This window comes from Shewanella sp. BJSY2023SW005 (assembly GCF_047314585.1).
In the GTDB taxonomy this organism is placed as follows: Bacteria; Pseudomonadota; Gammaproteobacteria; order Enterobacterales; family Shewanellaceae; genus Shewanella; species Shewanella algae.
Genome location: NZ_JBKORJ010000014.1, coordinates 1 through 57671, shown reverse-complemented (window position 1 = coordinate 57671; position 57671 = coordinate 1). Strand labels below are relative to the sequence as shown.

Annotated in this window: 54 protein-coding genes and 8 tRNA genes (1 of these 62 running past the window's edge); 42 read left to right on the top strand and 20 right to left on the bottom strand. The window is 51.4% G+C overall.

Translation table 11 applies throughout. The annotated features are described in order from the left end of the window. The 7 genes from ACMHXI_RS02130 to ACMHXI_RS02100 all read left to right on the top strand — a co-directional run. Positions 1–63, top strand: the end of a protein-coding gene (locus ACMHXI_RS02130) for a M15 family metallopeptidase (RefSeq protein ID WP_342188694.1). Its footprint begins 663 nt before the window's first position; the window shows 63 of its 726 coding nt (coding positions 664–726); its start codon lies beyond the left edge, outside the window; the stop codon is at positions 61–63. Positions 64–190: 127 nt separating this feature from the next. After that, the gene (locus tag ACMHXI_RS02125; protein ID WP_107004883.1) at positions 191–1024 is read left to right on the top strand and encodes an alpha/beta fold hydrolase; all 834 of its coding nucleotides are present in this window, start codon (positions 191–193) and stop codon (positions 1022–1024) included. Positions 1025–1127: 103 nt separating this feature from the next. Next, positions 1128–1739, top strand: a complete 612-nt coding sequence (can, locus tag ACMHXI_RS02120; protein ID WP_044734561.1) for a carbonate dehydratase — start codon at positions 1128–1130, stop codon at positions 1737–1739. A gap of 237 nt (positions 1740–1976) precedes the next feature. After that, a complete protein-coding gene (kdnA, locus tag ACMHXI_RS02115) occupies positions 1977–3164 on the top strand; it encodes an 8-amino-3,8-dideoxy-alpha-D-manno-octulosonate transaminase KdnA (protein ID WP_028779993.1) in 1188 nt (395 codons plus the stop codon). A gap of 20 nt (positions 3165–3184) precedes the next feature. Beyond that, entirely contained in the window at positions 3185–4255 is a 1071-nt protein-coding gene (gene kdnB, locus ACMHXI_RS02110) for a 3-deoxy-alpha-D-manno-octulosonate 8-oxidase KdnB (RefSeq protein ID WP_025890026.1), read from the top strand. A 68-nt stretch (positions 4256–4323) separates the two neighbouring features. Then, complete coding sequence (gene kdsB / locus ACMHXI_RS02105) at positions 4324–5061, top strand: 8-amino-3,8-dideoxy-manno-octulosonate cytidylyltransferase KdsB (RefSeq protein ID WP_025010251.1); 738 nt, start codon at positions 4324–4326, stop codon at positions 5059–5061. Between the two features lie 21 nt (positions 5062–5082). Next, on the top strand, positions 5083–5301 hold the full coding sequence (locus tag ACMHXI_RS02100) for a DUF2897 family protein (protein WP_071237428.1): 219 nt from the start codon (positions 5083–5085) through the stop codon (positions 5299–5301). Between the two features lie 73 nt (positions 5302–5374). Here the strand turns inward: ACMHXI_RS02100 and ACMHXI_RS02095 are convergent, their stop codons facing one another. The 6 genes from ACMHXI_RS02095 to zwf all read right to left on the bottom strand — a co-directional run bounded on the left by ACMHXI_RS02095 (position 5375) and on the right by zwf (position 10974). Continuing rightward, complete coding sequence (locus ACMHXI_RS02095) at positions 5375–5791, bottom strand: hypothetical protein (RefSeq protein WP_243757091.1); 417 nt, start codon at positions 5789–5791, stop codon at positions 5375–5377. A gap of 33 nt (positions 5792–5824) precedes the next feature. Next, entirely contained in the window at positions 5825–6061 is a 237-nt protein-coding gene (locus ACMHXI_RS02090; protein ID WP_139190686.1) for a hypothetical protein, read from the bottom strand. Positions 6062–6290: 229 nt separating this feature from the next. Then, complete coding sequence (locus ACMHXI_RS02085) at positions 6291–6932, bottom strand: bifunctional 4-hydroxy-2-oxoglutarate aldolase/2-dehydro-3-deoxy-phosphogluconate aldolase (protein WP_096141904.1); 642 nt, start codon at positions 6930–6932, stop codon at positions 6291–6293. A 19-nt stretch (positions 6933–6951) separates the two neighbouring features. Then, positions 6952–8778: a phosphogluconate dehydratase gene (gene edd, locus ACMHXI_RS02080; RefSeq protein WP_107111540.1), complete on the bottom strand. Its 1827-nt coding sequence runs from the start codon at positions 8776–8778 to the stop codon at positions 6952–6954. Between the two features lie 9 nt (positions 8779–8787). After that, the gene (gene pgl, locus ACMHXI_RS02075; protein WP_044734564.1) at positions 8788–9492 is read right to left on the bottom strand and encodes a 6-phosphogluconolactonase; all 705 of its coding nucleotides are present in this window, start codon (positions 9490–9492) and stop codon (positions 8788–8790) included. A gap of 9 nt (positions 9493–9501) precedes the next feature. Next, entirely contained in the window at positions 9502–10974 is a 1473-nt protein-coding gene (gene zwf / locus ACMHXI_RS02070) for a glucose-6-phosphate dehydrogenase (RefSeq protein WP_025010246.1), read from the bottom strand. Positions 10975–11289: 315 nt separating this feature from the next. On the opposite strand from zwf, the gene ACMHXI_RS02065 reads away from it, so the two are divergent. Then, entirely contained in the window at positions 11290–12144 is an 855-nt protein-coding gene (locus ACMHXI_RS02065; protein WP_028781506.1) for a MurR/RpiR family transcriptional regulator, read from the top strand. 187 nt (positions 12145–12331) lie between these two features. Next, positions 12332–13771 carry a pyruvate kinase gene (gene pyk / locus ACMHXI_RS02060; protein ID WP_025889941.1) on the top strand — a complete coding sequence of 480 codons (1440 nt, stop codon included), beginning with the start codon at positions 12332–12334 and terminating at the stop codon, positions 13769–13771. A 191-nt stretch (positions 13772–13962) separates the two neighbouring features. On the opposite strand, the gene ACMHXI_RS02055 is transcribed toward pyk, so the two are convergent. From ACMHXI_RS02055 to smrA, 3 genes are all read right to left on the bottom strand, one after another. Further along, positions 13963–16239 carry an acyl-CoA dehydrogenase gene (locus tag ACMHXI_RS02055; protein ID WP_413733877.1) on the bottom strand — a complete coding sequence of 759 codons (2277 nt, stop codon included), beginning with the start codon at positions 16237–16239 and terminating at the stop codon, positions 13963–13965. A gap of 10 nt (positions 16240–16249) precedes the next feature. Beyond that, positions 16250–16897, bottom strand: a complete 648-nt coding sequence (locus tag ACMHXI_RS02050) for a TetR/AcrR family transcriptional regulator (protein ID WP_025010244.1) — start codon at positions 16895–16897, stop codon at positions 16250–16252. A 111-nt stretch (positions 16898–17008) separates the two neighbouring features. Beyond that, on the bottom strand, positions 17009–17599 hold the full coding sequence (smrA, locus tag ACMHXI_RS02045; protein WP_413733875.1) for a DNA endonuclease SmrA: 591 nt from the start codon (positions 17597–17599) through the stop codon (positions 17009–17011). A 115-nt stretch (positions 17600–17714) separates the two neighbouring features. On the opposite strand from smrA, the gene ACMHXI_RS02040 reads away from it, so the two are divergent. From ACMHXI_RS02040 to ACMHXI_RS02030, 3 genes are all read left to right on the top strand, one after another. Continuing rightward, positions 17715–18317 (top strand): YybH family protein, encoded by a 603-nt coding sequence (locus ACMHXI_RS02040; RefSeq protein ID WP_054744441.1) that lies wholly within the window; start codon positions 17715–17717, stop codon positions 18315–18317. A gap of 384 nt (positions 18318–18701) precedes the next feature. Next, positions 18702–19397, top strand: a complete 696-nt coding sequence (locus tag ACMHXI_RS02035; RefSeq protein ID WP_107004887.1) for a hypothetical protein — start codon at positions 18702–18704, stop codon at positions 19395–19397. 143 nt (positions 19398–19540) lie between these two features. Next, positions 19541–20020 carry a YchJ family protein gene (locus ACMHXI_RS02030; protein ID WP_025010240.1) on the top strand — a complete coding sequence of 160 codons (480 nt, stop codon included), beginning with the start codon at positions 19541–19543 and terminating at the stop codon, positions 20018–20020. A 56-nt stretch (positions 20021–20076) separates the two neighbouring features. Here the strand turns inward: ACMHXI_RS02030 and ACMHXI_RS02025 are convergent, their stop codons facing one another. The 3 genes from ACMHXI_RS02025 to ACMHXI_RS02015 form a co-directional block, all read right to left on the bottom strand. After that, the gene (locus ACMHXI_RS02025) at positions 20077–22251 is read right to left on the bottom strand and encodes a putative bifunctional diguanylate cyclase/phosphodiesterase (RefSeq protein ID WP_028781500.1); all 2175 of its coding nucleotides are present in this window, start codon (positions 22249–22251) and stop codon (positions 20077–20079) included. Positions 22252–22445: 194 nt separating this feature from the next. Then, positions 22446–22736: a DUF406 family protein gene (locus ACMHXI_RS02020; protein ID WP_054744443.1), complete on the bottom strand. Its 291-nt coding sequence runs from the start codon at positions 22734–22736 to the stop codon at positions 22446–22448. A gap of 70 nt (positions 22737–22806) precedes the next feature. Then, positions 22807–23295, bottom strand: a complete 489-nt coding sequence (locus ACMHXI_RS02015) for a VC2046/SO_2500 family protein (protein WP_219002826.1) — start codon at positions 23293–23295, stop codon at positions 22807–22809. A gap of 125 nt (positions 23296–23420) precedes the next feature. Here ACMHXI_RS02015 and ACMHXI_RS02010 point away from each other — a divergent pair. The 4 genes from ACMHXI_RS02010 (at position 23421) to ACMHXI_RS01995 (ending at position 24990) form a co-directional block, all read left to right on the top strand. Next, positions 23421–23505, top strand: a tRNA-Tyr gene (locus ACMHXI_RS02010). A gap of 37 nt (positions 23506–23542) precedes the next feature. Further along, positions 23543–23627: transfer RNA gene (locus ACMHXI_RS02005), tRNA-Tyr, on the top strand. 32 nt (positions 23628–23659) lie between these two features. After that, positions 23660–23744 (top strand) — tRNA-Tyr (locus ACMHXI_RS02000). 181 nt (positions 23745–23925) lie between these two features. Continuing rightward, positions 23926–24990 (top strand): PLP-dependent cysteine synthase family protein, encoded by a 1065-nt coding sequence (locus ACMHXI_RS01995; RefSeq protein ID WP_028781497.1) that lies wholly within the window; start codon positions 23926–23928, stop codon positions 24988–24990. Positions 24991–25052: 62 nt separating this feature from the next. On the opposite strand, the gene queE is transcribed toward ACMHXI_RS01995, so the two are convergent. After that, positions 25053–25721: a 7-carboxy-7-deazaguanine synthase QueE gene (gene queE / locus ACMHXI_RS01990; protein WP_413733871.1), complete on the bottom strand. Its 669-nt coding sequence runs from the start codon at positions 25719–25721 to the stop codon at positions 25053–25055. Positions 25722–25901: 180 nt separating this feature from the next. Between queE and queC the strand changes: the two genes are divergently transcribed. Together queC and rrtA are read left to right on the top strand one after the other, a co-directional pair. After that, the gene (queC, locus tag ACMHXI_RS01985; RefSeq protein ID WP_117200749.1) at positions 25902–26654 is read left to right on the top strand and encodes a 7-cyano-7-deazaguanine synthase QueC; all 753 of its coding nucleotides are present in this window, start codon (positions 25902–25904) and stop codon (positions 26652–26654) included. Between the two features lie 29 nt (positions 26655–26683). Then, positions 26684–27226 carry a rhombosortase gene (gene rrtA, locus ACMHXI_RS01980; protein ID WP_413733869.1) on the top strand — a complete coding sequence of 181 codons (543 nt, stop codon included), beginning with the start codon at positions 26684–26686 and terminating at the stop codon, positions 27224–27226. 146 nt (positions 27227–27372) lie between these two features. Here rrtA and uvrB read toward each other — a convergent pair whose 3' ends face one another. Further along, positions 27373–29385: an excinuclease ABC subunit UvrB gene (gene uvrB, locus ACMHXI_RS01975; RefSeq protein WP_208193219.1), complete on the bottom strand. Its 2013-nt coding sequence runs from the start codon at positions 29383–29385 to the stop codon at positions 27373–27375. 902 nt (positions 29386–30287) lie between these two features. Between uvrB and ACMHXI_RS01970 the strand changes: the two genes are divergently transcribed. From ACMHXI_RS01970 to gloA, 14 genes are all read left to right on the top strand, one after another. After that, positions 30288–30363: transfer RNA gene (locus tag ACMHXI_RS01970), tRNA-Asn, on the top strand. 48 nt (positions 30364–30411) lie between these two features. Next, positions 30412–30487 (top strand) — tRNA-Asn (locus ACMHXI_RS01965). A gap of 22 nt (positions 30488–30509) precedes the next feature. Continuing rightward, a tRNA-Asn gene (locus ACMHXI_RS01960) sits at positions 30510–30585 on the top strand. A gap of 28 nt (positions 30586–30613) precedes the next feature. After that, positions 30614–30689, top strand: a tRNA-Asn gene (locus ACMHXI_RS01955). A 30-nt stretch (positions 30690–30719) separates the two neighbouring features. Next, a tRNA-Asn gene (locus ACMHXI_RS01950) sits at positions 30720–30795 on the top strand. Between the two features lie 87 nt (positions 30796–30882). After that, positions 30883–32787, top strand: a complete 1905-nt coding sequence (locus tag ACMHXI_RS01945; RefSeq protein WP_342199985.1) for a GGDEF domain-containing protein — start codon at positions 30883–30885, stop codon at positions 32785–32787. Positions 32788–32902: 115 nt separating this feature from the next. After that, positions 32903–33481: an electron transport complex subunit RsxA gene (rsxA, locus tag ACMHXI_RS01940; RefSeq protein WP_025010232.1), complete on the top strand. Its 579-nt coding sequence runs from the start codon at positions 32903–32905 to the stop codon at positions 33479–33481. Positions 33482–33485: 4 nt separating this feature from the next. After that, positions 33486–34055, top strand: a complete 570-nt coding sequence (gene rsxB, locus ACMHXI_RS01935) for an electron transport complex subunit RsxB (protein WP_025010231.1) — start codon at positions 33486–33488, stop codon at positions 34053–34055. After that, a complete protein-coding gene (gene rsxC / locus ACMHXI_RS01930; RefSeq protein WP_208184796.1) occupies positions 34049–36550 on the top strand; it encodes an electron transport complex subunit RsxC in 2502 nt (833 codons plus the stop codon). Before rsxB ends, rsxC begins: the two co-directional genes overlap by 7 nt. 1 nt (position 36551) lies before the next feature. Beyond that, the gene (gene rsxD / locus ACMHXI_RS01925; protein WP_208156213.1) at positions 36552–37604 is read left to right on the top strand and encodes an electron transport complex subunit RsxD; all 1053 of its coding nucleotides are present in this window, start codon (positions 36552–36554) and stop codon (positions 37602–37604) included. 30 nt (positions 37605–37634) lie between these two features. Further along, on the top strand, positions 37635–38258 hold the full coding sequence (gene rsxG / locus ACMHXI_RS01920; protein ID WP_391564207.1) for an electron transport complex subunit RsxG: 624 nt from the start codon (positions 37635–37637) through the stop codon (positions 38256–38258). Next, positions 38255–38950 carry an electron transport complex subunit E gene (locus ACMHXI_RS01915; RefSeq protein ID WP_025011615.1) on the top strand — a complete coding sequence of 232 codons (696 nt, stop codon included), beginning with the start codon at positions 38255–38257 and terminating at the stop codon, positions 38948–38950. The genes rsxG and ACMHXI_RS01915 overlap by 4 nt, the downstream gene beginning before the upstream one ends. 9 nt (positions 38951–38959) lie before the next feature. After that, on the top strand, positions 38960–39601 hold the full coding sequence (gene nth, locus ACMHXI_RS01910) for an endonuclease III (protein ID WP_413733862.1): 642 nt from the start codon (positions 38960–38962) through the stop codon (positions 39599–39601). A 364-nt stretch (positions 39602–39965) separates the two neighbouring features. Further along, positions 39966–40376, top strand: a complete 411-nt coding sequence (gene gloA / locus ACMHXI_RS01905; RefSeq protein WP_413733860.1) for a lactoylglutathione lyase — start codon at positions 39966–39968, stop codon at positions 40374–40376. Between the two features lie 56 nt (positions 40377–40432). On the opposite strand, the gene ACMHXI_RS01900 is transcribed toward gloA, so the two are convergent. Then, on the bottom strand, positions 40433–43003 hold the full coding sequence (locus tag ACMHXI_RS01900; protein WP_221058843.1) for a TonB-dependent receptor plug domain-containing protein: 2571 nt from the start codon (positions 43001–43003) through the stop codon (positions 40433–40435). A 705-nt stretch (positions 43004–43708) separates the two neighbouring features. Continuing rightward, on the bottom strand, positions 43709–44044 hold the full coding sequence (locus ACMHXI_RS01895) for a Grx4 family monothiol glutaredoxin (RefSeq protein ID WP_025011618.1): 336 nt from the start codon (positions 44042–44044) through the stop codon (positions 43709–43711). Positions 44045–44265: 221 nt separating this feature from the next. On the opposite strand from ACMHXI_RS01895, the gene sodB reads away from it, so the two are divergent. From sodB to ACMHXI_RS01875, 4 genes are all read left to right on the top strand, one after another. Then, on the top strand, positions 44266–44850 hold the full coding sequence (gene sodB, locus ACMHXI_RS01890; RefSeq protein ID WP_025011619.1) for a superoxide dismutase [Fe]: 585 nt from the start codon (positions 44266–44268) through the stop codon (positions 44848–44850). Between the two features lie 265 nt (positions 44851–45115). Next, a complete protein-coding gene (locus ACMHXI_RS01885; RefSeq protein WP_025011620.1) occupies positions 45116–47050 on the top strand; it encodes a PrkA family serine protein kinase in 1935 nt (644 codons plus the stop codon). Positions 47051–47102: 52 nt separating this feature from the next. Next, positions 47103–48371, top strand: a complete 1269-nt coding sequence (locus ACMHXI_RS01880) for a YeaH/YhbH family protein (protein WP_025887760.1) — start codon at positions 47103–47105, stop codon at positions 48369–48371. 12 nt (positions 48372–48383) lie between these two features. After that, entirely contained in the window at positions 48384–49904 is a 1521-nt protein-coding gene (locus ACMHXI_RS01875) for a SpoVR family protein (protein WP_208184800.1), read from the top strand. Between the two features lie 86 nt (positions 49905–49990). On the opposite strand, the gene fadR is transcribed toward ACMHXI_RS01875, so the two are convergent. Next, positions 49991–50710 carry a fatty acid metabolism transcriptional regulator FadR gene (fadR, locus tag ACMHXI_RS01870; RefSeq protein ID WP_044735831.1) on the bottom strand — a complete coding sequence of 240 codons (720 nt, stop codon included), beginning with the start codon at positions 50708–50710 and terminating at the stop codon, positions 49991–49993. Positions 50711–51031: 321 nt separating this feature from the next. On the opposite strand from fadR, the gene nhaB reads away from it, so the two are divergent. After that, on the top strand, positions 51032–52621 hold the full coding sequence (nhaB, locus tag ACMHXI_RS01865; protein WP_025887756.1) for a sodium/proton antiporter NhaB: 1590 nt from the start codon (positions 51032–51034) through the stop codon (positions 52619–52621). Positions 52622–52760: 139 nt separating this feature from the next. After that, complete coding sequence (dsbB, locus tag ACMHXI_RS01860; RefSeq protein ID WP_109247946.1) at positions 52761–53273, top strand: disulfide bond formation protein DsbB; 513 nt, start codon at positions 52761–52763, stop codon at positions 53271–53273. Positions 53274–53361: 88 nt separating this feature from the next. Here dsbB and ACMHXI_RS01855 read toward each other — a convergent pair whose 3' ends face one another. The 3 genes from ACMHXI_RS01855 to ACMHXI_RS01845 are packed head-to-tail and all read right to left on the bottom strand — an operon-like array spanning position 53362 to position 55130. Continuing rightward, on the bottom strand, positions 53362–53802 hold the full coding sequence (locus ACMHXI_RS01855) for a YcgN family cysteine cluster protein (protein ID WP_109247945.1): 441 nt from the start codon (positions 53800–53802) through the stop codon (positions 53362–53364). A 47-nt stretch (positions 53803–53849) separates the two neighbouring features. Next, a complete protein-coding gene (locus ACMHXI_RS01850) occupies positions 53850–54827 on the bottom strand; it encodes a lytic transglycosylase domain-containing protein (protein ID WP_101060151.1) in 978 nt (325 codons plus the stop codon). A gap of 15 nt (positions 54828–54842) precedes the next feature. Then, a complete protein-coding gene (locus ACMHXI_RS01845; protein WP_025011626.1) occupies positions 54843–55130 on the bottom strand; it encodes a YcgL domain-containing protein in 288 nt (95 codons plus the stop codon). A gap of 122 nt (positions 55131–55252) precedes the next feature. Between ACMHXI_RS01845 and minC the strand changes: the two genes are divergently transcribed. From minC to ACMHXI_RS01825, 4 genes are all read left to right on the top strand, one after another. Beyond that, positions 55253–55918, top strand: a complete 666-nt coding sequence (gene minC, locus ACMHXI_RS01840; protein ID WP_208184801.1) for a septum site-determining protein MinC — start codon at positions 55253–55255, stop codon at positions 55916–55918. A gap of 26 nt (positions 55919–55944) precedes the next feature. Next, positions 55945–56754, top strand: a complete 810-nt coding sequence (gene minD / locus ACMHXI_RS01835) for a septum site-determining protein MinD (RefSeq protein ID WP_025011627.1) — start codon at positions 55945–55947, stop codon at positions 56752–56754. 3 nt (positions 56755–56757) lie between these two features. Further along, entirely contained in the window at positions 56758–57018 is a 261-nt protein-coding gene (gene minE / locus ACMHXI_RS01830) for a cell division topological specificity factor MinE (RefSeq protein ID WP_028781478.1), read from the top strand. Positions 57019–57217: 199 nt separating this feature from the next. Continuing rightward, the coding region (locus ACMHXI_RS01825; protein ID WP_413733910.1) for a transposase domain-containing protein at positions 57218–57671 on the top strand (454 nt) is incomplete at its 3' end.

The window sequence follows — 57671 nt, the reverse complement described above, 5'->3', positions numbered from 1 at the left end:
TTGCCGGAACTGGTCGAGACTTATGTCAGGCACGTTGCCCCCTATCCGGTTGGATTCAAATAAGTACTTTTGAAGCACGTTTGAAAAAGCGAGTTTAAATAAACATCATGCGATTTCGCGCTCAGATCCTAAGCCGGCAAACTTGGGGTATCCTGTGTCCCAAACAATAAATCCGGAATACCTTTCAACAATGACTGACTTCAATCAATATCGGCAGCAAATCGAACTCAGAGGCGAACCCCTCAGCTATTTGGATATAGGCCAGGGCCCTGTGCTACTGCTCGGCCACAGCTACCTTTGGGACGCCACCATGTGGCAACAGCAACTGCCTGTACTGGCGAAACACTACCGCTGCATAGTGCCGGATCTCTGGGGCCATGGACAGTCAGGCGCGATTCCCGCGCATACCGAGAGCCTGGCGGATATCGCCACCGATATGTTGACCTTGATGGATAAACTCAGCGTCGATGAATTCACTGTCATCGGCTTGTCGGTCGGCGCCATGTGGGGGGCCGAGCTGGTTCTGAAGGCGCCTTCAAGAGTCAAGGCGTTGGTGATGATGGGCAGCTTCCTCGGCTTTGAGCCCGAAGTTACCCGCAACAAATATATGGCCATGTTGGATGGCATCAGCCAATTGGGGCAAATTCCTGCGCCCATGGCCGAGCAGATAGCACCTATGTTTTTTGCCGTAACCACAGCAAGTCTACGGCCGCAACTGCTGAGTGATTTCGCCAGCGCCCTGCAAAGTATTTCACCAGAGCGTATCCCTGATACCGTCGCCATGGGCAAACTGATTTTCAATCGCCGTGACGCAATGGAAGATGCCGATAACTTGACCCTGCCCTGTTTAATCATGTCAGGAGTAGAAGACACGGCGCGCACTGTACTGGAATCCTTTTTAATGGTCGATGCCATAGACGGCGCCGAGATGGTGCAGATACCGGCGGCTGGCCATATTTCTGTGTTGGAACAGGGCGATTTTATCAACCAAGCCCTGCTGACGTTTCTTGAAAAGCATCACTGAAATCCGGCCGCGATGGATAGACCAGCGCGGCTTTATTTTCTGATACACTGCCGGAAATAAACCGGACACTATGGTGTTCCCATAAGCTATTTTGTGAGCCTGAATGAAAATACTGAAACCGCTTTTTGAAAACAACCGCCGCTGGGCAGCCAGAATAAGCACAGAAAACCCGCAGTTTTTCGAGCAACTGGCCAAACAGCAAAACCCCGAATATCTCTGGATAGGTTGTTCCGACAGCCGGGTACCCTCCAACCAGATCATAGATCTGATGCCGGGGGAAGTATTTGTACATCGCAATATCGCCAACATGGTGATCCACACAGATCTCAACTGTTTGTCTGTTCTGCAATATGCGGTCGATGTCCTCAAGGTGAAACACATCATGGTGGTGGGCCACTACGGCTGCGGCGGCGTCAGGGCCGCCATGGGTACCGACAGACTCGGGCTTATCGACAACTGGCTGGGGCATCTCAGGGATATCTACCGCCTGCACCATCAGGAGCTTGAACACCTCAATGACAAGCAGAAGTTTGACCGCCTCTGTGAGCTCAATGTGATTGAGCAGGTCGCCAATGTCACCAGCAGCAACATAGTCCAGGAAGCCTGGGCCAAGGGACAAAATCTGTCGATACACGGCTGGATATATGGAATAGACAATGGGCTTTTGACCGATCTTGACGTCACAGTGGATGGCGGACATCAAAGGGTGGAATGATCCAAACAGACAAGGGGCGCAGCAGCGCCCCTTGCTTTATCGGTGAAATTTTACGCAGTTGGATTTTTTCCGAAAGAAAGCATCGCAGTATGTTGGCCACCCCGTTATAATTCTGCAGTTAACACGGGTGCTCAGTCATCCGGTCACCCGGCGCATTTCGCGTGACAGCCTTATGGCATAAGGCCTTTTCTGGCGTGACCCTCCCAGAGCACAACACTATCTAAGGAGACACCTTCCATGCCCGGTTTTGAATTGTTTGGTCCTGAAGAAAAACAGGAAGTAGCAGACGTCATGGAGAACGGATTCACCTTCCGTTACAACTTTGATGCCATGCGTAATGATCGCTGGAAAACCCGCGATATGGAGCAGCTCTTATGTGACAAGATGAATGTCAAGCATGCTCACCTGCTCTCCAGCGGTACTGCCGCCCTGCAAACCGCGCTGGCCGCCGCCGGTATCGGCGCCGGGGATGAAGTGATTGTTCCTCCTTTCACCTTTGTCGCTTCTGTTGAGGCAGTATTCATGGCCGGCGCCATTCCGGTATTTGCCGAAATCGATGAGACTCTGTGTCTGTCACCAGAAGGAATTGAAGCCGCCATCACTCCACGCACCAAGGCGGTAAACCTGGTACACATGTGCGGTTCCATGGCCAAGATGGACGAAATCAAAGCCATCTGTGAAAAACACAATCTGGTACTGCTGGAAGATGCCTGTCAGGCTATCGGCGGCAGCTACAAAGGTCAGGCACTGGGTACCATAGGCGCTGTGGGTTGTTTCTCTTTCGACTCGGTTAAAACCATCACCTGTGGTGAAGGTGGCGCTGTGATCACCAATGATGAAACCATCTACAACCACGCCCACATGTTCTCTGACCACGGCCATGATCATATAGGTAATGACCGCGGCGCCGAGTCTCACCCTATCATGGGCCTCAACTTCCGTATCAGCGAAATGAACGCCGCCCTGGGTCTGGCTCAGCTGCGCAAACTGGACACCATAGTGGAGATCCAGCGTCGCAACAAAAAGCTTATCAAAGACGCCATGGCCGATATTGAAGAAGTTACTTTCCGCGAAATTCCGGATCCTGAAGGCGACAGCGCCGGTTTCCTCAGCTTTATGCTGCCAACCGAGCAACGCACTCAGGAAGTCAGCAAGGCGCTCTCCGCCAACGGTGTCGATGGTTGCTTCTACTGGTATGTCAACAACTGGCACTACCTGAAAAACTGGCATCACATTCAGCAGCTCAAGAGCCCTGCTGCCCTGCCGATCACATTAATCGAAGATCGTCCGGATTATACTAAGATTTCTGTGCCCAAATCTGACGCTATCATGAGCCGGACCATTTCCATGCTGATCAAGCTGTCCTGGACTGAAGAACAGATTGCCGAGCGCATTGCCAACATCAAGAAAGCATTTGCCCAATAACCTAAAGGGAGCTGGTTGCTATGAGTTTCAAGAATTTTAAAGTCGTCCCCAAAATGATCTTTGGTCGCGGTTCTTTTGTCCAACTGGATGAAGTGCTGGCCGCCGAGCGCAAAGAAGCCAACGACTTCGTGGTTTTCGTAGTGGATGACGTTCACAAGGGCAAGCCACTGGAAGGCCGTTTGCCTTTGAAAGAGCAAGATTTCTTGCTGTGGGTCAATGTCGATGATGAGCCAACCACAGAGCAGGTTGACAGCCTTACCGAACAGGTTCAGGCATTCAACAGCAAACTGCCTGTGAGCGTAGTCGGTCTTGGCGGCGGCGCCACCATGGATCTGGCCAAAGCCGTATCTTTGATGCTGACCAACCCAGGCGGTTCTGCCAAGTATCAAGGCTGGGATCTGATCAAGAACCCTGCGATTCACCATATCGGTATCCCTACCATTTCCGGTACAGGTGCCGAAGCTTCACGTACTGCGGTGCTGTGCGGCCCTGAGCGTAAACTGGGTCTGAACTCTGACTACACAGTATTCGATCAGATCATCATGGACTCCGAGCTGATTGCCGGCGTACCCACAGACCAATGGTTCTACACAGGTATGGACTGCTATATCCACTGTGTTGAGTCTCTGCAAGGTACCTTCCTGAACGAGTTCTCACGCGCCTACGCCGAGAAGTCCATGGATATGTGCCGTGAAGTATTCCTGGGCGATCACCCTGAGAAAGACGACAAGCTGATGATGGCCTCCTTCATGGGCGGTATGAGTATCGCCTATAGCCAGGTAGGTGCCTGTCACGCGGTTTCTTACGGTCTGTCTTATATTCTGGGTTATCACCACGGTATTGGTAACTGTATCGCCTTCGACGTACTGGAAGAATTCTACCCTGAAGGGGTTGAAGAGTTCCGCGCCATGATGAAGAAGCACAACATCCAGTTGCCTAAAAACATCTGTAAAGACCTGCCGGACGAAACCATTGCCGCCATGGTTAAAGTCACCAAGAGCATGGGTCCTTTGTGGGCCAACGTCTATGGTGACAGCTGGCAGGAAAAAGTCACCGATGAGATGCTGACCAAGCTGTTCCGTCGTATCTAAGCCGGTAAATGACTGCTATGATTAGGGCTCTTTATGAGCCCTTTCTTCTTGAATACTAGGAAAATTGAATGAAAGTCACCCTGTTGATCCCTGCACGCTATGGTTCCAGCCGCTTTCCCGGCAAACCTCTGGCACCGATTAACGGTAAACCTATGATCCAGCACGTTTATGAGCGCGCCGGACTGGCCAAAGGGTTGGATAACATCTATGTGGCAACCGATGATGTACGCATCAAGGACGCTGTAGAGGCCTTTGGCGGCAATGTTGTGATGACCGGCGCCGAAGCGGCCTCCGGCACCGACAGGATTAACGATGCCATTACCCAATTGGGGTTGGCGGATGACGATCTAGTGATCAATCTGCAAGGAGATCAACCCCTGATTGATCCCATCTCCATAGAGCAGATCATCAGTCTGTTCCAGCGTCATCCCGGTGAGTTTGAAATGGCCACCCTCGGCTATCAGATCACCGAAGAGGAAGAGCTGGACGATCCCAAGCATGTGAAGATGGTGTTCGACAACGAATTCTATGCGCTTTATTTCTCCCGCGCCCGGATCCCATTCGGCCGTGATGTCAGCGACTACCCTGTCTATAAGCATCTTGGGGTTTATGCCTACACCCGTCGTTTTGTCGAAACCTTTGCCAAGCTGCCTTTGGGCAGACTGGAAGATCTGGAAAAACTGGAGCAACTGCGAGCCCTGGAATATGGTCACAAGATCAAGGTCGCCATCAGCGCATTTGACTCGCCAGAGGTAGATACACCTGAAGATATCCGCCGCTGTGAACAGCGCCTGGCCGTAGACTGAAGCAGGTAGCAAGAGATGGAAATGTCATCTTTGGAAGTCTGGTTGATCATCATTTTGGTGATAGGCGTTATTGCCAGCAACCTGGCAGTACTCAAGTACAGTGCCAAGTTCAAAATGCCGCAATTTGGCCAGCACAGTAAAGACAAGCAGATAAAGCGTAAGGGTGAAGCCGCTGGCAACACGGATAAAGCCCCGAGCACCCAGACTGATGGAAAACATCAGGACAAAAACAAAGACTGACACAAAAAAGGCGCCATTGGCGCCTTTTCCATATCCATCTCTACTTGCACCTAGACTTGAGCAGGGCTTAGGCTCAATAAAACTGCACATCGGAAACCCGGGTCAGCCGGACACCATCGACCACCATCTGCCAATCACTTCCGACCCTGTGTGGCGGCTCTGACACTTCAAAACGACTGGAGATAAAACCGATCCCCACTTCAAAGTCGTTACCATCAAACTTCTGGATACCACCACTTATCGAGGTGCGGCTGTTGCCATCATAACGCTGATACTCCACAGAGCCATCGTGCTGAATAAGCAGATACATGTCAGCACTCTGCCATTCACCGGCATATTCGGCCTTGTCCAGCGGCAAGGGCTGGCCGCAACCGCCAAGGAGCCAGGCAAAAGCCAAAACCAGCATATATCTGAGACCGGAACATAGCCCGCTCAGCTTGCTGGCTTTAGATGAGTAAACAGATGAAGGAATTACCGCTGAGTCGTTCATGACAAAACTCCTTTTAATCAGATCCTGAAACGATTAGTGACGAAAGCCGCTGGCGAAAAAGGTGTTTCCACAGACAGGGCAAGACATTTTAATGGGTAACGGCTGAAATCCAAGTAAAACCATGATGCAGAGCCCAACTGGCACTGCTAACCAGTTGCCGGCAAAATGCGAAATGATCTTGGCTTCAGTGATATGGTCGGTTTGGGGCTGAAACGAACATGCCTGACAATGACAGGCGTTGTAATGCTTGATGATGCGCTCAAGTCTCACAAAAGGCTCCTCCCTGAGTCATATGGCTTATTTATCGGCAGTCGTTGCAGCAGCAACAGAACTGATCAATAAAAACCAATAGCATACCCTTTCCAAATCAAGCTACCCTAAAGCCAATAACAGTGCAAGCCAGCCTAAAGGACTAAAATTGTTGATTTTGTTGCCTATAAAAACACCGGAGCAAAGAAAAGGCTACCTCGGGTAGCCTTATTCATTCACTGCCTGATGCTCACAACGCTGCGATGGCTTCCTGGCATAGTCTGGTGATCCTGGCCCAGTCGCCCTGCTCCATCGCTTCCACCGGGGCAATCCAGCTGCCACCGATACAATCGACATTCCCCAGCGCCAGGTAGTCTTTATAGCTGCTCGGGGTGATCCCGCCGGTTGGGCAGAAACGGACATCGGCCAGTGGACCACTGAAAGCCTTGAGCGCATTGACCCCGCCTGAAGCCTCTGCCGGGAAGAACTTGAAGTGGGTATAGCCCAGACCCAACCCCACCATGACTTCGGAGATACTGGCCACCCCAGGAATAAGCGGGATCTTACCGGCTTTACCCGCCTTGAGCAGTTCCACAGTCGCCCCCGGAGTGATGGCAAACTGAGCGCCGGCCTCTGCCGCCTGCGCCAATTGCGCTTCATTCAGTATGGTGCCGGCGCCGACCAAGGCTTCCGGTACCTCGGCAGCTATCCGCCCTATGGCCTCGAGGGCACAATCTGTACGCAGCGTCACTTCCAGTACCCGAATACCACCGGCAACCAGGGCCTTGGCCAGGGGCACCGCATGTTCAATCTTGTTGATAACCATTACCGGAATGATCGGGCTCAGTTTAAATATGTCCTGAGGTTGCAAGGACCAGTTATTCTCAAGCATGTACTTTATTCCTTAATGATTAGTAATAGTCATCTATGGCACTGGTACTGCGAGCACCGGTTTCAGGGCTGCTGAGATTGGCGCGCAGCGCACTGAACAGCTCACGGCCCATGCCGTAACGCACACTTCTCAATTCCACTTTATCGGCACTTCTTGCGGCCAGTTGCTGCTCATCGACCAGCAGACTGAGTTCGCCCTTTTCGGCATCGACCCGCACCAAATCACCGCTGTGCACCTTGGCTATCATACCGCCATCTAGCGCTTCCGGCGTCAGGTGAATGGCCGCAGGCACCTTGCCTGAGGCTCCTGACATACGGCCATCGGTCACCAGGGCAACTTTAAAGCCCCTGTCCTGCAAAGTCCCGAGAATAGGCGTCAGCTTATGCAGCTCAGGCATGCCGTTGGCCTTGGGGCCTTGCCCCTTGACCACCACCACGCAGTCCTTATCCAGTTGACCACTGGTAAAGAGTTCATTGAGTTGATTCTGATCGTCGATAACCACAGCCGGTGCTTCCACCACTCTGTGTTGCTCCTGCACCGCAGAAACCTTAATAACCGCCCGGCCCAGATTGCCCTTGAGCAGCTTAAGACCGCCGTTGCTCTGAAACGGCTTGGCCACTGAAGTCAGCACTTCGCTGTCCAGACTTTCGGTCGGGCCATCCACCCAGCTGAGCTCGCCATTAAGCAACTTGGGCTCCTTGGTGTAACGCTCAAGACCAAAGCCGGCCACTGTGTTGACGTCTTGGTGCAGTAAACCGGCATCCAGCAGCTGCCGCACCAGATAAGCCATCCCACCGGCAGCATGAAAATGGTTGATGTCGGCATGGCCGTTGGGATAAACCCTGGCCAGCAGCGGCACCACATCCGACAGTTCAGAGAAGTCGTCCCAGTTGACTATGATGCCGGCCGCACGGGCCGCCGCCACTATGTGCATGGTGAGATTGGTCGAACCACCGGTGGCCAGCAGAGCCACTATGCCGTTGACTATCGATTTTTCACAAACCAGTTCGCCTATGGGACTGTATTGGCTGCCAAGTTCGGTCAGACGGCACACCTGTTTGGCGGCCGCCTTATTGAGCGCCTCACGCAAAGGGTCGTCCGGATTAACAAATGAGGAGCCGGGTAACTGCAGCCCCATGACTTCCAGCATCAACTGGTTGCTGTTGGCCGTACCGTAGAAGGTACAGGTTCCCGCGCTGTGATAGGACTTGGACTCGGCTTCGAGCAAGGCGGCTCTATCGACCTTACCTTCAGCAAACTGTTGGCGAATACGGGCTTTTTCCTTGTTGGGGATCCCGGACTTCATCGGTCCCGCCGGCACAAACAGCATGGGCAGATGACCAAAACTCAGGGCGCCAATCAGTAGCCCAGGGACTATCTTGTCACAAATACCCAGCAGCAAGGCACCATCAAACATATTGTGGGACAGGCCAACAGCGGTAGCCATGGCAATCACTTCACGGCTCAGCAGGCTGAGCTCCATTCCGGGTTGGCCCTGGGTAACACCGTCACACATGGCCGGTACACCGCCTGCCACCTGAGCAACGCTGCCCACTTCATTGCAGGCCTGTTTCAGCAATTCGGGATAATGTTCATAGGGTTGGTGCGCCGAAAGCATGTCATTGAATGCTGTCACTATGCCTATGTTGGCCTTGGTCAGCTGGCGCAGGCTGTCTTTATCGGCCGGCTGACAAGCGGCAAACCCATGGGCCAGATTGCCGCAGCTCAAGCTGCTGCGGTGCACGCCCTTGGCTCTGGCTTCGGCCAATGCCGCCAGGTACTTACCCCTGTGCTCTTGGCTGCGGGCAATAATCCTGTCTGTTACGGCTTGAACTCTTGGGTGCATCTTGCCTCCTTAAGCGCTCCAGAACACATCGACCGGGGTCTTGCGCTGCGCCAACACGGCGCGGATCGGCATTTCCCTGGGATCGTCACTCTCGAGAGCTTGGTGATATACGGAAAGTTTGGTTTCGCCGACCAGATGCAGATAGATCTGGCGGCTGCCGAGCACGGCTTTACGGCTCAGGCTGATCCTGGCGTGAGGCGCATTGCCCGGATGCACGGCGCACAGCAGTGCATCGGTTTCCAGCGCCTCGGTCAGTTGCGCTTCGGGGGCGCAGGGAAACCAGGAGCAGGTATGACCATCATTGCCCATTCCCAACACGACCACATCGAAAGGCCGCGGGAAGTTGGCCAACTGCTCTGTGGCCATACTCAAACCCGCTTCCGGGCTGGCAAACATATTCTTCAGGCCACGAAACTTGGCGCTGGCGGCGCGATTTTGCAGTAGATGCTCGCGCACCAGGCGCTCGTTGGAGTCCTTGTCTTCGGCATCCACCCAGCGCTCGTCGGCGAGCGTAATGTAAACATCACTCCAGTCGATCATCTTGTGGCTGAGCTCGGCAAACAGTTTCAGCGGCGTCGAACCACCGGAAACCACCAGGCTGGCCTTGCCGCGGCTATCTATCGCGTTTTGCAGCGCGCCGGCAATACGCTCGGCCAACTGGGCTTCCAGCGCAGTTGGGTTATCGAACGATTTGAATACGGTTTCTTTAATCATGCTATCTCCTTATTCATCCCAGGAGCGGCCGTCTTTGGTGATCAAGGCCACTGAGGCCACAGGCCCCCAGGTACCGGCAGGATAAGGCTTGGGCTTTTCGTTGCTCATCTCCCAGGATTGAATAATGCCATCTACCCAGGTCCAGGCCTGCTCCACTTCGTCGCGGCGCACAAACAATGCCTGATTACCCAGCATGGCTTCGAGCAACAAACGTTCATAAGCATCGGCGATACGTTCGTTCTTGAAGGTGTCTGAGAAGCTCAAATCCAGCTTGGTGGTTTGCAATCGCTGTTTTTGCTCAAGCCCGGGCACCTTGTTCATCATCTGGATCTCTACCCCTTCATGTGGTTGCAGACGAATGGTCAGCTTATTGGGCGGCAGATTACGATGGCTTGAACGATACAGGTTATGGGGTGGATTCTTGAAATAGATGACAATTTCAGAACTCTTGAACGGCATACGTTTACCGCTGCGCAGATAGAAAGGCACCCCGGCCCAGCGCCAGTTGTCGATATCGACACGCAAGGCGACAAAGGTCTCTGTGTTGGAATCCACGTTGGCGCCCTCTTCCTCCAGATAACCGGGAACCGGCGATCCTTTGAGGAACCCGGCCGAATACTGGCCGCGCACAGTGTTTTCAAATACATTGTCCTGATTGATGGGACGCAGCGACTTGAGCACCTTCACCTTCTCATCACGAATGCTATCGGCATCCAGGTTCACAGGTGGGTCCATGGCAATCAAGGTCAACACCTGCAACAGGTGGTTCTGGATCATGTCTCGCATCTGGCCGGCTTTGTCGAAATAGCCCCAGCGCCCTTCAATGCCCACCTCTTCGGCCACTGTGATCTGTACATGATCTATGGTGCGGTTATCCCACTTGGAGGCAAACAGTGAATTGGCAAAACGCAAAGCAATCAGGTTCTGTACTGTTTCTTTACCCAGATAATGGTCAATACGATAGACCTGACTCTCACTGAAGTAGGCAGAAACCTGATCGTTAATCACTCTTGATGACTGCAGATCTGAGCCTATGGGCTTTTCCAGCACCACTCGGGTATCGGGATGGATCAGTTGTTGTTCATGCAGGCAACGGCAGATATCACCGAAGATGGCTGGAGGCGTCGCAAAATAGTTGACCATCACCCGCTTGGCAGGCTCGAGCAGTTGGTGGAAGGCTTTGTAGCCTTCAGATTCGGTAAAATTGGTGCCGACATAATGGCAACGTTCGAGGAAGCGGGAAAGCGTGGTGTCGCACAGAGGTTCTTTAACAAAGGTGCTCAGGGCTGTTTTAACCAGTTCGCGAAAATCTTCGGCAGAGAATTCGTCTTTGGCAACACCTATGACCTTAGTGTCCCGATTGAGCAGGCCGGCCTTATCCAGCTGGTAGAGCGAAGGCAACAATTTGCGCCTTGCCAAGTCGCCCTTGGTACCAAAGAGTACAAAATCACAAGCTTTGGCCTCTGATGTTGTTTTGCCCATTGCTTAATGCTCTCCTTTTGTCGGTGGTGGTTCCGCTATGCGATGAAGAATTCCACACTTTTGTTGTAATATAACAACAGTATTTATTAAATGCATCTATAATTTGCAAATAAAGCCATGAGGCCAGTCTAGGCAGGTTTGGCAATAATCTGGTATGCTTTTCCTGCTTAAAACCTTCTTATCTCGGAAGTTAGCCTGTTTTCATTCCGGTATATACAGGACTTACGTCAAGATTGGTTTGCACCCTACTTTGTAGTGCTCAGGCCTCAAAGAAATAATAAAATTACATAATTTCAACCCAGCGGACGTACGCGTATGAATACCCTAGAAAAGGTTCAAAAAAACCTCCCCCATTTCAGCAAGTCAGAACGCAAAGTAGCCGAAGTTATCCTGGCATCTCCCCAGACAGCTATTCACTCAAGCATAGCAACTCTGGCCAAGATGGCGGATGTCAGCGAGCCTACAGTCAACCGCTTCTGTCGTCGTTTGGATACCAAAGGTTTCCCGGATTTTAAATTACATCTGGCCCAAAGTCTCGCGAATGGTACCCCTTACGTCAGTCGTCACGTTGAGGAAGATGATACACCCGAGTCTTACACCACCAAGATCTTCGAATCTTCCATGGCTTCTCTGGATACAGCACGCCAGAGCATAGATACCACGGCTATCAACAAGGCGGTAGACATACTGACTCAAGCGAAAAAGATCTCTTTCTTCGGTCTTGGCGCCTCGGCCTCAGTAGCACACGATGCCCAGAACAAGTTCTTCCGCTTTAATGTACCGGTTTTATGTTTCGATGATGTGTTGATGCAACGCATGAGCTGTATCAATAGTGATGAAGGCGATGTAGTGGTGCTGATTTCCCACACAGGCCGCACCAAGTCTTTGATCGATATAGCAAGATTGGCCAGAGAAAACGGCGCTGCCGTGATTGGTATAACAGCGCGCCACTCGCCGCTGTCGCAGGAATGTACCCTGCCGGTTACCATGGAGGTGCCGGAGGACACTGATATGTATCTGCCTATGGCATCACGTTTGGCTCAGTTGGTGATTATTGATGTGCTGGCGACCGGATTTACACTACGCCGGGGCCCACGCTTCAGGGAAAGTCTCAAACGGGTCAAAGAGGTATTGAAAGAATCCCGCATCGATAAGAGCGAGCCGCTGTAATCCCCTTTCCCGTAAGCTCCAGGGCAGTTACCAAAATTGGCAACTGCCCATGCCCCGCCTAAAATTAGCCGTAACTCACAAAAATAAAACTTTGAGTTAGATCATTTTGTCTGTAAGTTTCCTACATATTGAGCCGATGTCTGTTAATATAGCGTAAGATTTTTTTAAAACTTAAACGGAGTATATTATGTTCCGCAGAACCAAGATCGTTACCACGCTGGGCCCAGCCACAGATCGTGATGATAACCTGCGTCGTATCATAGCAGCAGGTGCCAACGTTGTTCGCCTCAACTTCTCCCACGGTTCCCCCGAAGATCACCTAAAACGCGCCAGCCAGGCTCGCAGTATTGCGAAAGAGCTTGGTGTACACGTTGCGATCCTCGGCGATCTCCAGGGTCCGAAAATCCGTGTTTCCACCTTCAAGGACAATAAGAAAGTCCAACTCAAGCTCGGCCAGCCATTCATTCTGGATGCCGAATTGGGTAAAGGCGAAGGTGATGAAACTCAGGTGGGTATCGATTACAAGGAACTGCCGGACGATGTGGTTGTCGGTGATATCCTGATGCTGGACGATGGCCGGGTACAACTGAAAGTCGAAAAGGTAGAAGGCCGTAAGGTACATACCAGCGTGACAGTTGCCGGTCCCCTGTCCAACAACAAGGGGATCAACAAGAAAGGCGGTGGTCTATCTGCCGCGGCGCTGACAGATAAAGACAAGCAGGACATTGTCACTGCGGCACAAATTCAGGTCGACTACCTGGCGGTATCCTTCCCACGCAGCGGCGCCGATCTTAACTATGCCCGCGAACTGGCGCAAAAGGCCGGCAGCAATGCCCTGATAGTATCCAAGGTAGAACGCGCCGAAGCCGTGGCTTCCGATGAAGCGATGGACGATGTGATCCTCGCCTCCGATGCCGTCATGGTTGCCCGCGGCGACCTGGGGGTAGAAATCGGCGATCCGGCTCTGGTTGCCGTGCAGAAGAAACTGATCAGCCGCTCGCGTCAGCTCAACAAGGTGGTGATCACCGCGACCCAGATGATGGAGTCTATGATCAGCAGTCCTATGCCTACCCGCGCCGAAGTCATGGACGTAGCCAACGCCGTACTCGATGGTACAGACGCAGTGATGCTCTCTGCCGAGACCGCCGCCGGGGATTATCCGGAAGAAACAGTTCAGGCCATGGCCAGGGTTTGTCTCGGCGCCGAAGCACATCCCAGTGTGCGGGTATCCAAGCACCGTCTGGATGAAAGCTTCAGCTCCATAGAAGAAACCATAGCGCTGTCTACCATGTATGCCGCCAACCATATGCAAGGTGTGAAGGCGATTATCGCCCTGACCGAATCCGGTGCAACGCCCAAGTTGATGTCACGGATAAGCTCGGCGCTGCCTATCTTCGCCCTCGCCCGTCATCAGCCTACTTTGGCCAAGATGGCGCTCTATCGTGGTGTCTATCCGGTTGAGTTTGACTCCACCGTTTATGCCGCCGATGAGCTGGCGAAGAAAGCCCTTGAAAGCCTCAAAGCCAAGGGATACCTGGAGAGTGGTGACATGGTGCTCATGACCAAGGGTGATGCCATGGAAACCGTAGGTGGCACCAACACCTGCAAGGTGTTGATCGTAGCCTAATGGCTTGCCAATAGCGCTAAGCTGATAACAAAACAGAAAAGGTACGCCGAGGCGTACCTTTTTTATTTCTGCTGCTTTTGTTCTGTTTCAGGCTTGGTGATTTTGTTTACATCAGAGCTAAGTTTACATCAGAGCTAAGCCCGCCCGGGACAGGCTTACCAAACTGAAATTCACATACCAATCAATCTCAATTACAGCGTTTCAAAGTCATCGACATTGATTGCCGCTAACCGCAGCTTATCGGCCTCAAACAACTGCTCATACTCGGCTTTACTGATAACCTCAGCGTCCAATGCCGCCTGATACAGAGATAAAGGGGCCAGTTTGGCAGGCAAACGGCCATCTTTTTGCGCCTTTCTCAGTTTGCCGTGCAGTTCACGGCACTGATATTGAGCCTTGAATGCCGCTTCCACCTCGGCAATACCACTGGTGTCGCCGTCAAATTCAGGACAGAGGAAGGTCAGCCTGTCGCGGGCCGGACCCGGTTTAAGCATGCTCTTGACCAGTTCAATGGACTGGCTGTCTTTCGGTCCGTTGAAGTGATTCCCCAGCGGGAATACCAGCACACGCATGATCCAGGCAACCGGACGATTGGGGAAGTTGGCTATCGCCTGCTCAAGCGCCTTGGCAGCCAGTTGCAATCGGGTATCCATCACATGTTTGACTATCGGCAGATCGTCAAACTGGCGGCCATTGTCTTCAAACAGTTTCAATGTGGCCGAGCCCAGATATAGCTGACTGAGAACGTCACCGAGTCTGGCCGAAATCATCTCCTTGCGCTTGAGATCGCCGCCCAAGATAAGCATCGACAAGTCGGTCACCAGCGCCAGCGCCTTTGACAGGCGGGCCATCTGCTTGTAATAGTCGCGGGTATCGCCACTCACGGGTGAGCGCTCAAAATAGCTACGGCTGAGGGCGTTGCCCAAAGAGCCGAAGGCGTTACGCAGCGCATAACCTATGTGGCCCATCAGCAAGGAGTCGAAACGCTCCAGCGCTTCACTGTTGTCTTCCATGCCGGCAGCTTCCATCTCGGCCAGCACATAAGGATGACAGCGGGTCGCGCCCTGACCGAAGATCATCAAACTACGGGTCAGGATGTTGGCCCCTTCCACTGTGATGGAGATAGGGTTGGCCATATAGCCATGAGCCAGATAGTTTTTTGGCCCCATCTGAATACCCTTGCCGGACTGAATATCCATGGCATCGTTCATCACCTGACGGCCAAGCTCTGTCATGTGATATTTTGCAATCGCGGTCACCACAGATGGCTTAACCTTGAGATCTATGCCTGTGGTTGTCAGACGACGGGCCGCTTCCAACTGATAGGTGTTGGCGATGATCCTTGCCAGCGCTTCCTGAACCCCTTCAAACTGACCTATGGCCATGCCGAACTGTTTACGCACGTAGCTGTAGGCGGTTGTCGTCTTGGTCGCCATATGCCCTGACGCCGTCGCCAGCGCCGGCAGTGAAATGCCACGTCCGGCAGAGAGGCACTCCACCAGCATACGCCAGCCGCGACCGGCGTATTGCGGGCCACCTATGATCCAATCCAGCGGAATAAACACCTCTTCCCCTTGAGTGGTACCATTCATAAAGGCCATATTGAGCGGATTGTGACGGCGACCAATTTTCACGCCGGGATGATCGGTTGGGATCAGGGCGCAGGTGATCCCCAAGTTAACCTTGTCCCCCAACAGCCCGTCTGGGTCACGCATCTGAAATGCCAGCCCCAGCACAGTGGCCACAGGTGCCAGAGTGATGTAACGCTTATTCCAGCTCAGCTTCAGCCCCAGAGTTTCCTCGCCCTGGAACTCACCGCGGCAGACTATCCCTTCATCGGGAATGGCACCAGCATCTGAGCCGGCTTCGGGGCCGGTCAGGGCGAAACAAGGGATCTCTTCACCTTTGGCCAAGGCCGGTAACCAGTGCTCTTTCTGCTCCTTGGTACCATAGTGAGTCAGCAGCTCACCCGGACCGAGTGAGTTGGGTACCATCACAGTCACGGCGGCGCTGACACTGCGGCTCGCCAACTTACTGACTATGGTGGAGTTGGCATAGGCAGAAAACTCACGGCCACCGTATTTTTTGGGGATGATCAGCGCAAAGAAGCCTTCTTTCTTGAAGTACTCCCACAGCTCAGGCGGTAAGTCCTTGCGGTTGTTGACTATGTCATAGTCATCAATCATTTTTAGCGCCGTCATCACCTGATGGTCGATAAAGTCTTTCTCTTCGGCGCTCAGTGCCGGCTTGCCATAGGCGTGCAGGCTTTCCCAGTTGGGTTTACCACGAAACAGCTCGGCTTCCCACCAGACATCACCGGCCTCCATCGCTTCACGCTCTGTATCAGAAAGCGGCGGTAACACCTTACGAAAGAAGGCCAATACCGGCCTTGTCACGAACTGCAGGCGTATATTGCGCACGAAGAACAGCGCTATCAGGACAACAATTATTAGAAGGATAATACTCATAACCAGACCTTTATTCTGCTTGAGAAACCAGCGGCACAGCCACACCGGCGGCCATGTAGGGGATCACCTTGCGGATGACCGCCTCTATATCATTATGTTCACCAAAGTCGGCTTCGGCTATCTCGTTGAGCGCATCGGCCGAGGCCATGGTGAAAACTATGGTTCCCAGGGTAAAGTGCAAGCGCCAGAACATCTCTGCCGGCGGAATGTGAGGTGCACTGCCGGACACAGCCTGAACAAACTGATCAAGATGCTCACCATAGTGGGTAGTAATAAACCAGCGCAAGTGCCCCTGGCTTTCGATGTAGCCGCGACCGAGCAGTTGCAGGAAGATACTGGTTCCTTCGTTGCGGACTTTGTTGAGTTCCAGCAGCGGCCCCACCAGGGAGGAAAAAATGGCATCCAAAGAAGCTTGTTTATCCCGGCCGATAAGCTCATTGATGGCGTTGGACGCCGACGGCATAAACACGTCCAGGTAACGTGCCAAAACCGCGCGGATGAGCTCTTTTTTGGAACCAAAATGGTAGTTTACAGATGCAAGATTCACTTCTGCTTTGCTGGTGATAAGCCTGAGGGAGGTTTCTGAAAACCCCCGCTCGGCAAACAGCTTCTCCGCGGCATCGAGAATTCTTGTCTTGGTATCAGATCGACTTGCCATTCCGTGACCTTAGTTAATTTAAAACACTCGTTTAAATTAAACATTGGTTACACTTATGTCAAACTAAATCTCGACCTCTTGCAAGGCCCGCAAACCGCCGTTAAAGACAGCTCAGCGAAAGCCTGCTCCTTTATGGTTGGTCTCGCGGGATTCAAGCCGTTTGGCTTCTGATTTAGGCAACATCACATAGAGGGCCCCATAGCCGCCATGTTCGCGCTGAGCGCTGTGAAACGCTTGCACTTCATCCATCTGCGACAACCAGAAGTTGACGCAGGACTTGATAAGCCCAGGAAACGGCTTACGATTCTGCCCTTTGCCATGGATCACCAGCACGCAGCGATGGCCCAAAGCCACCTGAGCTTGAATGAAACCGAGCAGATAATCTCTGGCTTGGCGCACCGACATGGCATGAATATCCAGCTCGGCGGCTATCTTGTATTTGCCGAGACGTAAATTCTTGAATACCGCCTCCTGGATCCCCTGCTGCTTGTAGCTGAGCATATCATCGGGTTTCACTCTGGGGATCAGCGCTAAATCCAAGGTCAGGCGCTGCAGGTACTCATGGGCCTCGGCGGCGGCTTTGCGTGCCTGTTTTGACTCGCTGGAAAGAGGTTTCGCTCTGGTCTGGGCCTGGGTTTGTTGCTTGAGCGGCACCACATCGGCCATTTCTTGTATAAAAAGTGTCAGATCATCTGCTTTCATGATGCGACTCCTCCAACTTATGACGAGATTTACACACTTTGTAAAGAAATCAATCTTCTGTTACCAAGGGGCTTCTATTATAGTGAGGTCTGATGAGCCTGCTTAGATGATTTTAATGAAATTCCTGACCCTATTGTTCTTTTGCCTGATTTCTGTGCTTCAGCCCCTCAAGGCCGCCGAATTGCAGGATAAAGACCAAGCAGCCCTTAATCGTGTCTATGTCATGTTCAACCGGGCATTTAATGAACTCGACTCAGCTCCTTTGGAGGATATATACGCCGAGGATGCCACTTATATTCCTGAACAGCAAAGCCTTGCCATAGTTCAGGGGCGTGAAAACGTACTCAAACTGTATCAAAAGTTCTTTGACCGCATTCGCCATAAACAAGCCAGGATAGATGTGGATTTTAGGGTTGTTCACCGTCAGGCACACGGCAAGAGCGCCACTGACATAGGCTATTATCTGGTGCGTTTTCACCCGCCGAAAGATACTGAAGAACCCATGAGCGAGTTTGCCGGTAAAATCGTTATCGTCAGCCACAAAGATAAAAAAGGTAACTGGTTAGTGGATGTTGATACCAGCAACCGCGCCGAGCCTGAGCATTATTTCAACGCCAAACCCCAACCTAACCTGTATTATGGCGAGCAGTTTGCCCCCGTGCCCCCTGCCAGCGATCTCCCACCCAGTGTTGAAATTGAAATCGTTCATGCCAAGTAATTGGCAGTACTTGAGCGTGTGCCCTGCGGATATAAGGGCGCTATCGTTTTTGCTGCAATTACAATGACGGATTACCTTGTTCACTTCTCTTGCTGAAGTTCACGACAAATAAAAGGAATTATGAGTCAGATGACGCCATCCTAAGGAAGGTGCAAATAAGTCCTCTTGGCACTCTGGCTTGCACAGCAATTGGCGTTCAAGGCATCTGACTGAAGGCATGTCGGGGCATGTCGAAGTCGGATAACGCAGAGAGCCGGTTGCTGTGAAAGCCCCGAAGGGCGTGGCTTACATACCTGTCTGCTGTGTTGTGTTTCTTGCAAAGGGCTAAGGCCATTTGCTGCAAACCACGCCTTGCATCCAGGCCTGTAAGCCAACGCAGAGCACATGGGACTTGTTCGCACCTTCCCTGCCTTATTGAACGATTGCAAATGGTTCGATCGCACCTTTACCGGCAAATACACTAACCTGGATTTGGTAAGCGAAATCACTTTGCCCATCTCTTTGAGCTTTTTTACTTTGCCCTGGAGAAAAGAGCTGCCGCTGCTTTTGAGCCTAGTTCCCGTTATTGTGCTGGCCACTCTGCTGGCACCTTTTATGGGAAAGGTTCAGTTGCTGTTGCTCCCTGCCTGTAGCGTCATCTGGTTTTTGATATATATCCAGGTACGCAAAGGCCGGATACTGACTCAGTTAGGCGTGAAAAGCAGTGCCAAAGACGAGCGGCAGATAAGGATAAACCAAACCTGTATTCTCCTGCCTCAATATCTCACGGGAGCAACGACCGCTGTCGCCAAAGAGGATATTGCGAGTCTGGTGTTCCACTGGGTGGGCTATCATGACAATCATCAGCTTGAGCGCAAACGAGCTCACGCCGTGACAGTTAAGCTGAAAAACGGCCGGGAGTACCGGCTCTCTGGTACGGCCTATCCCTTACGAAGCCTGCTTTATCTGGCCATTTTCTTTGACTACCCGCTGCAGCTGATAGAAGCTTTACCTGCCAAAGGACGCCTTATCCAATTTGCCATAGGGCTTGCGTTCAGTGTTTTGATGCTCAATCTGGTAATGATTTTCATCATCCACTAACCAAAGCTTCCAAGGCCTAGCAATATAGCCGCTTTTCAATGCAAGGCTGCCGTCAAAGCGCTATTATGAGCGCAACTCAAGCCGGGATGCCGGCGCCTTTTTACCATTCACGATTGAAACAGAGATTGAAACAGAAAATCCCGATGCCAACCAATACCCTTTGCCCTTGCCACTCCAAGCTCCCCTACTGCGAATGCTGTCAGCCGCTGCACACTAAGCAGCACACAGCTGCTACTCCAGAGCAGTTGATGCGCTCCCGCTATGCCGCCTTTGTCAAACAGGAGTTTGACTATCTTATCGATACCCATCACCAGGACTATCGACAGGGACTCACGACGCAAATCCTGGCACAAATGCCAAAGACTCAGTGGCTGGGACTGCAGATTGTCGAGCGGGAACCTTTGACTCCGGGGCAAACCCAGGCCAGAGTCACTTTCAAGGCCTGGTATTTGGCCGATGGCCAGTTGGACGCTATTTTTGAAGAATCGAAATTTATACTTGAGGCCGGCAACTGGTTTTACACCGAGGGCAAGCAGTTCGCCGTCAGCTATCCCAAACGCAATGAACCCTGCATTTGCAACAGCGGTCACAAGTTCAAACACTGCTGTCTGAAACGGATTTAGCTAGGAGTTATTTAAGTTCGGCCCCAAGTTGGCCAGAGTGAGCTTGGGCTGGCTAATCAGTGCAGCAACAGCGGTTGACTCTGCTGCAAGAAAGCGCTGAATTCAGCTTCTCTGAGTGCCGGGCTGTACAGGAATCCCTGGGCCTGATGACACATGCAGGATGTGAGAAAACGTTCCTGCTCGGCGGTTTCAACTCCCTCTGCTGTCAGAGAGATATTCAGCGCCTTGGCCATGGCGATAATCGCGCTGACGATTTCGCGACTCTCGCGGCTAATATTGAGATCTGAGATAAAAGACCTGTCTATCTTGAGCTTGCTGATGGGAAACTGTTTCAAATAGCGCATTGAACTGTAACCCGTACCGAAATCATCAATGGCAAGCCCTACCCCCAAATCTGCCAACTCCTGGCATAGATTGGTGGCATAGCGTATATCTTCCATCAACTCGGTTTCGGTGATCTCCAGAATAAGCGTACCTGGCTTCAAGCGGTAACGATTGAGCAGTTGCCACACCTGCTCATAAAGATTGCTGCCGAAAAACTGCCGCGCCGACACGTTCACATGCATGGCGATATTAATATTGTGGTGCTGCCACAAATTAAGCTGGCGACAGGCGGCCTCCAGCACCCAGGTACCTATGGCATTGATAAGCCCAGACTGTTCGGCAATATCGATAAAGGCGCCGGGATACAGTACTCCCCGCTTGGGATGGTGCCAGCGGATCAGTGCTTCGGCACCTATGTAACTGCAGCTTTGCAAATCTTTAAGCGGCTGATAATAAAGTTCAAACTGTCTGCCCCGAATGGCGGCGTGCAGATCTCTTTCTATCTGGGCATCATCTTTGAACGCCTTGAGCAACGCGCTGTTGAAAAACTGGATTGCCGTACCCTGCTTCTTCTTGGCGTATTGCAGCGCAATATCGGCACAAGTCAGCGGCGCTACCAATTCGGCGACTTCGGCAATGTCCACCGCCGCCAGTGCCGGCTTGGGATCCACTTGCTCACGGCCGATATTGATGGGATTGCACAACTGTTGATAGAGGCGATGACAACAAACATCGATATCAAGCTCGTTGTTATCATCGAGCAGGAGGGCAAACTCATCACTGCCTACCCTGGCAATATTGCAGCCGGGATAAAGAGAGGCAAAGTGTTTCAAACGGCGGGCCACTTCAATCAGCAAGGCATCACCCTGTTCATGCCCATAGGTATCATTGAAGCGTTTAAAACCAATCAAATCGATCAGCAGCAACTGCCCGCTATAGGTTCTATCGAGTAAACGATTGAAATGGGTGCGGTTGTATAGTCCGGTCAGGCTGCAACGCCAGGCCAAGCGCTCAAGTTCGGCCTGATAATTATGCTGCTCGGTACAATCTTCACTGGAGACCAAGACATAATGGTTACCGCGCTGAGTGATAAATTGACTGGCATGATATCTGAGCCAGTATTCCTGGCCCTGCTCACGATTGAGCATCACTTCACCGGTCGCCACTTCACCGCGCAGTACTTTGGCCAGGGTCATTTCAGCCTGTTTGGGTTGCTGATGAAAAAAGGCCAATTGCTTCAGGCTGGCACCAAGCATTTTTTCTTTCGGGATACCGGTGATCTGTTCATGGGCGCTGTTGATGTATTCAATCGCTTCTGTGTGCAGATTGATTAACATGGTGACCTGGGCCGACTGCTCCGCGGCCGACTGAAACAGCGTCAGTAGTTCATCTTTACGGTAGGCATCATAGGTCGCCAGAGTCAGCGCCAGTTGATCAGCGACTTGCGATGCCAGGTGGATTTCCAAATCGCTCCAGAGTTCGCCGGCAATAGTTCGCTCCAGGCTCAATACGCCTTCAATGTGGCCATTGATCCTGATAGCGATATCCAGGGCACTGGCAATACCGTTGGCGTTAAAGTAGACCTCGGCAAGCTCGCTCATCCGCCAATCTGCTAGCGCGTCATTGGCGTCAATGTGGCGTCTTTGTTTGAGTTGATCTATATAGGCGGGTATTTGACTGAGGTGTTGCGGTCTGGGCGTCTGAATAGGTCGCCCTGAGCCAAAGCGGGCAACTTCAAACTGCACATGTTGATCCCTGGACCAGGACCAGACACTGGCGTGTTGCACATCAAGGTACTGACACAAGAGCTCAGTAGCCAGTTCAGCCGTCTTGGCGAAATCGCCCTGCTGCTTGGCAACCGAGTTGGTCAACAACTCCAGCAATCGCTGATACCTACGTCGCTTCACACATGTCCTCAGGTTCCCTTTCGGGCTTAAAGAAACCCGCGCCGAATGCGCGGGCCTGTTATCACTTCTCTGCGCGAGATTACACTTTTACATAATATCCAGCAAGATAACTCATACTTTCTTACATTTACCCTGCCATGGGCGGCCTCACAAGCTTTCGGATCTGGCCACCTTTGACCATTTACTTAAGTCACTTATGCCAAGCCGTTTTCCAACTGAAAAATCATTTTCTCGGCACTACAGGAAAAAGTCAGCGCCAGGGTGACAGCCTGTTCATCGTTGCAGAGCTCAGCCTTGACATCGGCGAAGCGGCCTTCGGCCAATTGCTTTAGCGCCTCGGCATCGGCTACTGCCGACTCACCTTGAAAAGTCAACAAAAGCAAGGTGTCTCCTTCTTCGACCACTGTCCCTATATCCACATAGCTGCCACACTCGGCACAAGTGTCCTGCACATTGGCGGCCTGAGCCTGTTCAATACTCTTCATCTATATGTCTCCGATGCTGATAGGCACTCACCATTATACGACATAGACAAGACCCGGACTGAGGCAAGACTCACGCAGTTTGATAAAGACCGGCCAACCTGCGCTGCTCGGAGAGTTGGTCAACAAACTCCATCAATGCCACCTTGGGTTGGTTCAAGACACCTTCCATGCGCAGCCTTGTGTGCCAATCGCAGTTATCCAGCGCCTCCTGCATTCCGCTATCTCTCTTTCCTCTGATAACCAAAGGTTCGGGCATCAAGGCCTGGGCCAGCTGAAAGCTGCGCTCACCCTCACTGATAAAATGATAACTGTTGTCTACCGGGGAAGGTTCTTGACTCAAGTCCCCAACCAAAGGTTGAGGCGCAGGCAGATCAAATTGCTGCCGCAGGATAGCATCCTTTTCAACATCGTCATGCAGGTGAAACTGGGGCCAATCGCGCACATCCTGAGACAGCAACGCCAAAAGCAGGGCAAACTCCCCCCGGCGATGGGACTCAACAGCCAGATTAAGCCGTTCGCCCAATTGCAGTTCATTGATTAAGGAAACATCAGTGCGCATAAAAAAACATCAACAAAACAACTCGTTGTTAGTTAATCGACCAAATGACCACGAACTTTAGCCCTTTTTTTAAAATCGGGCTTTACATGAAAAAGGTTTCTGACTACTATGGCGGCCGCAATTGAGGAGGGGTTCCCGAGTGGCCAAAGGGATCAGACTGTAAATCTGACGGCTCCGCCTTCGAAGGTTCGAATCCTTCTCCCTCCACCATTTGCCTACAATTTAAAAGACACGAAAGTGAAATCGTGGAGGGGTTCCCGAGTGGCCAAAGGGATCAGACTGTAAATCTGACGGCTCCGCCTTCGAAGGTTCGAATCCTTCTCCCTCCACCATCTTTCACTCTAATGTCTGGCTCCAAATATGTGGAGGGGTTCCCGAGTGGCCAAAGGGATCAGACTGTAAATCTGACGGCTCCGCCTTCGAAGGTTCGAATCCTTCTCCCTCCACCATTTCTTTTATATTCCTTTAGTCAATCTTCCAAGCGTTTTATCTACGCCCACTGCGTTTAATTTCATAACAATCAATTATCTAGCCTGTGGCTGTACCTGAATACGCCTGAGTTTTCGCTATCCATTGTCATTACCTTTGGTTATGATTAAGACCATCCTGTTATAAGAAAGAAGAACAACAATGGCTGATCTCTGGGTAAACGAAGCAATTGCCAAAATCGAAGCCGATTTTCAGCGCAGTGCCGACACGCATTTGATTAAACTGGAACTGCCGGCGGTCGCCGGAGTGGATATCTATCTTAAAGACGAAAGCACCCATCCAACCGGAAGCCTCAAGCACCGCTTGGCAAGATCACTGTTTCTGTACGCCTTGTGTAACGGCTGGATCAAACAGGATACTCCTGTCATTGAATCCTCATCCGGCAGCACAGCTGTCTCCGAGGCCTACTTTGCCCGCCTGCTGGGGCTACCCTTTATTGCGGTTATGCCGGCCTCCACCGCCCGCAAGAAGATACAGCAGATAGAGTTTTATGGCGGCCGGTGTCACTTTGTCAATCACTCCAGCGAAATCTACGCCGAGTCTGAGCGGCTGGCGCGGGAGCTGAATGGCCATTATATGGATCAGTTCACCTATGCCGAGCGGGCCACCGACTGGCGCGGCAACAATAATATTGCCAATGCCATTTTCGATCAGATGCAGCGCGAGCCCTTCCCTATTCCCGAGTGGATTGTGATGAGCCCGGGTACCGGTGGCACTTCGGCCACCATTGGCCGTTATATCCGCTATCAACAGCTTTGCACCAAGCTGTGTGTGGTCGACCCGGATAACTCAGTGTTCTATGACTATTTTCAACAAAGAGATGCGGCCATCACCTGTGAGCAAGGCAGCAAGATTGAAGGTATAGGCCGGCCCAGAGTCGAGCCCTCCTTTATCCCGGGGGTTGTCGACTTCATGTTGAAGATCCCTGATGCCGCCTCTGTGGCGACAATCCATTGGCTGGAACAGATCATCGGCCGCAAGACAGGGGCCTCGACCGGCACCAACCTCTATGGTGCCCTGATGCTGGCGGCCGAAATGAAACGCGACAACCGCCAGGGCTCAATAGTGACCCTGATCTGCGACCCCGGTGAGCGCTATCTGGACACTTATTACAACCCCGAGTGGATAGCCGCCAACATAGGGGATATCAGCCAGTATCAAAACAAACTGAAGCTGTTTGAAACCACGGGTGAACTCTGCTGCTAACAACGCGCTTCAGATAACAAAAAGCCGCATCAATGCGGCTTTTTGTCGATTACCACTGCGGATTAATCGATATCCAGATACTTGTGAGTCTGAATAGACAAACGCCAGTTGCGTTCGATACAGACTTTCATCGCCAACGCCGTCGCCCGGCCCTTCTGGCTGATGGGCTGCAGGCAGATAGTCTTGTCTTTGAGATCCAGTCCCTGCAACAGTTGATCCAGCTCCTCAATATGAGCCTCGGTCGCCACCGGATGCTTAATCTCATTTGCCCGCTCCAGCGCCTGACGCAGTACCGGCATCCCCCCCTTCATACCGACCTTGGGCGAGACTGTGACCCAGGTATCTGCGCTGCAATTCACCTCAAAGGTGCCACTGGTTTCAATTTGAGTGCGAAAGCCTGCGGCATTAAATGCTTCTGTCATTTCAGTGAGCGGATAGAGACAAGGCTCACCCCCTGTGATCACTATATGCCTGGCATTGAATCCCTGCTGTTTGAACGCCTCCAGTAAAGACTTGGCATCATGCAAGGCCCAGCGACCGATACTGCCATCGGTGCGGATCACATCGGCAGGTTTCACCTGATTATGCTCAAGCTTGTCCCAGGTCTGGCGGGTATCACACCAAGGACACCCCACAGGGCAACCCTGCAAACGCACAAAAATAGCCGGAACGCCGGTAAACACACCTTCTCCCTGCAGGGTTTCAAAGACTTCGTTGACGGGGTAGTACATCGGGGTTCCTCATATTTGCCGGGGCGGCATTTATAGAGGAATTTAGCCCCAAGCGCAAGGATGAGCGAATTTTCCGTTTTTTACCAAGCCGGCGCTGACAGCCGGCCAAATTAGGGTAAACTGTGACGATTGAGTCATCCCTTTGAATAGACACTTATGTCTTCATCCAATCAATCGCTTATGTCATCAGAATCAAACGCACCGCAAACCCAAACCGCAGAGCCGCCCCAGAGCACTAAGCCAGCTATTTCCAAGGCGATAGTCGTTTTCAGCGGCGGTCAGGACTCCACCACCTGCCTTATTCAGGCCTTGGCCCAGTATGATGAAGTACATGCCATCACCTTCGACTATGGCCAGCGCCACAGCCAGGAGATTGAAGTTGCCAAACAACTGGCGCAAAAACTCGGCGCCGCCAGTCACAAGGTGCTGGATGTTACTCTGCTCAATGAGTTGGCCATCTCGGCCCTGACCCGCGACAATATCCCGGTATCAAACGACTTGATGGACAATGGTCTGCCCAATACTTTTGTTCCCGGACGCAATATTCTGTTTCTGACCCTGGCGGGGATCTACGCCTATCAGATAGGCGCCGATGCCGTGATCACAGGTGTCTGCGAGACCGACTTCTCCGGCTACCCGGACTGCCGTAATGACTTTATCAAGGCGATGGAGTCTGCGCTGGTACAAGGCATGGACAGACAGCTGCGTTTGGTTACGCCACTCATGTGGCTCAACAAGGCCGAAACCTGGGCACTGGCAGATAAATACCAGCAACTGCCACTGGTAAGGGATGAAACCCTTACCTGCTATAACGGCATTCTTGGCAAAGGCTGTGGCACCTGCCCCGCCTGTTTATTGCGTCAAAAAGGATTGGATGAGTATCTGGCGAGCCCGGACAGCATCCAGGCGATACTGGCGGCCAAGACTGCGTGAAGCCGAGCTCCGCTTATTTTTCAGGTGTTGTGTTAACAGCCCTGGCGCTGCTGCTGTATTCTCTGCCGCTCACTGAGCTGTTGGCATTTCGCCGCAGCGCTATAGAACAAGGTGAGCTGTGGCGGCTTGTCAGCGGCAATCTGCTGCACACCAACTTCTGGCATCTGCTGATGAACCTCGCCGGGTTTTGGGTGATCCTTTATCTGCACAAGGAACACTATAACGCCCTGGGCGTATTGATATTGACCCTGGCCCTGTGTCTGCTTGAAGGTGTAGGGCTTTATCTTTGCTACCCGCAGCTTATGGGTTATGTGGGGCTAAGTGGCATACTGCACGGCTTGTTCGCCTTCGGCGCCCTGGCCGATATTCGCAGTGGTCGAAACTCAGGTTACCTGCTGCTTGCTGGCGTTATCGCCAAAGTCGGCTGGGAGCAATGGCAAGGGGCGGCCGCTGAAGTCAGCGCCCTGATTGGCGCCAGAGTCGCGGTCGAAGCGCATCTTGTTGGCCTGATTGGCGGTATCGCACTGTTTGGCTTGTGGCGACTGAGTGCTTATAAAGCGCCGAAACTTTGATACCAAGCCTAAGCATTTAAATAGGGTTTTTTAAATTAGGCTTTTAAATCAAGCTCTTTAAAGTCGTTGACAGATGAACAGCATAAAGAACCCGGCTTTTGCCGGGTTCTTTGTCAATGGGTCGATTTTAGGGAAGGTGCGAACATTTAGGCCTTGATAAGCTCCTCTCTGAGCCTTGCCACTTCATCACGCAGTGCAGCAGCCTGCTCAAACTCCAGATCCCTGGCATGCTGGTGCATCTGTTTTTCCAGCCTGTCGATTTCATGCGCCAGATTGGCAGCGTCCACCTGATAAGCCGACTTGCGCTCCGCCACCTTGCGGGCACCCGGCTGCGGTGCTGCCGATGAGGGGGAATCTCCCACATCCATAACATCTGTGATCTTCTTCACCAAGCCCTTGGGCACTATGCCATTGGCCAGGTTGAAGGCGTGCTGTTTCTCGCGGCGACGATTGGTTTCATCCATGGCCTTGGCCATTGAAGGGGTCACCTTATCGGCGTAAAGGATCACCTTGCCGTTAATGTTACGGGCGGCGCGGCCTATGGTCTGGATAAGCGAGCGCTCGGAGCGCAGGAAACCCTCTTTATCGGCATCGAGAATGCACACCAGAGACACTTCCGGCATGTCCAGCCCTTCCCTGAGCAAGTTGATGCCGACCAGCACGTCGAAGACACCCTTACGTAAATCGCGAATGATCTCTACCCGCTCCACGGTATCCACGTCCGAGTGCAAGTAACGCACCTTAACGCCGTGTTCATCGAGATATTCGGTGAGATCTTCCGCCATCCGCTTGGTCAGCGTAGTCACCAACACACGTTCATTGACGGCAATGCGCTTGTTGGCCTCAGAGAGCAGATCATCCACTTGAATCGCCACCGGCCGCACTTCCAGCTCGGGATCCAACAAACCCGTGGGCCTGACCACTTGCTCGGCCACATCGCCGCCGCTGCGTTCAAGTTCATAACTGCCCGGTGTGGCCGACACGTAAATCGTCTGCGGCATCAAGGACTCGAACTCTTCAAACTTGAGCGGTCTGTTATCCAGTGCCGATGGCAGGCGGAAACCGTACTCCACCAGGGTGGTTTTCCTCGAACGGTCACCCTTGTACATGGCACCTATCTGCGGCACAGTCACATGGGACTCGTCGATGATCAGCAGACCATCCGGCGGCAGATAATCCAGCAAAGTCGGCGGCCCTTCTCCCGGTGCACGCCCGGAGAGATAACGGGAGTAGTTTTCGATACCGGAGCAATAACCCAGCTCTGTCATCATCTCCACATCGTACTGCACCCGCTCGCTGATCCTTTGTGCCTCAATCAGCTTATTGGTATCCAGTAACTGCTGACGGCGCTCTCTGAGCTCGGCCTTTATCTGCTCTGTGGCCGCCAATATTTTTTCTCTCGGGGTCACGTAGTGAGTCTTGGGGTAAACCGTGGCCCGGGCAATGCGTTTACGCACCTGGCCGGTCAAAGGGTCGAACAGCGACAGCTGCTCTATCTCATCATCGAACAACTCGACCCGAATAGCATCCCGGTCCGATTCGGCCGGGAAGATATCTATTACCTCACCGCGCACCCTGAAGGTACCGCGCTGCAGTTCAATATCGTTGCGGCTGTATTGCAACTCGCTGAGCCGCTGCAGTATATCCCGCTGGCCCATGATGTCGCCCTGGCGCAAGTGCAGCAGCATCTTCATGTAAGAGTCGGGATCGCCAAGACCATAAATGGCTGAAACCGAGGCCACCAACACCACATCACGCCGCTCCAGCAAGGCCTTGGTGGCCGAGAGTCGCATCTGCTCGATATGAGCGTTGACCGAAGCATCCTTCTCAATAAAGGTGTTGGTCGAAGGCACATAGGCTTCCGGTTGGTAGTAGTCATAGTAGGAAACGAAGTATTCCACCGCGTTATGGGGGAAAAACTCTTTCATCTCACCGTAGAGTTGCGCCGCCAACGTTTTATTGGGCGCCATAATGATGGTTGGCCGCCCTTGATTGGCAATCACATTGGCAATGGTGAAAGTTTTTCCTGAGCCGGTAACCCCAAGCAAAGTTTGGTTGGCGAGCCCGGATTCCAGGCCATCAACCAGTTTGGCAATGGCGGTGGGCTGATCTCCGGCAGGAGAATACTGAGACTCCAAACGAAACGGCGTAGCTGACACTTTAATGCTCCTTCGGTTAAGCCTTTCATTTTACTCATTGGGCCGAATTACGCCAAGCCAAAAGCCGCATTACTCCTGCCAACATGATGTCAGCAGCAGCTTGTGCTGAAACTCAGCAACGAGACGGCAGATGTGGCGGCCAAATATAAAAAATCCATCCGAATGAATCACTGAGATGGATTTAATGCACAAGGATTGGCAGATACTTCCTTACAGCTTTGTTACAAAAATCACCAAGCAAACCAAAGCGGCTTGACTTTTATATCTTGCTGTTTTTGTTATGTTTATATTTTAGCCTCCCAAATTGACCATTTTAAGTTCAATGCTGATGCCACAAGGGTTTGCAGCCCATAAAGCGGGGAAGCTCACAGGTTTATCCACAGATTTAGTGGATAAGTCAGTGTAACCCTTTAGCCATGGGGGCTTGAGGCATCCAGTTCCATTTATCCTACCCTGGTGGGTATTTTGTAATAAAAGAACATATGAAAGTGTGGTACTCACAAAGCGGATTAAGCTGCACCAAAAATGAACACAAAATGATTGTGCTGCCCTTTTTTGAGCGGCGTTCTATCTTGCTTGAAGCGCTCAGTTTGATGCCCCTTTCATAATCCCCCATGGTATTTATCTATGGCATGGCAGCTCAATCGCTAGAAAAGGGCTCATTAAGGTCGATATCCTTGTTGCAAATGGCAAGAGGTCTGAGTCAAACGCCTGGCACATAAGTGTTTAGCCGTTATTTTTTAAGCAAAAAATATCCATAAAGCAGTTTTATCCATCACTGTGAGCATTAGATAAGCAATTAACAGCTTAATGACACTTTTTTTGGGGATGCGAGTTGACTCCACCCACAGAGCGATTTACTATGCGCTCCGTTCTCAGCGAGACAAGCGAGAAATTGCGATTCCCCTGTAGTTCAGTCGGTAGAACGGCGGACTGTTAATCCGTATGTCACTGGTTCAAGTCCAGTCAGGGGAGCCACTTCAAGCAAGTCTTATGAAAACAATAGGTTAATCCTAGCTAAATTATTCCCCTGTAGTTCAGTCGGTAGAACGGCGGACTGTTAATCCGTATGTCACTGGTTCGAATCCAGTCAGGGGAGCCAATTTAGTTAGCTTGAAATCTGTTCCCCTGTAGTTCAGTCGGTAGAACGGCGGACTGTTAATCCGTATGTCACTGGTTCAAGTCCAGTCAGGGGAGCCACTTCAAGTTTGACCTAAGCGAAATCTGTTCCCCTGTAGTTCAGTCGGTAGAACGGCGGACTGTTAATCCGTATGTCACTGGTTCAAGTCCAGTCAGGGGAGCCACTTCGATTTCCGCTCAGCATCATATTCTATTCCCCTGTAGTTCAGTTGGTAGAACGGCGGACTGTTAATCCGTATGTCACTGGTTCGAGTCCAGTCAGGGGAGCCACCTCACCTCTTTCTGCGTTTTGTATTTATAACAAATACGTATACAATTTCGACAATCGTCTCGACATTGGTCTGAACTCAGATAAAGATGGGCATTTCGCGCTTTTTTCAACTGTTACTATTATTGGGGTTTCTGGCTACCGGCATGGTGCTGCTACAGCAGGAGCGGCAGATTCTGGAGCAGGAAGGTAATGCCCTGTTGCAGCGATTACAACAAGCGCAGGAGCAAGCCCAGGACGCAGATGATGCCGCAATCCTTTACCGGCAGCTGCAGGACACTGCGCCACTGCAGTTTTTCCAATATACAGATGACGCCGACGGCCAAAATAATCTTACCAGAGGCAGTTTCCTGCCTGAGATGAACTGGCAATATTATCTGTTGCCGTTGCAACTCGAATCCCAATACCGCTTCGCTTCCGGGCGGGTGTTACTTAAGCCCGACCTAAGCCCTCTTAGAGATCAAGGGATCCATACACTCTGGCTCGCAGGATTACGCTTACTGCCTCTTTATCTGGCCCTGGCGTTAATCTTTGCCTTGATGATGGGCCGTCATAAACGCGTCCTCAAATATGCGGCAGAGTATTTAACCAAGATGTCCCAAGGCCAGTTTGATTCTCTGGCACAGAGCCGCTTTCGGGGTGAACTCAAGCCCTTGGGGCAAGCATTGGAGCAAAGTCGGCAGCTGTTCAAGCAGCAGTTTGACAAACTTGAGTCGGAAAATCTGACACTGAAGAAGCTCGCCTATGAAGATCCGGTAACCGGCTTTGGCACCCGCCAGCACTTCACCGAAAAACTGCAGCAACTGTCTCTTTCCGGCAAATCACAAATTGGAGTGTTAATCCTGGTAAAAGCCACTGAGCTTGGTCATATCAATCAACTGCACGGCCGTCAGGGCGGCGATGACTATCTTGCCCGTGTCGCGGTTTGTATTCGCCGGGCACTCCAGGGCTACAAAAACAGCGAAAGCTTTCGTATTGCCAGTACTGACTTTGCCATCTTTATCCCCTCAATTGTGCTGAAAGACGCGCAAACCTTTGCCACCCAGCTCAAGCGTGAGCTGGAAGAGTATCAAGCAGAACTGCAAACAGACTCCATTGCCCATACAGGTATAGTGGCCTACGCCAGCGACAAAGATCCCATGGGTATTCTCGCCATGGCCGATACCGCCGCCAACGTCGCGCAAACCTTGGGCCCTAATGCGGTGCAGTTCCAGGATAAGAATATGCTGGATGAAAAACTCGGGGATAACCGCTGGAAACTGGCCATTGAAGACTTGTTGAAGCGCCGGGCGCTCAAGTTTTACCAACAACCCATTCAACCCTGTCGCAGCGAGGTAGATGGTTATCGAGAGCTGCTGGCACGCTTTTACAACAGTGAAGGCAAGTTTCTACCTACAGCCACGGTGATCGCCATGGCCGAACGTCACGGCATGAGTCAGGAACTGGATAAACTGGTACTGCTCAGCGCCTTGAAACTACTGCAGAGCCTGCCAAACCTCAGCGGTAATATCGGCGTCAATCTGAGCCCGGGTTCAGCCTCCAAAGAAAACTTTATAGCCTGGGCCCGAGATCTGCTTTCCAAACACCCGAGATTGGCATCAAGGCTGGTGTTTGAGATCAATGAAGCAGGTATGCAGGGCAATCTGGCCGCCAGTCACAAGTTCGTTCGCGCCATGCACAGCGTCGGCTGCAGGGTATCGGTAGAACGCTTCGGCATGGGCTTTACCTCATTCAAATTCTTCCGAGAGGTGCGCCCCGACTACATCAAACTGGATCCCAGCTATACCCAGGCCATAGATGAAGACACCAATAACCAGTTCTTTGTCCGTATGTTGGTCGATGTGGCCCGTCGCAGTGGTGTCAGGGTGATAGCCTGCGGCATCGAGCGTCAGGAAGAGAAGATGGTGGTAGAGAAATTGCTGGTCGATGGCATGCAGGGCTTCTACATCGCCAAGCCACAACAGTTGGATCCCGCCGAAATGAACAGAAATTAATGCCATTTATGGCCAAATACGGGCGCAAAGAAGGTAAACCCTGCTTTCTATATGTTGTTTATGACCACTGAAACACTGATAATAACCGCTAAGAAATCACAACGCCTGTAATGAGATGAGTGAGTATCTCCTGTTGTTGATTGGCACTGTGCTGGTCAACAATTTTGTATTAGTGAAATTCCTTGGCTTATGCCCGTTTATGGGGGTGTCCAGCAAGCTGGAATCTGCCATAGGTATGTCCATGGCAACCACCTTTGTCATGACCTTGGCAGCCATTCTCAGCTATCTGGTCAACCAGTATCTGCTGCTGCCATTCGATCTGGGCTACCTGCGCACCATGAGCTTTATTCTGGTTATCGCCGTGGTGGTACAGTTCACCGAAATGGTGGTACAGAAAACCAGTGCGACTCTGCATAGGGCGCTGGGGATCTACCTGCCGCTTATCACCACCAACTGTGCCGTGTTGGGTGTAGCCCTGCTGAACATCAATGAAAACCACGATTTTATGCAGAGTGCCATCTATGGTTTCGGCGCTGCCGCCGGGTTTTCACTGGTGCTTATCCTGTTTTCGGCGATGCGCGAACGTCTGGCAGCGGCCGATGTCCCAGCGCCTTTCAAAGGCAGTGCCATCGCCATGATCACCGCCGGCCTGATGTCGCTGGCCTTCATGGGCTTTACCGGTTTAGTCAAATAGAGTTATGTCTTCCATGCTAATTGCAGTCATTTTATTGTCTCTGCTGGCGCTGGTATTCGGCGTTTTACTCGGCTTCGCCGCCGAGAAGTTTAAAGTTCAGGGCAATCCGATAGTGGATCAGGTCGAAGCCCTGTTGCCACAAACCCAGTGTGGTCAATGCGGCTACCCTGGTTGCCGCCCCTACGCCGAGGCCATAGCCAACGGCGAGAAGATCAATCGCTGCCCACCGGGCGGTACCGCCACCATGGAGAAACTGGCCGATCTTATGGGGGTCGATCCCGAGCCTCTCGATGCCAGTGTTGAAACCCAGGTCAAAAAGGTCGCCTACATTCGTGAAGAGGAATGTATCGGCTGTACCAAGTGTATTCAGGCCTGTCCGGTAGACGCCATTATAGGAACGGGCAAGCTGATGCACACAGTCCTGACCAGCAACTGCACCGGCTGCGATCTCTGTGTTGAACCCTGCCCCGTGGATTGTATCGATATGATCCCGGTGAAACAGGATCTGAAAACCTGGGACTGGCAGCTTAACGCAATTCCAGTGAAGTTGGTGGAAGAGGACAAGCCGTGCTGACATTACTCGAACAGTTGGATAAAGGAACTCAGTGGCGCCTGACCGGCGGAATTCATCCGCCGCAGATGAAAGACCTCTCCAATGGCAGCCCTATTGGGCGTCTACCGCTTGCCAGTGAATTCTTATTGCCCGTACCTCAGGTCGGTGACAGCGCCGTGCTCGAAGTCAAAGTCGGCGACAGAGTGCTCAAGGGCCAAGCGCTGACCCGCGGACTGAGCGCCATGTATCTGGCGGTGCATGCCCCCACCTCAGGCATCATTCGCGCCATAGAGCAAAGACCGAGCAATCACCCTTCTGCCCTGCCGGTATTGACCTGTGTGCTGGAAGCCGATGGCCAGGATCAAGCCATACATTTTGATCGGCAAGACCTCGCAGCATTGAGCCGCGAGCAGATCCTCAGCCGCATTCGCCAGGCCGGGATAGCCGGATTGGGCGGCGCCATGTTTCCGGCTCACATCAAACTCAACCCCGCCAGTGAGATTGAACTACTGTTGATCAACGGCGTGGAATGCGAGCCTTATATCAGCGCCGATGACAGATTGATGCGCGAACACGCCAGGGAAATTCTGGATGGTATTGAAATTGTTCACGGGCTGCTAAATCCCAAACGGGTAATTATCGCCATTGAGGATAACAAGCCCGAAGCCGTACAGGCGATGCAGCAGGCGCTTGATAGCTGCCACCTGCCGAAGGGAAGTATCAGGATCACTGTGATCCCGACCAAATACCCTTCCGGCGGTGAAAAGCAGCTGATCCAGATCATTACCGGGCAGGAAGTGCCTTCCGGCGCCATTCCGGCGCAACTTGGGATAGTAGTGCACAACGTAGGCACCGCCTTCGCCATTCGTGAAGCCGTTTGCCTGGGTAAGCCTCTCATAGAGCGGGTCGTCACAGTGACCGGCGGCAATATTCCAAAGCCGGGTAATTACTGGGTGCCACTGGGCACGCCCATAGCCCATATACTTGAGCAAAGTGGCTTCACCCCCAGCGGTCAGGATACCGTCATCATAGGCGGCCCCATGATGGGCCACACCTTACCCCTTATTAAGGTGCCGCTGCTCAAAGGCAGTAACTGTATTCTGGTGCCATCTGCCAGCGAGATCAGCCCTCCAGCCGAGGAGAAGGCCTGCATTCGCTGCGGTGAATGTGCTCAGGTGTGCCCGGCATCTCTATTGCCCCAGCAACTCTACTGGCACAGTAAAGCCGAGGAATATGACAAGGCCAGCGCCTACAACCTCAGAGACTGCATCGAATGTGGCTGCTGTAGTTATGTTTGTCCATCGGATATTCCTCTGGTGGAGTATTACCGAGTTGCCAAGGCGGCCATTAAGCGTAATCACGAAGAGAAACAGCTGGCCGAGCAGGCCAAGCAAAGATTCGATGCCAGGCTCAAACGGCTGGAGGCCGAGAAACAGGCCCGGGAAGCCAAAGCCAAGGCCGCAGCCGATAAGCGCCGCGCCGCCATGGGCAGTGGTGAGAAAGACGCCGTTGCCGAAGCCATGGCCAGGATTAAGGCGAAAAAAGCCGCTGAAGCCTCTGTAGTGGCCACCGAAAGCCCGGTAGAAAAAGCTGTCGAAACTGCCGACTCGGCAGTTATCCAGCCAAAGGTGGACAAGAGAAAGAGCGATGTCGCGGCAGCGATTGCCAGGGCCAAGGCCAAAAAGGCCGCTGCACAAGGCACTGTTCCTGCTGAAGAAGTTGCTGATACGACTACAGATAATGCAGCTGAAGGCACAACACCTGGCTCGGACAAGAAAGCTCAGGTCGCAGCCGCTATCGCCCGCGCCAAGGCGAAAAAGGCCGCTGCAGCCTCAGGGCAGGCCGAAACTAGCACTTGCGCCACTCAAGCTACAGCCGACGAAGCAAGCCAAACCGTAAGCGAAGATAGCAAGCAGGCTCGTATCGCGGCAGCGGTTGCCAGAGCCAAGGCCAAGAAAGCCGCGGCTGCATCTGAGTCAACGCCAGCAACGGATTTCGACGGAGGATCAGCACAAGGTGCCGAAGTAAACCAAGTCGCAAGCCAAGCAGCAAAACAAGCTACAAGCGATGACAGCAAGCAGGCTCGTATCGTGGCAGCGGTTGCCAAAGCCAAGGCCAAGAAAGCCGCGGCGGCGTCTGAGTCAGCTAAATCAATTGCGGCCGATGATAACGGTGGGGAACAAGCGCAAGCCGCCGAAGTAAACCAAGTCGCAAGCCAAGCAGCAAAACAAGCCACAAGCGATGACAGCAAGCAGGCTCGTATCGCGGCAGCGGTTGCCAAAGCCAAGGCCAAGAAAGCCGCGGCGGCAAGTGAACAACCACAGGACAAAGGCGCGGCAAATACGCCTGTTTCGGCTGAAAGTCGGCCTACAATCGAGTCGACAACCGCTACCGAGCCCACGTCCGCGGATAATACTCCGTCTGATGACAGTAAACAGGCGCGTATTGCCAGGGCAGTAGCCAAAGCCAAACAAAAGGCCAAAGAGAAGGCGCTCAGCGCACAGGAGAAAGATTGATATGGCGTTTAAAATAGCCTCCTCCCCCCATGTCAGCCGGCCGCTGCAAACCAGCACTGTGATGCAAAGGGTGCTGCTCTGCGCCCTGCCCGGCCTGGTAGTGCAGTGTGTATTTTTTGGTTGGGGCAGCCTTATTCAGGTACTGCTGGCCGTGATGGTTGCTTTGATTTCAGAGGCCGTCATCCTCAAGTTGCGTAAGCGCAAGGTACTTTCGACGCTGTCGGATAACAGCGCGGCTCTGACAGCAGTTCTTATCGGTATTGCCGTACCGCCACTCGCCCCTTGGTGGATGGTGGTGATAGGTACAAGTTTTGCCATCATCATGGTCAAACAGCTGTATGGCGGTTTGGGAAACAACCTGTTCAATCCGGCCATGGCCGCCTATGTGCTGCTGTTGGTGGCCTTCCCGGTACAGATGACCAGTTGGGTCGCACCGGCGACTGTTGCCCAGCACTCTCCGGATTTTCTCACCAGTTTGCAGGTGATTTTCGGCGCCAGCCAAGGCAGCGTTGCCGAGTACTTCCAGCTCGGTATCGATGGCGTCACCATGGCGACACCACTCGATACGCTGAAAACGGATCTATCTATGGGAATGACCACTACCGAGAGCCTGCAAAAACCAATTTTTGCCGGCACTATCAACAGTGGCTGGTTTTGGGTCAACCTGGCCTACCTGTGCGGTGGTCTGGCGCTGTTGAAGATGAAGCTTATCCGCTGGCATATCAGTGTCGGTGTATTGGCCTCGCTGTTTATCTGCAGCGGCTTTGCCTATGCGCTTGGGCCAGATACCCATGTCAGCCCGCTTATTCACCTGTTCAGTGGCGCCACCATGCTGGCGGCTTTCTTTATCGCCACGGATCCTGTAACCGCGCCGGCCAGCAATCAGGGCCGATTTATCTTCGGCGCCCTTATCGGCCTGGTGGTGTACCTTATTAGAAGCTTTGGGGGTTACCCTGACGCCTTTGCTTTTGCGGTGTTGCTGGCCAACCTGTGCGCCCCTTTGATCGACTACTATGTCAAACCCCGAGCCTATGGCCATCGCGCCGGACATTGATAGCAAGAGAGATAGACAGTGCAAAAATCCATGTTGAAAAATGGTCTGCTTTTGGGCCTGTTTGCCCTGATATGCACCGCGGTGGTGGCGGTTGTCAATGACAGTACCCGAGATGCGATCCTGGCGCAGCAAAAGTTGGAGCTCAGGCGCACCCTGGAGCAGATCATTCCCAGTGAACTCCACGACAATCCGCTCGAGGAAAGCTGCATTCTATTGCAGGATAAAGACGCCCTGGGCACAACTCAGCCTATGCCGGCTTATATCGCCACCCAAGATGCCCAGCCGGTCGCCATTGCCATCGAAACCATAGCGCCGGATGGCTACAATGGCGAAATACGCTTGATCATAGGTATCAAGACAGATGGCACTGTGCTTGGTGTTCGCACTCTGTCGCATCAGGAAACCCCTGGGCTGGGTGACAAGATTGAGCGCAAGAAATCTGATTGGGTGGACAGCTTTATCGGCAAAAAGCTTCAAGGCAGTGATGACAAGGCCTGGTATGTGAAAAAAGACGGCGGTGAAATCGACCAGTTTACCGGGGCGACCATTACCCCCAGGGCCTACGTCAAGTCGATGAGAAACACCCTGGCCTTCTTTGAAGCCAATAAGAAGACCATTTTTTCCCAATCACAGACATGTGAGGCAAGCCAATGAGTTTATATCGCGATATCGCCTGGCAAGGCTTGTGGAAAAATAACCCCGGACTGGTGCAGATGTTGGGACTCTGTCCCCTGTTGGCAGTGACCTCCACCTTTACCAACGCCTTGGGGCTTGGGCTCGCAACTGCGCTGGTGTTGATAGGTTCCAACACCACAGTATCCCTGGTGCGCAATTTTGTGCCCAAAGAGATCCGCATTCCCGTATTCGTAATGATTATTGCCGCACTGGTGACTGCCGTACAATTGCTGGTTAACGCATACGCCTATGGCCTATACGTTTCTCTCGGTATTTTCCTGCCACTCATAGTGACCAACTGTGTCATCATAGGCCGCGCCGAAGCCTTTGCCTCACGCAACTCACCAATGAGCGCCGCCTTTGATGGCTTAATGATGGGTATTGGCTTTACCTTGGTATTGATGGTGCTTGGCGGAGGCAGGGAAATACTGGGGCAAGGTACCCTATTTGACGGTGCAGAGCAGCTGCTGGGACCTTGGGCTGCGAGCCTGCGCATTGAAGTCTGGCAAGTAGACACTCCCTTCCTACTGGCAATGTTACCGCCCGGCGCCTTTTTGGGAATGGGTTTGCTGATTGCGCTGAAAAACGTGATCGACAAGAAACTCGCTGAGCGCCAACCCAGAGTGCAAACTGCCCCTGTGGAGCGCGCCAGGATCACCAAAGTCAACTGAGGTTATTGAGTGAACAAAGACAAGAGACGGGCGATACTCGAACGCCTGCGGGACAACAATCCTCATCCCCAGACAGAGCTGAATTATTCCAGCCCTTTTGAATTACTGGTTGCGGTAACGCTCTCGGCGCAGGCAACCGATGTCAGTGTCAACAAGGCCACTGACAAGCTGTTTCCGGTGGCTAATACCCCACAGGCGATTGCCGATCTCGGGGTTGAAGGGCTGAAGGAATATATCAAGACCATAGGGCTTTATAACAATAAGGCCATCAATGTGGTGGCACTGTCCAAGATCCTTGTAGAGAAGTACAACGGCGAAGTCCCCGAAAACCGCGAGGCGCTGGAGTCACTACCTGGGGTCGGTCGCAAGACCGCCAATGTGGTGCTCAACACCGCCTTTGGTTGGCCAACCATAGCCGTGGACACTCACATTTTTCGGGTCAGCAACCGCACCCGCTTTGCACCGGGGAAAAATGTGCAGGAAGTGGAAGATAAACTGCTCAAAGTGGTACCGGCCGAGTTCAAGGTTGACGTTCACCACTGGCTTATTCTTCACGGGCGCTATACCTGCATCGCCAGAAGGCCCCGCTGCGGCAGTTGTCTGATTGAAGATCTGTGTGAATTCAAAGAAAAAATCTATCCGGAAGATTAATCCAGAAACGACAATGCCGCCCCAAGGCGGCATTGGCTTACATATTCTTGCTCAGCGCCAATCAAAAAATCTGTACAATCATAGCGGCGAAAACGATTGCAATTACCAGGGTAGATCCAATAGCCATTTTCAATTCTGTAGTCATGCTTGTCTCCTGCATCCAGCTAAGATAGGGTTGACACCATTATTAATGAAGCAGACACAAATACCATGTTTATTTCATGGATTTGTGAACTGGCTATCAAGTTAACGGCGGCCGGAACCACTCTATTTGAGAGTGATTCTCACCTCCCCGGATCTCGCTTGATCATCCACGCTACGGAAGCTCAACTGGGTTTCCGTTATAGAACCAAAAGAGGTAGCAATGTCACAAGTTCTCCATACCATGCTCAGGGTCGGTAACCTTGAACGCAGCATCCACTTCTACACAGAAATCATGGGAATGAAGCTGCTGCGTCAATCAGAAAACCCTGAATATAAATATACCCTCGCCTTCGTCGGCTACGGCGAAGAATCAACCGGCCAGGCAGTCATAGAGCTCACCTACAACTGGGGAACAGAGCAATATGATATGGGTAATGCCTTTGGTCATATTGCCATAGGCGAAGAAGATATCTACGCCCGCTGTGACGCCATCAGCGCCGCCGGTGGCAAGGTTATCCGTGCCCCTGGCCCTGTTGCCGGCGGAACCACTAAAATCGCTTTTGTTGAAGATCCTGACGGTTACAAAATCGAGCTCATTCAAATGAGCTCGGCTGAGCACGGCTTGGGTTAAACAATCAGACATTAAAAAAGCGCCTGAAGGCGCTTTTTTTCATTCCATGATATGGCTTAGAACTTGTAAGTCACACCACCGTAGATTTGACGACCGATAGTGTCATAGACTTCAGGTACCGTACCCGCATCACTACCATTGGACACAAATGAAGGTTCTTCATCAGTTAAGTTCTTAACACCCAGTGAAGCTGTGAAGCCATCCGTGAAGTGATAAGTACCGACAATGTTGTGGTACATTACAGCATCAGCCTTTGCAACTGCAGTGAACGGTTTATCATTCTGATCGTAATCAGTATAGATATCATCCATCTTACCTATATAACGGTTGTAATACATCAAACTCCAATCGCCACGACTTGCCTGAATACTGAAGTTGTTACGAACTTCTGCATAAGCACCAAAGTTACCATCGATAGTACCGTCATAGGCAACGCCATCCTGCTCAAACTCCAGCAGATAGGTCAGATCGTTGTTGATTTTCCAATCCAGCCCCAGACCTTCAAAGCTGTAAGCCAGGTTGAAATCGATACCACTGGTATTCTGGCTACCCACGTTGGTCAGAGGGTTGGTCAGTTTAGACAAGTCTCCATTAGCTTCTATACCGAACTGTTTACATGCATCACCACTTTGACCACCTGTTTGTTGTTGCTCTTTAAAACAAGCATTCAAGCCTGCTTGAGCATCCAGACGGGTAATGGCATTGCTCACCCGGAAGCGCCAGTAGTCAAGTGTCAGAGACATACCATCGATAAAGCGTGGCGAGTAAACCAGACCGGCAGTGTAAGATTCAGACTCTTCCGGTTTCAGACCCGTATCTGAGGTGTAGTTAACCAGGATCTGTGGATCTTGTTCATTACCCCATGGATCATCCAGATAGTCATAAGACCCTGTGTTACCACCGTAGAGCTCGCTGACGTTTGGCGCCCGGAAACCGGTAGCCGCCACGGCGCGCAGCATCAAATCATCTGTGGCTTCATAGGTCAGACCTATCTTCCAGGTCGTTGCCTTGCCGAAAGTTGAGTAGTCATCGAAACGCAGGGCAAATTCACCGGTCAGTTTTTCAGTGAAAGGTACACTGACTTCCTGATAGATAGAGATAACGTCGTAATTACCATCAGTTGGGTCTTGCTGGGCGGCAGTACCTTCACCGGCAACAATCACAGGATCAGGGTTGTAATAACCGCTGTCGTAACGGTATTCGGCACCGATAGCGAAGCTGACTGGACCGGCACTCAGATCAAACAGCTCACCACTCAATACGCCGGCAACCACGTGTTGTTCATTACCACCATCATTGCGCTCGGTGAAGCCGATGTCATTGATGATCTCTTGAGTCAGCGGGGCACCACTGAGCCAGGCATCCAGATTGTTATAGACGGACTCTTCCATCTTTTTGGCATTGATGGAGTTTTCAACCCAGGTATCGGCCTTGTTTTTGCCATAAGTGTAGGAAAGATCCCAAGTCATACCTGTGTTGACATCGAGTGTGCCCTGCAGGCCAATAGAGGCGCGCAGAGTATCGATGTCCTGGTTGTAGATACGAGGGCCTACATCATTGGTACGGCGACGATAGTTAACACGGCCGGTTTTATCGGCCTTAATGCCGGCGTCCAGCATGGACTGATCCAACGTGATGCACTTGACCGGATCATCTGTTTGACCACAAACACCCAGCATAATATCAGCTGGCTGAGCGGCCATTTGCTGATCTGACTTACGCTTGGTGTACAGAATATCACCTGTCAGTACCAATTCATTGCCCAGCTCCTGGATCATGTTGGCAAACAGACTATAACGTTTACTAGGCGTCTGGAACCAGCTGTCTTGGGTGTAGTCGTAACCTGTGCTGCGCTTAACCCAGTTGCCGTTGGCATCTTTGACCATACCAGCCAGAGAGCCGGTTGGAATGAAGGAACTGGCGCCTGGTTCGGTCCAGTCACGGTCGCCCTGAATAACACCACGACGGTCAGAGTAAGCTGCACCAAAGGTATAATTACCGCCGTTGTCTGTGTTGAAACCGTACAGCAGGCTCAGTTCGCCGTTTTCACCGTCGCCCTTATCGGTTCCGCTGCCGTTGAAATCCAGCTGGAAGCCTTCAAAATCTTTCTTGGTGATGATGTTGACCACACCGGCAATAGCATCTGAGCCGTATACCGCCGAGGCGCCATCCTTAAGAATCTCTACCCGGGCAATCATCGCTACTGGGATTGAGTTCAAGTCCACTGCACTATCTGCGCCTGAGCCTGAGTTCACCATACGGCGGCCATTGAGCAGTACCAGAGTACGTTCGGCACCCATACCACGCAGATCAACCTGAGCCGCGCCATCGGCACCATTGTTGGTGGTTGAACCTACAGCCGCACCGGCCATAGAGGTCTGAGCCTGCAGCAGTTGGTCAACAGAAGTGAAGCCTTCTGCACGAATGGCATCGGCACTGATCACTGTCACTGGAGAAGCGGTTTCCATATCCTGACGCTGGATACGTGAACCTGTTACTTCGATACGTTCTACCTTGGCACCGTCTTCTGCGGCGTAAGCCACCTGAGACACAGATGCAGCTCCCGTTGAAACCGCAGCAAACAGAGCCAGTCTGACTGCGCCAGTCAGCTTATTGGTTCTTGTCATTTTAAACTCCCTTACTTCCTGGTTTGTTTTTATTTTCACCGCGCTTATTAACACGGCGTTGCCAAGATACTGTCGCCTCGTTTCAACATCGTCAATAACAGGATTTTAATCTGACAAATCCGCTAATGTTTAATTTATGTTTATTTTTTGTTTTGCTTAATGACAAATAGAACCCGCCTATCCTATAGCGAATAGATATGCAGCCAATTACCGGGAGTTGTTAAAAAATAAACTTTGATTTCTTGTTAATTCTCAACATATTAATTAACATTGCCCATCTCAAAAAGTGTGACATCCATCACATTTTTAATTGTTTCCACACTGATACATCACAGTAAAAAGTCGAAATTTTTCTCAATACAATTCCCTGCCTTGAATCATCGTAAACGCCTTAATTGCATATACAGCAAGCCTGACCAGTCACATTTGGTAAGTAATAAAACGATACAGATAATACATTTGTTGCAACATTGTTTTATTTTGAGGTTACCCCAAACTGCTTTGGTAGTCTTTTATGCTGCAAACAACAGGATTCAATCGGAAGATAAGTGGTCAATAAAACAAAAATCAGAGTAGATTGTTAAAATGAAATGTAATTTAAGATGATGACACCTATCGAAGATAGGCGCGCAAAAACGGGCAGAAAAAAAGGCCGGAATATATCCGGCCTCATCTTTTAAATGCTTAAAGGTACTGAAATTGACCTTAGGCTTCATCCTGCTTGTACTTGGCAGCAGTGTCCTTGATCAAGGTCTGTAACTCACCTTTTTGGTACATCTCGGTCAGGATATCGCAACCACCGACCAGCTCACCTTCAACCCACAACTGAGGGAAAGTTGGCCAATTGGCATACTTGGGCAGTTCAGCACGGATATCAGGATGCTGCAAAATATCAACAAACGCGAACTGCTCGCCGATATTGATCATGATTTGAGCCACCTGAGAGGAAAAACCACAGCTGGGTAATTTGGGCGAACCTTTCATGTAAAGGATGATGGGGTTTTCAGCGATTTGCTGCTTAATTTTTTCAACAGTTTCCATTTACGTTCCTGAGTACGACACTATATTTGATTCACTATTGTACGCGAGAGAAACGCAGAACAAAATCACACTATTTGTAAGGTTATTTAGTCATTTGATTTTTCAATGATGTCAATCTGCTCAATCACTCAAACAATGATTCACTTCACAAATTTTATCGGTACAATAGGTGGTAGTGAGCAAGTCTGAAAATGATAAACCAAGTCCATGGAGAGATACTAATGGCTTTCGAATTACCTGCATTACCATATGCCAAGAACGCACTGGAACCCCACATTTCTCAGGAAACCATCGAATACCACTACGGTAAGCACCACAACACTTACGTGGTTAAGCTGAACGGTCTGATCGAAGGCACTGAATTTGCCGGCAAGACCCTGGAAGAGATTGTAAAAACCTCCAGCGGCGGTATTTTCAACAACGCCGCTCAGGTTTGGAACCACACTTTTTACTGGAATTGTCTGGCGCCTAACGGCGGCGGCGAAGCCACCGGTGCTGTAGCCGAAGCTATCAATGCTGCTTTTGGTTCTTTTGAAGCCTTCAAGACTCAGTTCACTGAGTCTGCTGTCAACAACTTTGGTAGCGGCTGGACCTGGCTGGTTAAAAAGGCTGATGGCACTGTCGCTATCGTTAACACCAGCAACGCGGCCACTCCGCTGACTGATGCTTCAGTGACCCCACTGCTGACCGTTGACGTTTGGGAGCACGCTTACTACATCGACTACCGTAACGTTCGCCCTGACTACATGGCGCACTTCTGGCAGTTGCTGAACTGGGACTTTGTTAACCAAAACTTCGCCGGTTAATAATACTCAAACTGAGTGCCTGAAAAGGAGCCTTATGGCTCCTTTTTTATTGCCCATAAGCACTCTCCCACAAGCCGACCGCACATCAACAAGCTCACCCTCCGGCAGCAATTCACAAGTGCAACTATTGCTTTTGCAACTATTTGCCTTTGTTTTTATTTATGTTTTTTGACATGAAGCATGAATTAGTGTCTAAGATTAATGGTAGGCAACTGCTAAAGACAGTTCCCTTCCCAGACATATTTGGCGTTTCAGGGGGTTTAAAATGGGCATATTTGAGCACTACCAACAGCGCTATGAGAAGAAACTCGATGAAGAATACACATTACAGGAGTTTCTTGATATCTGTAAGCAAGATCGCAGCGCCTACGCTTCGGCTGCAGAAAGACTGCTTATCGCCATCGGCGAGCCGGAAGTGGTCGACACTTCCAAGAATCAGGTTCTGAGCCGGATATTTTCCAACCGCTTAATATCTCGCTATCCCGCGTTTAAAGACTTCTACGGCATGGAAGATGCCATAGAGCAGATAGTCTCCTACCTTAAACACTCGGCCCAAGGGCTGGAAGAATCCAAGCAGATCCTCTATCTGTTGGGACCTGTCGGAGGCGGTAAATCTTCGCTGGCAGAGAAGCTCAAGGCTTTGATGCAGCAAGTCCCCATCTATATTCTTAGCGCCGATGGAGTCAGAAGTCCGGTCAACGACCACCCTTTCTGCCTGTTTGATGCCGAGGAAGATGGCAAGTTGCTGCAGGAAGAATACCAGATCCCGACCCGTTACCTGCGCAGCATAATGTCGCCCTGGGCGGTCAAGCGCTTGCATGACTTTGGCGGCGATATCTCCCGCTTCCGGGTTGTTAAGGTATTCCCTTCGGTGCTGGATCAAATTGCCATTGCCAAGACTGAACCCGGTGATGACAACAACCAGGATATCTCTTCTCTGGTGGGCAAAGTCGACATTCGCCAACTGGAGCACTTTGCCCAGAATGATGCCGATGCCTACTCCTATTCAGGAGCACTGTGCCGTGCCAACCAGGGTTTAATGGAGTTTGTGGAGATGTTCAAGGCGCCGATCAAGGTGCTGCACCCACTGCTGACCGCCACTCAGGAAGGTAACTATAACGGTACCGAAGGCTTATCGGCCCTGCCTTTTAACGGCATTATTCTGGCTCACTCCAACGAGTCTGAATGGAGCAGCTTTAAAAATAATAAAAACAATGAAGCCTTCCTCGACCGTGTTTATATCGTTAAGGTGCCTTACTGTCTGCGCGTGTCAGAAGAGATCCAGATTTACCGCAAGCTTATCGCCAATTCAGAACTGACCAAGGCGCCCTGTGCTCCAGGCACACTGGAGACCTTGGCTCAATTCAGCGTGCTCTCAAGGATCAAAACCCCGGAGAACTCCTCTGTCTACTCCAAGATGCGGGTCTATGACGGTGAAAGCCTCAAGGATACCGATCCCAAGGCCAAGTCTTACCAGGAATATCGAGACTATGCCGGGGTCGATGAGGGGATGCACGGACTGTCGACCCGCTTCGCGTTCAAAATCCTCTCCAAGGTCTTTAACTTCGACCATTCTGAAATTGCCGCCAACCCGGTGCATCTCTTCTATGTACTGGAGCGGCAGATAGAGCAAGAGCAGTTCCCTTCCGATACCGCAGAAAGATATATGGAGTTTTTGAAGGGCTATCTGATCCCTAAATATGTTGAGTTTATCGGTAAGGAGATCCAGACCGCTTACCTGGAATCTTATTCGGAATATGGTCAGAACATCTTCGACCGCTATGTCACCTATGCCGACTTCTGGATCCAGGATCAGGAATACAGAGACCCGGAAACCGGCCAACTGTTTGACCGGGCCGCACTCAACGCCGAATTGGAGAAAATTGAAAAGCCGGCCGGGATAAGTAATCCCAAAGACTTCCGCAATGAGATAGTCAACTTTGTGCTCAGGGCAAGGGCCAATAATGATGGCAACAACCCGCAATGGACCAGCTATGAGAAACTCAGAACCGTGATAGAGAAGAAGATGTTCTCAAATACCGAAGATCTCCTGCCGGTCATTTCTTTCAACGCCAAGACCTCCACAGACGATCAGCGCAAGCATGATGATTTCGTCAACCGTATGATGGAGAAAGGCTACACCAAGAAACAGGTGCGCCTGTTGTCCGAGTGGTACTTACGGGTACGTAAGTCCTCATAGCTGTGCCCTTTCCGGGGCTTTCGGGCCCCGGTATTTGCTTTGGGAGGTGCGTATGGCGAACTTTATCGACAGGCGGTTGAATGCCAAAGGAAAGAGCACGGTTAACCGTCAGCGGTTTATTAACCGTTATAAACAACAAATTAAAAAAGCGGTCAGTGATGCCGTCACTCACCGTAGCGTCACAGATGTCGACAAGGGAGAAAAAATCAGTATCCCCACCAAGGACATCAGCGAACCCGTATTCCATCAAGGTCGCGGCGGCGTCCGTGAGCGAGTGCATCCGGGCAACGACCAATTTACCCGCGGCGACAAGATAGACAGGCCTCAGGGCGGCGGCGGTGGTGGCAGCGGCAAGGGCGATGCCTCGGACTCAGGCGAGGGTCAGGATGACTTTGTATTTCAAATCTCCAAAGATGAGTACCTCGAGCTCTTGTTTGAAGATCTAGAGTTGCCCAACCTGCAGAAAAACCGCCTGAACAAACTGGTGGAATATCAAACTTACCGAGCCGGTTATACCAATGATGGTGTGCCCTCAAATATCAATATCGTCCGCTCTTTGAGATCCTCTCTGGCGCGGCGCACCGCCATGTCCGCAGACAAGAAACGGCGACTGCATGAACTGGAAAACGAACTGGCAGAGTTGGAAAACACTCCGGGTGCCAGTGCCGAGCGGATATTGCAGCTCAAAGAGGAGATTGAAGAGCTTAAACAGCGCATCGCCAAGGTGCCCTTTATCGACACTTTCGATCTGCGCTACAACAACTTTGCCAAGCGGGAAGTGCCCACCAGTCAGGCGGTGATGTTCTGTCTTATGGATGTCTCCGGCTCCATGGATCAGGCCACCAAGGATATGGCGAAACGCTTTTATATATTGCTGTACCTGTTTCTGACCCGCACTTACAAGAATCTTGAGGTCGTTTATATCCGTCATCATACCCAGGCCAAAGAAGTGGATGAACACGAGTTTTTCTACTCTCAGGAGACGGGCGGCACCATAGTCTCCAGTGCACTGAAACTTATGCACGAAATTCAACAGGAGCGTTATCCGGCCAATGAATGGAATATCTATGCCGCCCAGGCATCCGATGGTGACAACTGGGCCGACGATTCGCCCACCTGTTATCAGATCCTCGAAACACAACTGCTGCCCGTAGTGCGCTATTTCAGCTACATAGAAATCACCAACAGGGCACATCAGACGCTCTGGCGTGAATATGAAACCCTGCAAAAACAATTCGACAATATGGCGGTACAACATATTCGTCAGGCAGAGGATATCTATCCCGTGTTCAGAGAGTTGTTCAAGAAGCAGGCGGTTTAGGGGGAAGCGATTATGAGCAAAAAGAAAACACGCCAGCCATTGAGTGACGGGCCTGAATGGACTTTTGAGCTGCTGGAAACCTATGAAAAGGAAATCGCCCGGGTCGCGGGGCATTATCGTCTGGGGACCTATCCCAATCAGATAGAGGTGATCACCGCCGAGCAGATGATGGACGCCTACGCCAGCATAGGCATGCCCATAGGGTATACTCACTGGTCCTTCGGTAAGCGTTTTATCGAAACCGAGCAGGGTTACAAGCGCGGCCAGATGGGGCTGGCCTATGAGATAGTCATCAACTCCAACCCCTGTATCGCCTATCTGATGGAGGAAAACACCCTCACCATGCAAGCCTTGGTGATAGCTCACGCCTGCTTTGGCCACAACAGTTTCTTCAAAAACAACTACCTGTTCCGCACCTGGACAGATGCCGGCTCCATCATTGATTACCTGGTCTTTGCCAAGCAATACATCAGTGAATGCGAGCGTAAATATGGCATAGATGAGGTGGAAAACCTGTTGGACTCCTGCCACGCCTTGATGAATTATGGCGTCGACCGCTACAAGCGCCCAACAGAAATTTCGTTTCGTGAAGAGCAGGCACGCCAGAAAGAGCGCGAGGCCTATCTGCAAACCCAGGTCAACGATCTCTGGCGCACCATCCCCTCACAGCAGACCAAGGAGGAAGCCAAACAACGAAAACACTTCCCGTCAGAGCCACAGGAAAACATTCTCTACTTTATCGAGAAGCATGCACCGCTGCTGGAGCCCTGGCAACGGGAGTTGGTGCGTATCGTACGCAAGATGGGGCAGTATTTTTACCCGCAACGCCAGACCCAGGTGATGAACGAGGGCTGGGCCACCTTCTGGCATTACACCCTGCTCAACCACCTCTATGACGAAGGTCTGGTTACCGACAGATTTATGTTGGAGTTTTTACAGAGTCACACCAATGTGGTGGCTCAGCCCCCCTACAACAGCCCTTATTACAACGGCATTAACCCCTATGCCCTGGGGTTCAATATGTTCTGCGACATTCGCCGTATCTGCGAACAGCCAACAGAAGAGGATAGATATTGGTTCCCGGATATCGCCGGCAGCGATTGGTTGAAAACGCTGCATTTCGCCATGGAAAACTTCAAGGATGAAAGCTTCATCAGCCAGTATCTTTCCCCCACCATCATCCGCAAGTTCAAGCTGTTTGGTGTGCTCGATGATGAAAGCAAAAACTATCTGTCGGTATCTGCCATTCATGATGAACAGGGATACCGGGAGATCAGGCAAATTTTGTCTTCACAATATAACCTGTCCAATAATGAACCCAATATTCAGGTTCATAATGTCATGGTCAATGGCGATCGCTCGCTGACACTGAGGTATATCCCCAGCAAGGGCATCCCTCTGGCAGACAGTTGCCGGGAAGTACTCAAACACCTGCACCGTCTTTGGGGCTTTGATGTCACTCTGGAGCAGAAAGAAGATGATGGCGAGATAAGAGTACTGGCCTCGTGCCCGGACAGAAGCGAATTGATCTAGGCAGCTTTGGTCATAGAAAACCCTGGATAATAAAAAAGACCGCTAATAGCGGTCTTTTTTATTATGTGCCAACGGACCATCGGCAACTATTGATTGTCCTGGGCCATCTCCAGCGGCATGGCATCGCGCAGTTTCTGCCACATAATGCCACTGTCGATACCGTAAGCGCGCATCAAAGCAGGCACCTGGGTATAGTTTTTATCTTTAGCCAGGATTTCAAGCTTTTGATAGAAGGCCAGTGCCAAGGCTCTTGCTTCCTGACTACTGAAGTAGTAGCGCCCGACTCTGGCATACAGTCCCTTGAAACCATTGAGGATCAGCACGTACAGCGGGTTACCTGATGAAAACGCCAAGGTGTGATGCAACTGGTAATCAAATTCGGCATAGGCCTCGGCATCATCTTCCAGCTCGTGAATTTTTGACAACACTTCCACCGCCGTCTCTGGATTATGCCGCAGTGCGCCACGGAAGTAGATGGCACTGACATTGGTTCTGGCCGACAGCAGTTGGTCAACCAATACCGGGAAACCTTCGGGATTAAGATCGGCAATGGTCTCCAAAATATTCAGGCCAGAGGTTTCCCAGAAATTATTCACCCGGGTGGGTTTGCCATGTTGAATCGTCAACCAACCGTCACGGGCCAAACGCTGCAGCACTTCCCTGAGTGTTGTACGGGTCACACCTATCAGCTCTGATAATTCCCGCTCCGCAGGAAGTATGGAGCCGGGGGGAAATTTATTTTCCCAAATTGAACGCACTATATATTTCTCTGCAAAACTTGCAGGTCCTTTGGCATTGATTATCATCAGCCCGGTTTTCCGATTGTTAGCATTATTCTGGCCACAGATCATACCAGAGCGACGAAAAATGAAAACCACCAGATCACTGACGAAAAATTCTACCCTGCCAAGCTCTCAATAACTGCTATAAAAGTGACCAGGTTCAAATCAGTTGTCACTGAATTTTGCGTTAGAGATCCGCTTTTTGAAATCCCTGTATACCCTAATCATTACATTGAGTTTATCTTTAGGCTAGACTGAACTACGCAAATTTTACCGTTCGTCAACCAAAGACGTAACTACCACACTTAATAACAGATTCACTTATAACAGATTAGAGAGGAAGACATGCCTGCTACACCGATTCAGGCTTTTATGAGTAACTTCTTGGGCAACTCGCCCAAGTGGTACAAGCTTGCGATACTGATTTTTCTTATCATCAACCCGATACTCTTCAGTATCAACCCCTTTGTTGCGGGCTGGTTTTTGGTCGTGCAGTTTATCTTCACTCTGGCCATGGCGCTTAAATGCTATCCTCTGCAACCCGGTGGTTTATTGGCGATTGAGGCCGTGTTTATCGGTATGACCAGTCCCAGCCAGGTACTGCACGAGATTGAAGCCAACCTCGAAGTACTGCTGCTATTGGTATTCATGGTGGCCGGTATCTACTTTATGAAGCAATTGCTGCTTTATGTATTTACCAAGATGATCACCAAGGTGCGTTCCAAAATGGTCGTATCCCTGATGTTCTGTGTTGCCTCAGCCTTCCTGTCTGCGTTCCTCGATGCCTTGACTGTTATTGCGGTTATCATCGCTGTAGCAGTCGGTTTCTACTCCATCTATCATAAGGTCGCATCCGGTAAAGATTTCAGCGCCGATCATGACCATACCTCTGACGGGAATGACCAGCTTAACGCCCAGGAGTTGGAAGACTTCCGGGGCTTCCTGCGTAACCTGTTGATGCACGCCGGTGTCGGTACTGCCCTCGGTGGTGTGTGCACCATGGTAGGTGAGCCGCAAAACCTGATCATCGCCGCCCAGGCTAACTGGCAGTTCTCTGAATTCGCCTTGCGGATGTCACCTGTGACTGTACCCGTATTCTTTGCCGGTATCCTCACCTGTGTCTTGGTGGAAAAATTCCGTATCTGTGGTTATGGCGCCCAACTGCCAGACGCTGTACACAAAATTCTGGTGGAATTTGCCGCCCATGAAGATGCCCACAGAACCAGCAAAGATAAGATGAAGCTGGTTATCCAGGCTCTGGTCGGTGTATGGCTGATTGTCGGTCTGGCCTTCCACCTGGCATCGGTTGGTCTTATCGGTCTTTCAGTTATCATCCTGACCACAGCCTTCAACGGTATTACCGATGAGCACGCTCTGGGTAAAGCCTTCGAAGAAGCCCTGCCCTTTACCGCTCTGCTGGCAGTATTCTTCGCCGTGGTGGGTGTGATTATTGACCAAGGCCTGTTTGCTCCTGTTATTCAATGGGCTCTCGGCTTTGAAGGCAATATGCAGCTGGTTATCTTCTATGTTGCCAATGGCTTGTTGTCCATGGTCAGTGATAACGTGTTTGTGGGTACCGTTTATATCAACGAGGTGAAAGCCGCGCTGATTGATGGCCAAATCACCCGCGATCAGTTTGACCTGCTTGCCGTTGCCATCAACACAGGAACCAACCTGCCATCAGTGGCTACCCCTAACGGTCAGGCGGCCTTCCTGTTCCTGCTGACTTCCGCTCTGGCTCCCCTCATTCGTCTCTCTTATGGCCGCATGGTATGGATGGCACTGCCTTACACTATCGTGTTGTCCATTGTTGGTGTACTGGCAATTGAGACAGGTTTCCTGGAGCAGATGACCCAATACTTCTACGACTCAGGCATGATCCTGCACCACAGTGCCCAGGAAGTACTGGGTAAGGGTGCGGCCGTAGGCCATTAGTCTATGTATTGACTGAACCTTTTGGTTTCAGTAGAGTCCAAAAAACGCCCCTCTAGGGCGTTTTTTTATGGGTGTCATATCCATCTGAGGAGTTACCCCACCTCGCCTTGGACTGATGGGTAATCAATGGAGAATAGTTTTGACAGCAATGATACGTTTCGCCCACTCCCGCATGGCCTGGGGAATTCTGGCGCTCAGCGCCCTGTCTCTGGAGCTGGCTGCGTTGTACTTTCAACATGTGATGCACCTCGAGCCTTGCGTCATGTGTATCTACCAGCGTTTGGCCGTATTGGGATTGCTGCTGGCCGGCATCATAGGCTTTCTTGCGCCGAGTGTACGTCCAGTGCGACTTGTGGCGGCCTTGCTGTGGGGGATAAGCGCCAGTTGGGGGCTGAGATTGGCCATTGAACTCAACGATATGCAGCAAAACCCTTCGCCTTTTTCCACCTGTTCATTCCTGCCGGACTTCCCCTCCTGGATGCCACTGCATGAATGGCTGCCTTCGATATTTATGCCAACAGGCATGTGCACCGATATTCCCTGGAGCTTTATCGGCATCACTATGTCGCAGTGGATGATTGTTGCTTTTGCCACATATCTGGTAGCACTGCTGCTCTATGTTGTACCTATTCTGAGCAAGGGCCGTAACTAGGTATTCAATTCAAGCTAGCGGGTTTCCTATGAGCATAAAAAAGCCAAACAATCGTGTTTGGCTTTTTACTCTTGATGCCTGGATGACATCAATCCAAGTCCTTCAGTGGCCAGAGTACAATATGATCTTCAAGATCGCGCACTTTACTCTCGCAAAGCGTCTTGCCCTTCACCGACATCCCTACTTCGTGCATGGCATCCTTGGAGCCGGTCAAAAGTGGGTGCCAGGAAGGCAATGGCCGCCCCAGATACAGACGCCGATAAGCACAACTATCCGGCAGCCAGTCCAGCTCACCGATATTCGTCGCCGTCACCGCGGTGCACAGAGGCACAAATTCAAAGCGTTTTTCATAGTGAATGCAGCTGCAGTCTATATCAGACAACAATTTGCAGGCCGCATTGGTATAGTAAAGCTCATCGGTTTCATCATCGATGAGCTTATTGAGACAGCATTTCCCACAGCCATCACAGAGAGACTCCCACTCATCCGGAGTCATTTCGGCCAGGGTCTTGGTTAACCAGAAGGACATAAATTTGTTGGTTCGTTCTTGAAAGCTTGCGTGATGGCTATTTTACACTATTTCCGGGGTGGATACTTGATCCGCTCGGAAAGATAAGCCGCCGCCAAAGCGAAATAGTCTGAATTTTGCCAGCTTCGCAAGGCGCGGTAGTTCTGGTATACCAGATAGTGCCTTCCTGTGACACCATCTGGCATGATCAATGAAACTTGCATATCGGTCCGGCCAGGCAGATCGCCGCCATCGTAACGACGAACGCCCAACTGCTGCCAATGGCTGAAACTCGCCTGATAATCCACCCCGAGTTGGCTGTTCTCTATGGACTCGGGCGCTTTGACCTGGCGTCCCCAGGTTTGGGTGTCATCCCAGCCCGTTTGCTGCAGGTAGTTGGCCACAGATGCCAAGCCATCGGCAAAGCTGTTCCAGATATCGATCTTGCCATCACCGTCGCCGTCGCTGCCGTATTGCAGATAGGCGCTTGGCATCAATCCTAAAGGCCCCATGGCACCGGTACTCGAGCCCTTGAGCTCGTTAAAGTCGAGCGATTGTGACGCGAGAATTTTCAGCGCCGCAAAAAACTCATCGCGGTAAACCTCTTGTCCCTCATAGGCCAGTGACGCCGTCACGGAAAGCACAGGATAACCGCCCTGCTGATTGCCAAAATCCGACTCGAGCCCCCAAAGGGCCAGAATAAACCTGGGCTGCACCCGATATTGTTTACCAAGTTTGACCAGCAGCGGTCGATATTCTTCGGCCAGAACCCGACCCTTTACCACCATCTCCTCACTGATCGCCTTAGGGATATAGTGCTCCAGATCCTTTGGCGGTTCGGGGGCTGTCTTGTCATCATTGGAGGCTTTTTTAAACAGTTTTATCTGGCTGAAGGCTTTATCCAATATGAGTTGATCTATCCCTTGCGTTGCTGCGTCCTGTTTCAATTTATCAAGATACTGCTCAAAACTGCTTTCGGTCGCTGCACAGACATTGGTCAGCGACGCGCCCAGCAGCGAAATAAACACCAGGGAAAGTCTATCCATAAAACGCGTTATTCCTTAAGCAGAATGATCATCCAGGCCCTTGCTGCGTCTCAGCTCCTTCAGCATATCCACCTGCGGTGGCGGCAATTGCAAATAATAGCCCTTTTCCGCCAGTTCTGCTTTGACCTTGTTGATATCGGCGATACCCAGTTGCTGCCTTTTCTGCAGCGGCAACAGCATTACCAGTTGTGGCGGCCCAAATACCTGCATCAAGGGAGCAGGTACATCATCAAACTGGCCTTTCTTGTTGACGAATAAATAGGTGTCGGCTTTTTTCAGGCTCTTATAGACAGCACAGATCATAATTGTATCAATTTCCATGGGTTCAAACTTGCCACTCATCGGGGCACACTATAACATGGACGCCTTGGAATATAACGCTGTCACGCAATCTGACTGCTCATTTTCTGGAGAATGACGCCGGGATGCCAAAACCTAGTCTAGAGCTAAAGGGCTCTTCTTTTACGCTCTCTGTACTTCATATCAATACCCCAGATCTGGACGCCCTTTTTAAAGAGCTCGATGGCAAGCTCGCCCAGGCTCCCCAGTTTTTCCTCAATGCCCCACTGGTGCTCAACTTAAGTCAGGTCAACGGCACAGACATAGATCTCAAAGGGCTGCGCCAGGGACTGACCGAAAGACAACTGGTGATAGTTGGTGTGACTGCCGCCAATAAGGCACTCAATGAAGCCGCCAAGGCGCAGGGATTGGCCAGCATCAAAGCCGGGAAACAGTCGGAATTGCCACCGCCGCCCCCGAGAGTCACCAAGATAGTCAAACAAAACGTGCGCTCCGGGCAACAAATCTATGCCAAAGACGGTGATTTAATCGTTTTTGGTGCAGTAGGGAATGGCGCAGAAGTCATTGCTGATGGTAGCATTCATGTATACGGGGCACTGCGTGGTAAGGCAATGGCGGGAGCCAGCGGTGATAAACATGCCGTGATCCTGGCCCAGTCCATGGAAGCTGAACTGGTTTCGATTGCGGGACAGTACTGGTTGACTGAAAACCTGCAGCAACACTGTACCGCCAAGAGTGGTTGTATCAGGCTCAGCGGTGAGTCATTAATCGTTGAATCGCTGCCCGGATAAGGCAGATGGAAAGGATAAAATAGAACATGGCACAAATTATTGTTGTCACCTCAGGTAAAGGCGGTGTGGGCAAAACCACATCGAGCGCGGCTATCGCTACCGGCTTGGCGCTTAAAGGACACAAGACTGTTGTTATCGATTTTGATATCGGCCTGCGTAATCTGGATTTGGTCATGGGCTGTGAGCGTCGGGTTGTTTACGACTTTGTCAATGTCATCAACGGCGAGTCCAATCTGAACCAAACGCTGATCAAAGATAAACGCTGCGATAAACTGTTCGTTTTACCGGCTTCCCAAACCAGGGACAAAGATGCCCTGACCAAAGAAGGTGTCGGCAAGGTACTTGATGATTTGAGCAAAGACTTTGACTACATCATCTGTGACTCTCCGGCAGGTATTGAAACCGGCGCCATGATGGCACTCTATTTTGCCGATATCGCCATAGTGACAACCAACCCTGAGGTCAGCTCGGTCAGAGACTCAGACAGGATCCTTGGTATGCTGCAAAGCCGTAGCCGTCGTGCCGAGCAAGGGCTTGAGCCCATCAAGGAATATCTGCTGCTGACTCGCTACTCCCCTGCCAGAGTGAAAACCGGCGAAATGCTCAGTGTGGAAGATGTGCAGGAAATTCTCGCAATACAACTGCTCGGAGTTATTCCTGAGTCTCAGGCAGTGCTCAAGGCTTCCAACTCAGGGGTGCCGGTGATCATAGATCACGACAGCGATGCCGGACAGGCCTACGAGGACACAGTGGCTCGTCTGCTGGGTGAAGAGCTTCCGCTGCGCTTCGTCGCGGAAGAGAAGAAGGGATTCCTTAAACGAATATTTGGTAGCTAAATTATGTCATTACTCGATTATTTCAGAAGCAGCAAGAAAAGCAGCACCGCGGCAACCGCCAAGGAACGTTTGCAGATCATCGTTGCCCATCAACGCGGCGAGCGCGGGGCACCGGATTACTTTCCGCAGATGAAGCAGGAGATAATTGAAGTGATCCGCAAGTATGTGCACATCTCCGAAGAGCAGGTATCTGTGCAGCTGGATCAAAACGATGACAACCTGTCGGTACTCGAGCTCAATGTAACTCTGCCGGACCGCCCTTGAGGCAAGCTTTTTCGATAAAAAGCAAAGGGGCTCAAGAGCATACATTTGAAGCCAAAGTATGAATAAAGTATCTATGTAAAATAAAGCATCTATGTAAAGTACTGCTGCAGTCACAAAAAGGCGCCCAAGGGCGTAATGCCGATCAGTTAAGACAGATCGCTTGACGATCTCACTGAAAGGATCAAAATCCGATGACCCCATGTCATCGGATTTTTTTATGCAACTTTCAGAAGCTTTGGCGCGTACTCATATCAACCGTCTTACCGAATTCACCTGTCTGGCCGATGTACTTGAGCCCGATTTAATTCAGTCGTGCCTTGATTCACATGGTGTTGCCAGTTTAAGGCGACGTAAGTTACCTATGGATGCCATGATTTGGGCGGTGATTGGTATGGCTCTGTTCAGAGGCGAATCCGTCCGCTCTCTCATCAATAAGCTTGATATCGTCTTACCTCAAGAGGTGGATTACGTTGCGCGCAGCGCTGTCACGCAAGCGCGCAAGCGGCTGGGCTCCGACGTTGTTCGAGATGTGTTTAAGCGAAGTGCCAAGACCTGGCATGAAAGAGCAGAGCATCCTCATTGGTGTGGACTCAATCTCTATGGGGTCGATGGTATCGTATGGCGAACACCTGATAGTGAGCAAAACAATCAGG

Bases quoted from the DNA above. Each gene is read 5' to 3' on its own strand.
- minC (WP_208184801.1), top strand. From the start codon at position 55,253: ATGCCAAAACCTAGTCTAGAGCTAAAGGGCTCTTCTTTTACGCTCTCT.
- rsxB (WP_025010231.1), top strand. From the start codon at position 33,486: ATGTCTTCCATGCTAATTGCAGTCATTTTATTGTCTCTGCTGGCGCTG.
- minE (WP_028781478.1), top strand. From the start codon at position 56,758: ATGTCATTACTCGATTATTTCAGAAGCAGCAAGAAAAGCAGCACCGCG.
- ACMHXI_RS01945 (WP_342199985.1), top strand. From the start codon at position 30,883: ATGGGCATTTCGCGCTTTTTTCAACTGTTACTATTATTGGGGTTTCTG.
- ACMHXI_RS02125 (WP_107004883.1), top strand. From the start codon at position 191: ATGACTGACTTCAATCAATATCGGCAGCAAATCGAACTCAGAGGCGAA.
- rsxG (WP_391564207.1), top strand. From the start codon at position 37,635: ATGTTGAAAAATGGTCTGCTTTTGGGCCTGTTTGCCCTGATATGCACC.
- kdsB (WP_025010251.1), top strand. From the start codon at position 4,324: ATGAAAGTCACCCTGTTGATCCCTGCACGCTATGGTTCCAGCCGCTTT.
- fadR (WP_044735831.1), bottom strand. From the start codon at position 50,710: ATGATAATCAATGCCAAAGGACCTGCAAGTTTTGCAGAGAAATATATA.
- ACMHXI_RS01850 (WP_101060151.1), bottom strand. From the start codon at position 54,827: ATGGATAGACTTTCCCTGGTGTTTATTTCGCTGCTGGGCGCGTCGCTG.
- ACMHXI_RS01895 (WP_025011618.1), bottom strand. From the start codon at position 44,044: ATGGAAACTGTTGAAAAAATTAAGCAGCAAATCGCTGAAAACCCCATC.
- ACMHXI_RS02055 (WP_413733877.1), bottom strand. From the start codon at position 16,239: ATGAGTATTATCCTTCTAATAATTGTTGTCCTGATAGCGCTGTTCTTC.
- rsxD (WP_208156213.1), top strand. From the start codon at position 36,552: ATGGCGTTTAAAATAGCCTCCTCCCCCCATGTCAGCCGGCCGCTGCAA.
- ACMHXI_RS02050 (WP_025010244.1), bottom strand. From the start codon at position 16,897: ATGGCAAGTCGATCTGATACCAAGACAAGAATTCTCGATGCCGCGGAG.
- ACMHXI_RS01855 (WP_109247945.1), bottom strand. From the start codon at position 53,802: ATGTCCTTCTGGTTAACCAAGACCCTGGCCGAAATGACTCCGGATGAG.
- queE (WP_413733871.1), bottom strand. From the start codon at position 25,721: ATGTACTACCCCGTCAACGAAGTCTTTGAAACCCTGCAGGGAGAAGGT.
- smrA (WP_413733875.1), bottom strand. From the start codon at position 17,599: ATGAAAGCAGATGATCTGACACTTTTTATACAAGAAATGGCCGATGTG.
- gloA (WP_413733860.1), top strand. From the start codon at position 39,966: ATGTCACAAGTTCTCCATACCATGCTCAGGGTCGGTAACCTTGAACGC.
- pyk (WP_025889941.1), top strand. From the start codon at position 12,332: ATGTTCCGCAGAACCAAGATCGTTACCACGCTGGGCCCAGCCACAGAT.
- ACMHXI_RS02085 (WP_096141904.1), bottom strand. From the start codon at position 6,932: ATGCTTGAGAATAACTGGTCCTTGCAACCTCAGGACATATTTAAACTG.
- ACMHXI_RS02100 (WP_071237428.1), top strand. From the start codon at position 5,083: ATGTCATCTTTGGAAGTCTGGTTGATCATCATTTTGGTGATAGGCGTT.
- ACMHXI_RS02015 (WP_219002826.1), bottom strand. From the start codon at position 23,295: ATGCGCACTGATGTTTCCTTAATCAATGAACTGCAATTGGGCGAACGG.
- ACMHXI_RS01875 (WP_208184800.1), top strand. From the start codon at position 48,384: ATGAGCAAAAAGAAAACACGCCAGCCATTGAGTGACGGGCCTGAATGG.
- minD (WP_025011627.1), top strand. From the start codon at position 55,945: ATGGCACAAATTATTGTTGTCACCTCAGGTAAAGGCGGTGTGGGCAAA.
- zwf (WP_025010246.1), bottom strand. From the start codon at position 10,974: ATGGGCAAAACAACATCAGAGGCCAAAGCTTGTGATTTTGTACTCTTT.
- ACMHXI_RS01885 (WP_025011620.1), top strand. From the start codon at position 45,116: ATGGGCATATTTGAGCACTACCAACAGCGCTATGAGAAGAAACTCGAT.
- ACMHXI_RS01845 (WP_025011626.1), bottom strand. From the start codon at position 55,130: ATGATCTGTGCTGTCTATAAGAGCCTGAAAAAAGCCGACACCTATTTA.
- ACMHXI_RS02035 (WP_107004887.1), top strand. From the start codon at position 18,702: ATGGGACTTGTTCGCACCTTCCCTGCCTTATTGAACGATTGCAAATGG.
- sodB (WP_025011619.1), top strand. From the start codon at position 44,266: ATGGCTTTCGAATTACCTGCATTACCATATGCCAAGAACGCACTGGAA.
- nhaB (WP_025887756.1), top strand. From the start codon at position 51,032: ATGCCTGCTACACCGATTCAGGCTTTTATGAGTAACTTCTTGGGCAAC.
- ACMHXI_RS01995 (WP_028781497.1), top strand. From the start codon at position 23,926: ATGGCTGATCTCTGGGTAAACGAAGCAATTGCCAAAATCGAAGCCGAT.
- pgl (WP_044734564.1), bottom strand. From the start codon at position 9,492: ATGATTAAAGAAACCGTATTCAAATCGTTCGATAACCCAACTGCGCTG.
- queC (WP_117200749.1), top strand. From the start codon at position 25,902: ATGTCATCAGAATCAAACGCACCGCAAACCCAAACCGCAGAGCCGCCC.
- ACMHXI_RS02030 (WP_025010240.1), top strand. From the start codon at position 19,541: ATGCCAACCAATACCCTTTGCCCTTGCCACTCCAAGCTCCCCTACTGC.
- ACMHXI_RS02095 (WP_243757091.1), bottom strand. From the start codon at position 5,791: ATGAACGACTCAGCGGTAATTCCTTCATCTGTTTACTCATCTAAAGCC.
- ACMHXI_RS02040 (WP_054744441.1), top strand. From the start codon at position 17,715: ATGAAATTCCTGACCCTATTGTTCTTTTGCCTGATTTCTGTGCTTCAG.
- kdnB (WP_025890026.1), top strand. From the start codon at position 3,185: ATGAGTTTCAAGAATTTTAAAGTCGTCCCCAAAATGATCTTTGGTCGC.
- kdnA (WP_028779993.1), top strand. From the start codon at position 1,977: ATGCCCGGTTTTGAATTGTTTGGTCCTGAAGAAAAACAGGAAGTAGCA.
- ACMHXI_RS02065 (WP_028781506.1), top strand. From the start codon at position 11,290: ATGAATACCCTAGAAAAGGTTCAAAAAAACCTCCCCCATTTCAGCAAG.
- ACMHXI_RS02020 (WP_054744443.1), bottom strand. From the start codon at position 22,736: ATGAAGAGTATTGAACAGGCTCAGGCCGCCAATGTGCAGGACACTTGT.
- ACMHXI_RS01880 (WP_025887760.1), top strand. From the start codon at position 47,103: ATGGCGAACTTTATCGACAGGCGGTTGAATGCCAAAGGAAAGAGCACG.
- ACMHXI_RS01900 (WP_221058843.1), bottom strand. From the start codon at position 43,003: ATGACAAGAACCAATAAGCTGACTGGCGCAGTCAGACTGGCTCTGTTT.
- edd (WP_107111540.1), bottom strand. From the start codon at position 8,778: ATGCACCCAAGAGTTCAAGCCGTAACAGACAGGATTATTGCCCGCAGC.
- can (WP_044734561.1), top strand. From the start codon at position 1,128: ATGAAAATACTGAAACCGCTTTTTGAAAACAACCGCCGCTGGGCAGCC.
- rsxA (WP_025010232.1), top strand. From the start codon at position 32,903: ATGAGTGAGTATCTCCTGTTGTTGATTGGCACTGTGCTGGTCAACAAT.
- ACMHXI_RS01915 (WP_025011615.1), top strand. From the start codon at position 38,255: ATGAGTTTATATCGCGATATCGCCTGGCAAGGCTTGTGGAAAAATAAC.